The organism is Nitrospirota bacterium (assembly GCA_040757595.1).
GTDB lineage: Bacteria > Nitrospirota > Nitrospiria > Nitrospirales > Nitrospiraceae > JBFLWP01.
The window spans coordinates 1-57671 of the sequence record JBFLWP010000020.1 but is presented as its reverse complement, the minus strand read 5'-3'; the positions used below and the strand labels follow the sequence as shown (position 1 = coordinate 57671).

Below are 57671 nucleotides of genomic sequence, written 5' to 3'. Positions count from 1 at the left end.
ACCTGGTACGGCTTGTCCCGTTCCTCGCTCTCGGCGTGGATCATCCGGGCGATCAGCCCTTTCCCGGTGCCTGTCTCTCCGACGATCAGCACCGGGGCGCGGCCCTGCACGGCCTCCCGCACCCGGCTCAAGATTTGCCGATGGGCCTCGCTCACCCCGACCAATCCATTTTCGGTCAACTCCTGCTGCATCACCCGCTCGTAGAGGGTATTGCGGCGAAGGATTTCCGAGATCCGGATGGCCCGGTGCAGGCGCATACCCAGGTCATCGGGGTTGACCGGCTTCAAGACGTAATCGTACGCCCCGCGTCGGAGCGCATCCACAGCGGCCGGCACTTCGTTGACGCGGGTCACGACCAAGACCGGCAAGTTGCGGTCGATCTCCTGAATCTTGGCGACCAGGTCCAGCCCGTCTATCCCGGGCAGCATCATGTCGGTCAGGACCAGATCGATCGGCCGCTCGGCCAAGGCCTGTAGGGCTCCCTCGGCGCTCGACCGCACCTCGAAGTCAATGTCGCCCTTGATAGCCTTCAGATCGGCCTCCTCGATCGCGTTCAGCAGCAATTCCGTGTCCGAGGCGCTGTCCTCGACGAGCAAGATCGTAAACGTCTTCGCCTTTTGGCGACTGGTGACGGAGTCCAGTGCCTGGTCAGGCATCGCGGTTCTCCCCCATCGTCTCACCGGTCCCGCACGTCCGTTCCTGTGGGGATTTGACGAAGAATTCGCCTAGCATGGGGATCGTAAACGTCACCGTGCAGCCAGACCGCCCGTCCGACTCGATCCAGACCCGTCCTCCATACCATTCGACGATGCGCTTGACAATGGTCAGGCCGATCCCGCTCCCCCTGGTCCTGTCCGGCTGCAGACGGACGAACGGCTGAAACACCTTCTCCTGCTGCGCCGGCGGGATTCCAGGACCGTTGTCGCTGACCGAGATGTGCGCCTTCGCTCCCTTCCGCTCGCAGGCCACCCGGACCACCGGCTGCGGAGCGTCTCCGGCAAACTTGATCGCGTTGCCGATCAGGTTGTCAAACACCTGCCGGAGGTAAGCCGCATGGCAGGCGAGCAGGGGGAATCCCCTCTCGATTTCTACATGAACGCGTTTCTGCTCCAGCTCGCCGGCCCTGGCCTTGAGCACCCCCTCGATCACGATCCCCGGATCCACCGCCTCGACGGGCTCCTTCCGCGCGCCGACGCGAGCCACCGCCAGGAGATTTTCCACACGCGCAATCAGCTCCTTGCCGTCTTCCTCCACGAGCTGCAGCCATCGCTGGGCGCGCGCATCGAGGTGCTCGCTGTATTTCGATCTGATGAGGCCGGCCAGCCGTTCCATCCGTTCGCCCGGCCCTTTGAGGTCGTGCGCCAGCATCTCGGCCATGTGCTCCAACTGTCTGAGGCGTGACTCGAGCCCCTTCCGTTGCTGATGCACCGCCTCGTAGAGGCGGACGTTGACGATGGCGACGGCGGCCTCTTCGGCGAACCCCTCCGCCAGCCGGAGGTTCCAAGCCTCCCGACGCATCGGACGATTTTGGAGCAGCACCAGCACGCCGAACGGCTCGCCCCGCGACAGGAGCGGAACCGACAACATGCTCTGACCGATGAGGTTGCGCCGGACGACCTCCGGCCGTGCGTCGGCCTGCAAATCTTCGCCAAAAGCAGGCTGCCTAGTCTCAAAAGCCTGCACCGAGATCGGGAACTCTTCCCACAACATGACCGACTTGTGCAGCCGATCGTTCCACTCACCCGACGCCGCCTCGACCACCCAGCACCCCATTTCGCTGTCGCGCAACATCACCAGACAGACGTCCGCCTGGAGCAACTCGGACGCACGGTCGGTGATCCGCCCGAGCACTCCAGCCAATCCGTCGGCGCCGATCATGTTGATCTCGTGCCCAATGGCGTTGATGGTTTCCAACTCGCGGAGGTGCGCGCGGACGCGCTGAGCCATCTCTTCGAAGGATCGAGCCAGCTGCCCGATCTCGTCGGTGGAACGGATGGAGATCGGCTCCGGCTCTTGGTCCAATTCGACCCGTTCCCCCAGCGAGACCACCGAGGATTGCAGCAGCGAGATGGGCTTGGTGATCGAGCGGGTCAGCAGCCGCGCTCCGACCAGCCCGAGCGCCGCGCCCCCCAGCACCACCAACAGCAAGCCCCAGAACGTGTCGCGCGCCAGAGTCGCCTGCCGAATTTCCAGGCGTCGGAGCTGGCTCTCCAGCCCGTCCTCGATCGAACGGAACTCGTTCCGAACCGCCTGGGAAAGGGCGAGACCTTTGCCGGAGCGCACGTACGTGATGACTTCGTCGAAATGCCCGGCATGGACGCGTCGGATGAGCTGGTGCTTCGACTCGAGGAGCGAGTCAAGCCCCTCGCTGACGCGTCGGATATCCTCGCGGAGCTCGGGGACGCCTTCCGCCAACGCGTTGATGCTGCCGATGGTGGATTGAAGCTTGGGCTCGGCTTCCTGCATCGGGCCCAGGAACGCTTCCTGCCTGGTGAGCAAATAGCCGCGGAACGCATCTTCGATGTCCACGGCGAGTCGTCGCAGAACCTGCACTTGCTCACGCGCGAGAAGCAGTTGCCGTACTTGCTCGTGCAGGGTCAACGCGCGGCCGGCCGAGACGGTCTGGAGCGCGATCGCGCCCAGCAGGGGGAAGAAAACGGTCAGGAGGATCACCGTCACCTTCTGCTGCACGCGAAGCCGGTGCCAAAATGACCAGACCGAACCGGTCATGAGCGGCGTCCTTTTCGGAGGAGCGACGTGGTCCTAGCTGCCCATTGAGTAGTTCCTGCTGCTCGAGAGACACCTAGAATAGGTTTCTTAGCCGCGAATTGCAACCCCTGCCCTTTTCGATGCGGGCGGCGCTCGCCCCGGATGGCCTCCGCCCATGCGGGACGCTGCCAGACTTTGTCATTGTTCCGCCGCCGTCAGATTCGCTAGGATATTCGTTGTACCGCTCCAGCAAGAGACCTCGCATGGCAAGCTTCCCCAATTCCCCCAGGTCCCCCGGCACCTATCTCGTCGTCGAGGGGGCGAGGCAGAACAATCTCAAGAACATCTCGCTGCGGATCCCGCACAACGCGGTCACCGTCGTCACCGGGGTCTCCGGCTCCGGCAAGTCCTCCCTCGCCTTCGACACCCTCTTCGCGGAGGGCCAGTGGCGCTACGTCGAGTCCCTCTCGACTTACGCCCGGATGTTCCTGGACAGGGTGGACCGGCCCGACGTGGACCGGCTGCTCAACATCCGTCCGGCCATCGCCATCGAGCAGAAGAATCCGGTGCGCACGGCCCGCTCGACCGTGGCCACGGCCACAGAGGTGGCGGATCTCCTGCGTCTGCTCTTCGCCAAGGCGGGCCGCCCGGTCTGCCCCGACTGTCAGCAGGAGGCGCGCGGCTTTCACCCGGGCGCCGTCGCGGACGACCTGCTCGCCCGCTTCTCCGACGCACGGGCCATGGTGCTCTTTCCGATTCAGGACCTGGGGCCAGGCCATGACCGGGCCCTGGTGGAATCTTTGCTCCGGCGCGGGTTCGTCCGGCTGAAGTGCGGGGACGAGATTCTGAACCTGCAGCCGGGGATCTCGATTCCCCGGGCTGGACGGCGGGAGCTGTTGGTGGTGCTGGACCGTCTGGCCCTCCGCCCGGACAACCGGGGCCGATTGACCGAAGCGGTGGAGACGGCCTTTCGCGAGGGCCACGGCCTCTGCGCCGTGGACGTGATCGGACAGGGGACGCAGACCTACAGCGCCGCCTTCCGCTGCCAGCGCTGCGGCCGGACTTTCCCTCCGATCCGGCCGGTCCTCTTCTCGTTCAACCACCCGCTCGGAGCCTGTCCCGAGTGCAAGGGGTTCGGCAACATCCTGCGGTACGACGAGGACCTGGTCGTGCCGGACCGGGGCCGTTCGCTGGCCGACGGAGCCATCGAGCCCTGGAGCAAGCCGGGCACGGACTGGTGGCAGAAGCAGATGTTGCTGGCCATGAAGCGGCGCGGCGTCAGCCTGAGCACCCCTTATAGCCAATTGCCCGAACCGGTGCGGACGCTTCTCTGGAAAGGGGACGGCAAGTTCGAGGGGATCCAACAGTTCTTCGAATATCTGGAACAGAAGCGCTACAAGCTGCACGTGCGGGTCTTCCTCAGCCGGTACCGGACCCCCTTCCCCTGCCCTGCCTGCGGCGGGTCCCGGCTCAAGCCCGAGGCCCTGGCGGTCAAGGTCGCGCAGCGGAACATCCACCAGCTCATGGAATTGACGATCCAGGAGGCGGCCACCTGGGTGGAAACCCTCGAGCTGCCGACGTTCGAGGCATCGGTCGCCAAGGACATTCTGCGGCAGCTTCGGACGAGGCTCAGCTTCCTTCTCCGGGTCGGGCTCGGCTACCCGACCCTCTCTCGACAGACCAGGACCCTCTCGGGCGGGGAGGCCCAGCGGATCGCCCTCGCGAACCAGCTCGGAGCCAGGCTGGTCGGCACCCTGTACGTGCTGGATGAGCCGACCATCGGTCTCCACGCCCGTGACACGGCGACGCTGGCTGGCATCCTCCGGGACCTGGCTGCCTCGGGCAACACGGTCGTCGTCGTGGAGCATGACCGGCAGATGATCCAGGCGGCGGATTACGCGGTGGAGTTGGGCCCCTGGTCCGGCGAAAAGGGCGGCGAGGTCGTCTGTGCGGCACCATCCGCCGAGTTTGCGGCAGACCGCCGCGCCCTGACCGCCCGGTACCTCCGCGGGGAAGAAGCGATTCCCGTGCCCCGGACCAGGCGCAGGGGCAACGGCCGCTCCCTGATCGTCACCGGCGCCAGGGAACACAACCTCAAGAACCTCACGGTCCGCATTCCCCTCCAGATGCTGGTTTGCGTGACCGGCGTGTCCGGCTCCGGGAAGAGCACGTTGGTGGAGGACACGCTCTATCGGGCCGTGGCCCGGGCGTTTCGGGTCCAATCGCTTCCCATGGGCCGGTTCAGCGCGATCAAGGGCCTGGAGCACCTGCGGGGAGCCAGGCTGATCGACCAGGAGCCGATCGGCCGGACGCCGCGCTCCAATCCCATCACCTATCTGAAGGCCTTCGACGAGATCCGGCGGCTCTTCGCCTCGGTCCCGGAAGCCAGGCGCCGGGGGCTCACCGCCGCCCACTTCTCCTTCAACACCCCGGGCGGCCGGTGCGAGCGGTGCCAGGGCAACGGCTACGAGAAGCTCGAGATGTACTTCTTCGAAGACCTGTACGTGACCTGCGAGGAATGTCAGGGGCGGCGGTTCCGGCCGGACGTGCTGGGCGTGAAGTTCCGCGGCCGGACGATCCACGAGGTCCTCGGCATGACGGTCACCGAAGCCCAGGCCCTGTTCTCCGGCGCCACACGGCTGGGCGAGCAGCTCCACCTGCTGGCCTCCATCGGCCTGGGCTACCTGCGGCTGGGCCAGCCGGCCACGACCCTGTCCGGCGGCGAGGCCCAACGTCTCAAGATCGCGGCCGAGCTGGCGAGCCAGCGGGAGGCCCCGCCACGCGGACGGGGTACGGCCGGCGGACTCCTCTACATCATGGACGAGCCGACCACCGGGCTCCACCTGGAGGACGTCAAGAAGCTCCTCGCAGTCATCGGCAAACTCGTAGACGCGGGCCATACGGTCCTGGTGGTCGAGCACAACCTGGACGTGATCAAGGCGGCCGACTGGATCATCGACTTGGGCCCGGAGGGAGGGGAAGCGGGAGGAAGGATCGTCGCCGAAGGCCGTCCGGAGCAGGTGGCGCTTGCGCCGGACTCGCACACGGGACGCTTCTTAAAAGCAGTACTGAATGCTGAACGATGAATGAACCTCGAGGAAACCTCCTCATTCATCGCTCAGCGTTCATCGTTCAGCGTTGTCAGTTCAAATTTGGATCGAAGGGCATCTCGGCGTAGAGGTCGAGGGGCTTGCCCAACGAAAGCAGGATGTCGGGCCAGATCCGTGACGGATCCTTCTCAAAGACCACGGAGGGATCGGCCGGCAGGGTGATCCAGGAGCCGGTCTTCATCTCGTTCTCCAGTTGCCCCGGCCCCCAGCCCGAGTAGCCCATGTAGGCGCGAAACGCGTCCGGTCCGCTCGGGGACGTGAGGACCCGCTCCAGCGCATTCATGTCGCCGCCCAGGTAGACCCCGTCGAACACGTGATGCGTGTTGGCCGGCTCCTGGGCCAGCCGGTAGAGGATCAGCACGTGGTTCGGCTGGACCGGCCCGCCCGAATAGAGCAGGTGGCCCTGCCCTTCCAACACGGGGATCTGGGGCAAAGCCTCGGCCACCAGCATCCCCGTGGGCCGGTTGACCACGACCCCGAGGGCCCCCTCCGGCCCGTGCTCGCACAGCAGGACCACGGTCTGGCGGAAGTTGGGATCCCGCAAGGCCGGGGTTGCGACCAGAAAGATGCCTTTGCCGAGCGACATGGCCATGACGTAATCCTACCGCGGAGGCGAACGGTCCACAAGGTAACATCGGTTTGGGAAAAGGCAAGGTCGGCTACAGCTCGTAGAGGGACCGGCGGCGGTCGCGGAGCAGGTCGTTGTAGGGATTGAGCGATTTGTTGCGGGCCTCGGCCGGATCGATCTCGACGATCGCCAGGTCTTCCCGATCCCGCGGTGCGCGACGGAGCACGGTTCCCTGCGGCGTCACGATCTCGCTGCTGCCGATGTAGGTGAGCTTGGCCTTGCCGCCCCGTTCCTCGGCTCCGATGCGGTTGGCCGTGATGCTGAACACCCGGTTTTCCAGGCACCGGGTCACCATCGCGTCCGGACAGTGCGGGAGCACCAAGTTGGATGGGTGGCAGAGGAGGTCGGCGCCCTTCAGGGCCAGGGTCCTGGCCGCCTCCGGATAAAACCAGTCGAAGCAGACCAGCAGACCGACCTTTGCCGGCCCGATGTCCCAGACCTGGAAGCCCGTGTCCCCCGGGGCGAAGAAGAGCGTTTCTTCATAAAAGAGGTGCGTCTTGCGGTAGAGCCCAAGAAAGCCGGAGGGACCGGTGAGGACCGCCGAGTTGTAGCACCGGTCCCCCTGCCGCTCGGGCAGCCCCGCCACGAGATGGACGTCCAGCTCGCGCGAGAGATCCAGCAGCCGCTGGGTCGTCGGCCCCTGCGGCACCGGCTCGGCGAGCGATTCGACCTCCTCTTTCGAGACGAACTGGTATCCGGAGGCGAACAGCTCCGGCAGCACGAGCAGATCGCACCGGATGTTCCGCAGCCGGTCGGTCACGAGGTCCAAGTTGCGCTTGACCTCGCCGAAGACCGGACCGAACTGAAAGAACCCGACGCGCATGGAAGACCTGGCAAGGGACTAGAGGCGAGAGGCTTGGGGGGGAATCGGCAGAGACGGGAGGCAAGAACCGAGAGAACCTCTCGCCCCCTGCCCCTCGCCTCGTGCCGAAGAGAATTACTTCACTTCCGAGAGGTGCATGACCGCGTTCTCCGCCGCCTTGGTCGCCACGTCCGCATGGCCGGCCTTGCCGTGCTCGATCGCGTCTTTCAACCCCTTGATGCCCTCGGCCAGGTGCGGGTTGGCCTTCTCCTTCTGCGCGGCCTCGGCATGCTTCAGCGCCCCTTCCGCGTGCTTCACCAGCGCGTCGGCATGGCCCTGCTTCCCGTGCGCCACGGCCTCCTTGGCGTGCTCGACCGCCTCGGCAGCATGGCTCTTTGCTGCCAGTGCGACAGAGGAGAGGAACGGAACGCTCACGAGCGCCGCCATCAGAACCAAGACCACGGATCCCAGGACGATTGCTTTAGACATCTTGCACCTCCTCATCCGGATGAGTTCCCTGATGCCCGCCGCGTCCATCCACGGGAGCATTCGGTTGTCTGGCGGACGATAACACGCGATTTTTTGGAGTGTCAAGACGGCTTGGCCTCGTCGTGTCCGACGATCTTGCGCAGCAACTTCACATCCGATTCGACGGGTGCGGCAAAGTCCCGGCTCCATTCCCACCAGGACCCGGGATAATTCCTCACCTTCGGATAGCCCGCCAGCTTGAGGACGAAGTAGAGCCAGGCTGACCGGACGCCGCCCGTGCAGTAGCAGATGACCTCCTTGCCGGGGTCCAGCCCCTTCTCCTCCAGGCCGGCCCGGAGGACGTCCAGGTCCTTGACCGTCGCGTCGGCGTTCAGGAACACGTTCCACGGCACGCTGACGGCCGAAGGAATGTGCCCGGGCCGCGGGATGCCCTGCATCTCCTTGCCCGCATACTCCTCCAGGCTGCGGGCGTCCGCGATGACGGCCTCCGGATGGGGCCGTTTCACCAGCTTCTTCAGCTCGTCCTTCAGCACGATCAGATCCGGATTGGGCGAGGCCTTGAAGGTGCCGGGCTTGGGATTCGCCGGTCCATACTCGTAACGCCGTTTTTCGGCGACCCATTTGACCCAGCCCCCGTCCAGGATCCGGAGCTTGGTCAGGCCCAGGTACTGGAGCATCCAGAACATCCGCCCTTCGTCGCCCCAGTTGTCGAATGGGTTGGAGTAGATGACGATATCGTTGTCGTTGCTGATGCCCAGCGTCTGAATCCTCTTTTCCAGCCGCCCGACGTCCGGATCCAGCAGTCCCTTGGCGGCCGCGTTGGGATCGCTGAACTCGTGCCAGGTCGCGTGCACGGCCCCGGGAATGTGGCCGCTGAAGGCGAAGGCCGCCTTGCCGCGCACGTCGATGACGACCAGATCCGAACGGCCCAGGTTCTGGTCCAGGGTATTGGTGTCGATCAAAAAGGGATGGTTCATGCTCCGCTCCTGTCTGGTTCGTCCCGCTTACCCCGTTTTCTTGCCGCCGGCCGGGCAGCTCAGCCGCGGATCGGACGGCTCCTGCGCCAGCGCCACGGCCAGCTCGTCCGACAGCGGGAGATCCCGTTCGTAAATCGTAAAGGCGTAGGGATCGTGCCCCGTCAGCCCGTACTTCCGCTCCAGCATCTCGTGCTGCTCCTCGGTGAGGATATGGTAGCGCACGAGGGTTTTCAAGGTCAGGCCGGCGGACGTCTCCGGCAGCCGGTAGGAGAACCGGTACTCCCGGCTGGCCAGCGGCAGGAGCCGGTTGTCGTAGACTTCGAGGACGACCGGCTGCCACAGGATCCACCGTCCCATGGTCTGGCTCTGCTGCGTCACCGTCCGTCCCTGACCGTCCCGCACCAGGAAGTCCACCGTGAAGTGCCGGTCCGGATCGCCGGTCGGAATTTTGTGGCCGGCGCCGGCGTTGATCAGCGTCAGGGTCACGTCCACCCGATCACCCGGATTCGGCGAGGCCGGCTCGGCCTGCACCTGGATGGCCACCGCCTGTTTGACCATCTCCTGGTCGTGGCCTCCCCGCCAGAGGTGGCGGCGTCCGAGCCGGATCGGGCCTCCCTCCGCCACCGGCCGCTCCACTTCGGGCATGTGGCAGCTCTGGCAGATGAACCCCTTCTCCTTCATGAAGAACTTGCCTTCGTACTCCGCGTAGGTCCCGCAAGGCCCCACGTTGTAGAACTGGGCCGGACCGGACACGACATTATGGCAGCGGTAGCAGACCTGGGTGGTGCGGAAGGCCGGATCGAACCCGGTCGGATGAGGCGCCGCGGAGTCGTCGAAGGGGCCCAGGACGACCCCGTCCCGGACGTGGCAGGCGGCGCAGGTGACGGCCTCCTTCTGATAGGCCGGATCATAGTGGGGGTTGGGCTCCTGCACCGCCTTCTCGACCCGCCCGCGCGGGATGGATTTGATCACGATGGGCTGCTGGTTCTCGAGCGGGGCATGGCAGTTCAGGCAGACCCAGATGTTCCGGTCCTTCTTCCAATAGGCCTGGAAGAACGGGTCCTCGAAGGCGCGGGCATGGACGCTGGTTTTCCACTCTTCGTAGATCTCCCGGTGGCAGGCTCCGCAAGATTCGGCCCGCAGACTTTCGATTCCCTCCGGCACCTTCTGGTAGGGGATCGCCCTGGCATAGTCAGACCGGAGCCCGAAGATCACGACCGGCTTGACTTCCGTGTAGTAGAGATACACGAGGCCGGACGTCACGGCCAAACCCAGCACGAGCTTCCAGGACCGTCGCATAGCGGTTACGCCGTTCGTGACACGCCAGGGAGCGGGAAGCGATCTGTGGAGCGATGCTTCACGCCTTCGCGCTCCTCATGCGGCCAGCATCGTGAGGAGATGCCGTTCGACCGAGGCGGAGAGGGCCGCCAGGTTGTATCCTCCCTCCAGACAAGAGAGGACGCGCCCCTGACTGTGGCGACGGGCGATGTCGAGCACGATCTTCGTCAACGCCCCATACCCGTCCTCGGTCAGGCCCATGCCCGCCAAGGGGTCTTCCCGATGGGCGTCGAAGCCGGCCGAGACCAACACGAAGTCCGGCTTGAAGGCGTCCGCCGCCGGTACCAGGACCCGCTCGAAGATCTCGCGATAGCCGTCATCCCCCTCCCCGGCCGACATCGGGACGTTGATCGTCGTCCCTTCCCCCTGCCCCTCCCCGCGCTCCGTTGCGCCTCCCGTACCCGGATAGTGGGGATACTGGTGGGTGCTGAAGAACAGAACCGTGGGATCGCGATAGAAGGCCTGCTGGGTTCCGTTCCCGTGATGCACGTCCCAATCCACGATCAGCACACGGTTGACCCCGTGGCGCCGCTGCAGGTATCGGGCGGCAATCGCCACGTTGTTGAACAGGCAGAAGCCCATCGCCCGGTTCCGCTCGGCGTGGTGGCCGGGAGGCCGTACCGCGCAGAAGGCGTTCTGCACCTGCCCGGCCATGATTGCGTCGGCCGCCGCCAGCCCGCCTCCTGCGGCCAGGTAGGCGGCCGGCAACGAACCGGGGCAGATCGGGGTGTCGGGATCGAGTGAGACCCGGCCGCTGGACGGGGCCTTGGCCTTCAACGACGCCAGATAGGCCGGCTCGTGGATGAGCGTGATCCACTCATCGGCCACCGGCGCCGGCTTGATGCGTGTCAGCCGCCCGATCAGCCCGCCAGCCTCCAGCCGGGCCACGATGGCCCGCAGCCGTTCCGGGGACTCGGGATGGCCGGCGCCCATGTCGTGGTTCAGATAGTCCGGATGGTAGACGAAGCCGGTCTTAGCCATACCCGGGAGCCTTCAGCGCTCAGCATTCAGCCATCACACCAACGACAAGCGATCTCAGACCTTGGACTCGGAGAGCTTCGGAAAACCACGGGCTGAGAGCTGATCGTTGACAGCCATTTTTGCGCATCGTAGCACGGCTGAAACTGCGTAGACAACGAGGCGCAGGCCATTGTAGAGTGCACCGACACATGGTCCACGCGCGGAGAGCCAGCCTATGCCCAATCCCCGGATCGAACCGTTGAAGAAGGTGCTTGCGCTGGACCCGAGCGACGAGGTGGCCTGGTTCGGGCTCGGAAAAGCCTATCTGGAGGACGCCAACTTCGAGGAAGCGGCCAAAGCCCTTGAAGAGTGCGTGAAGGTGAAGCCGACCTATTCCGCCGCCTATTACGCCCTGGCGCAAGCCCTTCAAGGGCTCGGTCGCCTGGAGGAGTGCCGGACGGTCTGCGACCAAGGCATCCTCGTGTCCACGAAAAACGGGGACGCGATGGTGACCAAGAACCTCGCGCTGTTGAAGGAACGCTTGGGATAACGGCTAGAGGAGGTTCCTCAACACCGCCACCTGCCGCTCGCTGAGCGGGAAGCCAGCCACCGGGTTGATGATCAGCAAGCGGGCCCGGGGACTGGCCGCCTGCCGTGAAGACCGTTCCACCACATACACGTTGGCCAGCCTCGCGCCGGAACGTGGAGCCGGCTCGATGTCCCACAGGGAGAGGAGCACCGCGCTGATCTGCCGGACCAGGGGGAGCAGCACGGTGATCGAGCCGGCCAGCCTCCTGAGGTCCAGTCCGGCCCTTGCGCGGCGGTCGCCCGGCTGTTCACCGGACGGGAGCGTGACGGCCAGGACGACCGGCGAACAGTAATCGGCAAGTTGCTGCGCCTTTCGGGCGATCCGGCCAAGAACCAGACCAACCAGCCAATGACCGTCCCCGTCGCCCTCAAGCTCAGGAGGAGCAAACCGGCTGGCGAATGAGCCCCGCTTACGGAAGCGGCCCGCTCCCACCAACGCCGTCACCTCCACGAAGAACCGGTCCAACCCCAGGTGACATTCCAGGTCGGCGGTCCTGGCCTGAGATTCAGGCAGGAACCGGACCGAAACGCCCGCACGCACGAACGTTGAAGCAAGCTCCGCCTCTGCCAAGGCGGACTCCCGCGCGCCGCGATCCCGACCGCTCAGCCGCTCAACCAGATGATCGATGCGAAGACGGCTGGCTCGGTCGAACCAGAGATCGTGCAATGGGCCGGACCGGGACTTCATCTCCCGCTGCCACCTGTGGACTTGTTCGGTCGCCACGTGCAGCCGGGCCGCCTTCTCCCGTCCGATGCTACACGGGACCAGCCGGTGCACGGCCCTGGAGCGGGCTCGCCGCATCGTCTCCTCTCATCTTTCCGGAAAAGCGACCTCCGCGACCACCGCACGGCCGTAGGAAGTCCTCACGCTCATGTCTTGCACGACCCGATGAATCTCTTGCTCCGTCATGGAATCGCGACCCAGAGGATTGACCGCCATTGTAGCACCCGCTCGCGACCAGTCCACGAGCGGCTCCCGCCCGCGCCGTCCTTTTTCTCGTTTCTCGCCCGGACAGCGCTCGCAACTTATTGATTTAAAAGATGTAAATTAATTTTTCGCGCCGCTAAGGCCGAATGGTATGATGACGAAGTCCGGTCTGGAACACGTAGCTCCCCAGGGGTCGATCATGAAACGCACCCTTGTGAAATACAGGAATTCGAAACCGTCCGTAGACCGATTGCGAGGCGGAAGTCCGCCCCAGCAGTGGGATCTCTCCCACCTGCTCGCAAACCCGCTTGTGGAGTTTGACGGACTGACCAAGGACCTGGAAAACCAAGTCGGTCAATTCGAGTCCTGGCGGGAGCGGTTGGCGCCGGACATGTCCGGTCAGGCCTTTCTGGACCTCCTGCACCTGGCCGAGGAAATTACCACCGCCTCCACGAAACTCAGCGCCTACGCCTATCTCTGGTTCTCGGAGGACACCTCCAACGCTCAGGCCCGGGCGTTCAAGACCAAGGTGGAGGAACGGCTGACCTCTCTGAACAACCGCATGCTCTTCTTCGACATCTGGTGGCAGGCGGTGGACGACGCGAACGCGACCAGGCTCATGGACGTCTCCGGCGACTACCGTTACCACCTGGAGTCGATCCGCCGTTTCAAGCGCCACACGCTTTCGGAGCCGGAAGAAAAGATCATCAACCTCAAGAACGTCACCGGCCGCAGCGCGGTCAACACCCTGTACGACGTGGTGACAAACGGTTTTACCTTTGCCTTGAAGGTGGGTGGGAAAAGGCGCGTCCTCACGCGGGAACAGATCTCCGCCTATATCAGAAGCTCACGCCCCCGCCTGCGCGAGGCTGCGTACGCGGAGTTGTATCGAGTCTTTGCCGCCAACCAGAGCCTCCTCGGCGAGATCTACATGACGCTCGTCAAGGATTGGAAAGCGGAGAATCTGGATCTGAGGAAGTTTGCCTCGCCGATCATGGCCAGGAACCTGAGCAACGACGTACCCGATCAGGCCGTAGGCGCTCTGCTGTCGGTCTGCGCGAAAAACGGCGAGGCGTTCCAAGAATATTTTCGCCTCAAGGCCCGCATCTGCAAGATTACGCCGATGAACCGCTACCACATCTATGCCCCCCACCCGGCCGAACGGAAACGGTACCGCTATCGCGACGCGGTCAGGATGGTTCTGGAAGCTTACCGGGCCTTTTCGCCGCGCCTCGCCGATCTGGCCGAACGGGTCTTCGCCGAGCGCCACATTGACGCCCGCACCCTGCCCGGCAAACTCAGCGGAGCCTATTGTTACAGCGTGACACCCGGCTTCACGCCCTACGTCCTCCTCAACTACACCGGCGAAGCGCGGGACGTGGCCACGCTGGCCCACGAGCTGGGCCACGCGATCCACGGGATGATGGCAGCCGACCATACGGCCTTCACCTTCCACGCGACGCTCCCGCTGGCCGAAACCGCGTCGGTTTTCGGCGAACGGATCCTGTCCGATGCCCTGATCGCCCAGGAGACGAGGCGGGGCGTGAAGCAAAGCCTGTTGCTGGCCCAGCTCGACGACCTTTACGCCACCGTGATGCGTCAAGCCTATTTCGTGCTGTTTGAAAAGAAGGCCCACGAGATGATCGCCGACAGCGCCACAACAGAGGACCTGGCATCCGCTTACCTGGACACCCTGCGGGCCCAGTTCGGCAAGGCGGTACCCGTTCCGGATGTCTTCAGGTGGGAGTGGCTCACGATTCCACACATCTTCGGGAGCCCCTTCTACTGTTACTCGTACTGCTTCGGGAACCTGCTGGTGCTGGCTCTCTACCACATGTTCAAACAGCAGGGACAGGCCTTCGTGCCCAGGTACCTGGATCTGCTAGCCGCCGGAGGGGCCAAAAGTCCTGAGGCCATCCTGGCTCCTATCGGGGTGGACATTCGCTCAGAGGCCTTCTGGCAGTCTGGCTTCGACACGATCGGGGAGATGGTCCAGGACCTCGAGCGGACCGCCGCGTAATCTCCCTCTCCGCCTTGCCCCATTGCCTCAAGGCTCATCAACCGCGGCCACCTCCTAACTAGCTGTAAACAAAGAGAATAATCTCGACGCAATTCCTCTTGACAGGGCCCACGCAACTGGCTAGAATGTGGCTTATTTATGAGAATGGTTATCATAATCGTTCGCGACGACCGGGAAACCGAGAGCCGCCCATCGTCTGTCCCAGGAAGGAGCTCCCAGCCATGTACGTGTGCCTCTGCAAGGGCCTGACCGAGTCGGATGTCCGGCGTATCATCCAATCGGATTGCAACGGAGAGCCACATCGGCTGCCTCAGGTGCTGGGGCTGGACGACGACGATTGTTGCGGCCGGTGCGCGCGGAACGTTCAGGAACTCGTCGCCATCGCCTCCTCTCATTGCTGGACTTGCAACGCCACAGCTCAGCCCGACTCTCCGTATTGACACGGCAAGAACCGTCCCAGCTATAATGATTCGGGACAGGCTTTACGAAGTCTGTCCGCCTCAGTTCCCCTACCTCCACGAAAGGACGGACCATGAAGGCCAAAGAGGGAGTGATCGACCTCCTGAACAAGATTCTCACCAACGAGCTGACGGCGATCAACCAATACTTCGTCCACGCCGAGATGTGCGACAACTGGGGCTATGACCGCCTTCACCACAAGATCCGCAAGTTCAGCTTCGACGAGATGAAGGATGCGGAGAAGACCATCCGGCACATCCTTTACCTGGAAGGCGTGCCCAATATGCAGCGGCTCGGCACCGTGCACGTAGGCGAGACCGTGCCGGAGCAGCTCAAGGCGGCCCTCAAGCAGGAGCAGGAGGCAATCAAGCTCTTTCGCGAGGCAATCACGCACTGCGCCAAGGTCGAGGACTATACGACCCGGAGCATCCTGGAAGAGATGGTCAGGGACGAGGAAGAGCACGTGGATTGGCTGGAGACGCAGATCGAGACGATCAAACAGACCGGCCTGGAGAACTACCTCAGCCAGCAGATCAAGAAAGAGGAAGACTAAGGACTAGGCTGCCGCCCACGTTTGACGATTGTTGCAACCTCGGCCACACGTTTCCCCAGTTCCCTGGCCCCCTGCAGTTCTTTATCGTCGACTCCTGGGCTGTCGCCCTCCGTGGTTGCGGAGGCTCCGAAGGCTCCGCCTCCGCTCACGACGATCATCTGGTTGCCCATCATCGCCGCCAGAATCGTGAGCATGGCCACTTCCTTGCCGCTGGATACCTGCCCGCCGGTTGCGAACGCAGCCCCCACTTTGTTCTTCATCTTGAACTCGGGGAAGACTCCGAATTTGAGTTGCCAGTCGTCGAAAAACGTTTTGACCGGCCCGGCCATGTTGGACCAATAGACCGGCGACCCGACAACCACCGCATCAGCGTTCAACAGCTCCTCGGCGGTCACTCGCTCCACCCGTCGGACGAGCACGACGGTTCCGGCAACGCTGCCGGCCCCTTCGGCGACAGCCCTCGCCATTTTTTCCGTATTTCCGGTGACGGAATGATACGCGACCAGCACCCTGGCCTCCGGATCGGCTGGCGAGGCCTGCTCGGCCGGCGCCGTGAACCACCCGCAGGCCACTGCGCAAAGCAGGATCACTTTAATTCTCATAGGACTCCTTACCGGTGGAGAGAGACGAGAGGTCAGATCAGAGGGGTTGTTGGAAGAAGGCCTGCCGGGCCCGTATGAAGAAACAAATCGGGTCACGTCAACGTCGGATGGTCTCCTCGTCCATATGCTCCTCGACCGAGATTTCGGTCAACGAACCTCGATAGTCGCACTTGTGGCAGCGGATGCGCCATTCCTCGATCCACTTCTCCTGGACATAGGACTGGTTGCACCTCGGACAGACGAATACCCCCTTCTTGTACAGCACCCGACGCTTTTCCTGCATGGAAGAACCTCCCAGCATTCCGATTGACAAGGACCGTCACAGCATGTCACAGGAAGCGGGATGATTGCAACTAGCCGGCCGCGTCCTCGTCAGGATGGTCCACCGTTCTGCCCCGACGCTTGAGCTCTTCCTCCACCAGAACGCGCCGGAGCACCTTCCCAACCAGCGTCTTCGGCAGTTCCTTCCTGAACTCCACGCGTTTGGGAACCTTGAACTTGGCCAGATCCTTCCGGCAGTGCTCCAGGATTTCTGCGGCGGTCGCCTCCGTGCCATCCTCGAGCACGACAAAGGCCTTGATGAGCTCCCCTCGCAAATCCTGCGGAATCCCGACCACCACGGCGTCCCTGACCTTCGGGTGCTGCAGCAGCACCTCCTCGACCTCGCGCGGGTAGACGTTTTCTCCGCCCGACTTGATCATGTCCTTCTTGCGATCGGCGATATAGAAGAAACCGTCCTCATCCATGCGGGCCAGATCCCCCGTCAAAAGCCAGCCGCCACGCAGGACTTGTCGGGTCTCGTCCTCCCGTTGCCAATAGCCCTTCATCACCTGCGGCCCCCGGACAGCGAGTTCCCCGATCTGCCCGACCGGCAGCTCCAGCTCGCCGGTTTCCATGTCCACGATCTTGGCCTCGGTGTCCGGCAGGGGCAGGCCGATGCTCCTGAGGCGGCGCCGATCACGCTCCAAGCCGATGGGATTGACGTGGGTGACGGGCCCCGCTTCGGTCAATCCGTAGCCTTCCACCAGCTTGGCTCCGGTAATGGCCTCGAAGCGGTCTTGGACGGGAGGAGGGAGCGGGCCGGCCCCGCTGATGCACAGCTTGACCGACCGGAGATCGTACCGCTCCAGGTGCTGGTGGCTGTTGAGAGCCGAATACATCGCGGGAATGCCCGGGAACACCGTCACCCGGTCCCGCGCAATCGTCTCCAGCACCTCGGAGATCTGAAACCGTGGAAGCAACGCCAACGACCCGGCCACGGTGACGGCCAGGTTCTGGCAGGCGCTCATGCCGTATACGTGGAAGAATGGGAGCACCGCGAGGAAGACCTCCTGGCCCTCGCGGAGCGACGGCATCCAGTGCCGGCATTGCCAGACATTGCCGACCAGGTTCCGATGCGTCAGGATGACCCCCTTGGGAACCCCGGTCGTGCCGCCGGTGTATTGCAACAGCGCGACGTCGTCCGGGCTCGTCCGGACGGAAGGAGGCTGGTCGCCCGCCGTCATCAGCCGTTGCAGTCGGTGAACGGAGGCGCTCTTCGAGGTCCGCGGGCGCTGCCCCATCGTCTTGAGCGGGTACAGCCAGCGCTTGAGCGAGGGCAGGTACTCTTCCACCCCGGTCAGGATCAGATGTCTGAGGCAGGTTCGGCCTAGGATCGGCTCGATGCGCGGAGCGAACAGATCCAGCGCCAGGATGGCTCCGCATCCTGAATCGGTGACCTGCCGTTCGATCTCGCTTTCGACGTAGAGAGGATTGATCGGCGTGACCGACACACCGGCCCGCAGGCTGCCAAAATAGCCGATGACGGATTGGGGCAGGTTCGGCAACATGAGACCGACCACGCTGCCGGGTCGGATCCCAAGGCCACGCAGCGCGTGAGCGAATCGGTTGGCAAGACGGTCCAGCTCCCGGTACCGGATGACCCGGCCATAGAATCGGAGCGCTGGACGATCCGGATAACGGGCGGCCGCGTCGCACAGGAGATCAGGCAGGGTGAGGTCTGGATATGAGAGCGAAGGGGGAACGGCAGGATCGTAGCATCTCGTCCAGACCGGCTCCATTGACGGGTCCATCGCAGGAAGGTACCCTATCCAGCTTCTCTTCCGTTGTCAATCGCGCGCCCGGCCGAGCAGGCCTTGACAAGACTCCTTCACCCCTCTATAGGATTCGGCCATGTGCCCTAAGCGTTTCCAGGCTCGGACCGGCCGTCGGTTTGGCCTTCTCGTGTGGATCAGCCTGCTCTGGTTGGGACTCAGCGCGGTCCCTTGGGACGCCTCGTCGACAGAGCCGACGGGCGCAACGGCGGAACCCATCGTGACCGTTATCACCCCGAAAGGCGCCAGGATCTACGCGGAACTGGCCGACACGATTGAAAAGCGGGCGAGAGGCCTGATGTTTCGGGACTCGCTGGCCAAAGACCGGGGGATGCTCTTCTCCTTTCCGGAGCTCAAGCACTGGACCTTCTGGATGAAAAACACCAAAGTTCCCCTGGACATCATCTGGATGGACCGGAACAAGAAGATCGTGCACGTCGAGGCCAACGTGCCGGGCTGCAACCGGACGGACGAGGGGTGTCTCCAGTATCAACCTGCCCAGGAAGCCCTCTATGTGTTAGAAGTCGCAGCGGGCGTGGCGGAAGCCCTCAAGCTCGAGCGAGGAGTGACGCTGCAGTTTCAACTGCCTGCTTCTCCGCCCCCATCCCACTGAGCCCTGCAAAGAACGGGTCCGGTCGGCAATAGAAGGATCAGCGTTCCTGCCAGGTACGGATGCGTCGGGCCGTAATCACCCCTTCCACCCGCTCAATGGCCTTGAGGACCCGGTTCAGGTGCTGGGTATCGGTCACCTCGATCACGAAGTCGAGCAGGGCTTTGCGATCCTCTCTGGTGGAGATCTCCGCTCGGCTGATGTTGGCCTCGCAGCCAGAGATTGCCGTCGAGACGTTGGCCAGCACGCCGGTCTTATCCACCGTCAGGACTGAAACCTTGACCGCGTGGGTGCTCGGGGCCGCCGGATCCCATTCGACCTCGACCAGACGATCCTTGTCATAGTCCAGCGCCTGGAGGTTCGGACATTCTACCGAGTGGATGGTCAACCCTCGCCCGCGGGTGATGTAGCCCATGATCCGATCCCCCGGGACCGGGTTACAACACCGGGAGAGCTGCATGAGGAGATCGCGCCCGCCCTTGACTTTGACCCCCTTCTCCTCCCCTTTGACCGGCGCCGGCCGAGCTGGCTGAAGCTCTTCCACGGCCTGAGGCTGCTCGCCCGATATGGCCGGTTGTCTCAACCGATTGAGCACCTGGGCGGTGGAGAGGCGTCCGTACCCGACCGCCGCAGTCATCTCATCGGACGTGGCGAATCCGAGTTCTCGTGCGACCTCCGCGAGCCTCTCGGACTTGAACACCTGCGCGGGTGGAACCTCATGGCGACGGAACTCGCGCTCCAGCAGACGGCGGCCGATTTCCAGGCTTCGCTTCTGCTCCTCGACCTTCAGCCAGTGCTTGATTTTGGTCTTGGCCCGCGGCGTCCGGACGAACTTCAACCAGTCCTTGTGGGGCACCTGCGTCGTGGAGGTCAGAATCTCGACCGTGTCGCCGCTCGACAGATGGTGTTTCAAGGGAACGATCTTGCCGTTGACTTTGGCGCCCACGCAGTGGTTGCCGATCTCCGTATGGATCGCGTACGCGAAATCGACGGGGGTGGACCCCAGCGGCATTTCCTTGACCATGCCTTTGGGCGTAAACACGTACACCACGTCGTGGAAGAGGTCCAGCTTGACCGAGTCCATGAATTGCCGGTTGTCGGTCAGGTCCTGATGCCACTCCAGTAGCTGCCGGAGCCAACTGAAGACCTTGCCGTCCTTGTCATCGACCGGGCCGCGCTCCTTGTACTTCCAGTGGGCGGCGATGCCGTACTCGGCGAGCCGGTGCATCTCCTCGGTGCGGATCTGAAACTCCACGTGCTCCCCCTTGGGCCCGACCACCGTCGTGTGCAGTGACTGGTAGAGGTTGGACTTGGGAATCGCGATGTAGTCCTTGAACCGACCCGGCACCGGACGCCAGAGTGAATGGATCAGCCCGAGGATGGCGTAACAATTCATTTTCGTGTCGGTGATGACCCGGATGGCGGTCAGGTCGTAGACCTCCTCGAACGAGATCGCTTGCCGCTCCATTTTCTGGTAGATCCCGTACAGGTGCTTGGGCCGTCCCTGGGCCTCCCCTTTCAGCCCCGCCTCGGCCAGAGCCTGCTTGACGAGCCGGATGACTTCCTGGATGTACTGTTGCCGCTCTTCGTCCCGCTTGGCCACCCGCAGCTTCAACATCGCGTACACGTCCGGCTTCAGATACTTGAGGCACAGGTCTTCCAGCTCGTTCTTCACCCAGCCGATGCCCAGCCGGTTCGCCAGCGGGGCGTAGATTTCCAAGGTCTCCTGCGCGATCTGCAGTCGCTTGGCTTCGCGCAGGTGTTCGAGGGTCCTCATGTTATGGAGCCGGTCGGCCAGCTTGATGAGGATGACCCGGATGTCATCCGCCATCGAGAGGATCATCTTGCGGAAGTTCTCGGCCTGCTTCTCCTCGTGGTTGCGGAAGGGAATCTTGCCGATCTTCGTGACGCCGTCCACCAGCCGGGCGACGTCCTTGCCGAACTCCCGTTCCAGCACGTCCGGCGTGGCCAGCGTGTCTTCCAGCGTGTCGTGCAGCAGGCCGGCCACGATGGCGGGGACGTCGGACCGGAGAGAGGTCAGGACTCCGGCGACCGCCAGGGGGTGCTGGAGGTACGGCTCCCCAGACCGCCTGGTCTGACCCTCGTGGGCCTTGGCGGAAAAGGCATAGGCGCGCGAGACCAGATCCACGTCGGCGTCGGGATTGTAGCTCTGGACGCGCCTGATGAGCTGATCCAGGTCTGTGATCGTCTCGTACGGCATTGCATTAAAGGCCTTGGCTCGCCCTCACGTCTCGTATGCGTAGTTGGATCCGGTCCAAGCCGTTCCAATGGTTGATCTCGGGTACGAAGGCCAGATCGATCGCTCGGTCGGGAGAGATCCCGAGGCCGTCCAGGGATCCCATCCGAAAACCGATGCTGTCGAACGGCGGAGAGCCCTCGTGCCGGACCGTCATTTTGAGATGCCGCTCTCCCACGACCCTGGCGGCCAGGACCGCGAGATTCCGCACGGCGAGCGTCGGCTCGGGATTCCCGACCCCGAACGGATGCAACAGGCTCAGCTCCCGGACGAGCTGCGGCTGCAGTTCATGCAGATTCACCTCCGCATCCACATAGAGCAGCGGGAGCGGGAGCTGCCCGCCGCCCCAGTCTGATGCGACCTGTGCGAACCGCTCTCTGAGCCCAGGCAGGCGCGCTTCCTTGACCGTCAACCCCGCGGCGCTCGGATGCCCCCCGAACCCATCCAACAGGTCGCGGCAGGCGGAGAGGCCCCGATAGAGATCGAATCCCGGCACGCTCCGCGCGGACCCCTTGCCGACCCCCTGCTCGTTGATGGCTACGACCACGGCCGGCCTGTGGTATCTCTCGACCAGGCGTGCGGCGACGATTCCCACGACCCCCAGGTGCCAGTGCCGCGCCCAGACGACCAGGGCAGCGGGCGGCTCCTGTCCCGCGACCATCGCTAGCGCCTCCGCCGTTGTCTCTTCTTCGATCTTTTGCCGTTCCCGGTTGAGACGCTCGAGCTCCTGGGCGAGCCCCCTGGCTTCCGACTCCGACTCCGTCGTGAGGAGTTGGACCCCGGCCTCCCCGTGCGCCAGCCGGCCGGCTGCGTTGATGCGGGGCGCCAGCCGAAACGCGACGATGCCGGACGTGCACTCCCGCTCGACCCCGGCTGCGAGTTTGAGCGCCCGGACCCCGCAGCGCGAGCCGCGCGATATCAGCCCCAGCCCCTTCCGGACGAAAAGCCGGTTCTCATCTTGCAGCGGCATCATGTCCGCAATCGTGGCAAGCGCGACCAAATCCAGCAGCGACTCCGGATCCAATCCGTCCTGACCGTATTTCCGCTGGTACGCCAAGATCACCTTGTACGCCAATCCGCACGAACACAGCCCGCGAAAGGGGTACCCGGAATCGGCCCGGTGCGGATTGAGGACCGCCAGGGCCGGCGGCAGGCTTTCGTCTGGCTGGTGATGATCGGTCACGATCAGATCCAGCCCCAACCTGCTGGCCGCCTGGACCTCCCGGTGGGCCGTGGTCCCGCAATCGGAAGTCACGAGCAACGTGGCCCCCTCCGCCCGGATCCGGCGGATGGCCTGCTCGTTGAGTCCGTACCCTTCCTTGATCCGATGGGGAATATACGATCCAACCCGGCAGCCGAGGCTCCTGAAGAAGCACAGGTAGAGGCTCGTGGCGGAGATCCCGTCCACGTCGTAGTCGCCGTAGAAGCAGATCCGTTCCCCTGCCTGAACGGCCCGATGGAGACGATCCACGACCAGTTCCATATCGGGGAGCAGAAACGGGTCACGGGAGGCCGCTTGTTGGGGCATCAACCAATACCGCGCTTCGTCGGCGGTCGCCACCCCACGCGCGAGCAACACCGAGGCGGTGATCGGTGAGATCACCAAGGCCTGGGCCAACTGGACCCGATGCTCCTGATTGACCGCCGTGAAGATCCATTGTTTGCGCACCATCAGGCCCCCTTTACGCCCAGCCCTTGGCAAGCACTCGCAACCGACTGAGAACTAAAAAAAAATCTTAGCCCCTATACGCGCGGTTGTCAAACCTGGCGGGTAAGGACTGAGCAGGACCAGGATACGGACAGGTGTGGGACCCGGGACGGGGCGGGATAAGCAAGGGGCCCGAGCGGGCCCCTTCTCAGCGGTGCGATGACGCCGAATGATGCGATGACAAATGATGACCGACTCTATTCTCCGCCTTTCTGAACGTAGTTCTTGACGAACTCCTCGGCATTCTTTTCCAGGACGTCGTCGATTTCGTCAACGAGCTTGTCGATATCCTCCTTGAGCTTCTTCCCCGCTTCGACGACCTTGGGGTTCGGCTTCGCCTCTTCCCTGGCCTGCGGCTCTTTTCTGGACTCCGGTCTCCGTTCTTGTCGTTCCATCGGAGCACCTCCAAACGCCGGCGGCATGTGTTGAACTGGGCCTATCCCATGTCGTGAGCATACCCCATGCCCTGGACCTCGTCAAGCAGACCCTGGAATCATTCGCGCACTAACGGACGATGAGGGACACGATCAGCAGGGCCACGATGTTGATGACCTTGATCATCGGATTGATCGCCGGTCCCGCCGTGTCCTTGTAGGGATCGCCGACCGTATCGCCGGTCACGGCGGCCTTGTGCGTCTCGCTCCCCTTCTTGCCCTGCTCCTCGATGAATTTTTTGGCATTGTCCCAGGCACCCCCGCCGCTCGTCATCGAGATCGCGACGAACAAGCCGGTGACGATGCTTCCCACGAGCACGCCGCCGAGGGCCTGGGGGCCGAGAATGACGCCGACCAGGATCGGCGAGACGACCGGAATGAGCCCCGGGATCATCATTTTGCGTATCGCCGCCTTGGTCACGATGTCCACGCAGGTTCCATACTCCGGCTTGCCTGTCCCCTCCATAATGCCCTTGATGGTGCGGAACTGCCGGCGCACCTCCTCCACAATCAGGCCGCCGGCCTGGCCGACCGCCTTCATGCACAGGGCTCCGAACAGGAACGGCAGCATGCCTCCCAGGAACAGCCCCACCAGCACGTCCGGGTTGGATAGGTCGAAGCCCATGGCCGTGGCTTTGCCCTGCTCCTCGACTGCTCGCGCATATTCCGCGAACAGGACCACGGCCGCCAGGCCGGCCGAGCCGATCGCATAGCCCTTGGTCACAGCCTTGGTCGTGTTCCCGACCGCATCAAGCGGATCGGTGATGTTGCGCACGTCCTTGCCCAGGTGGGCCATTTCCGCGATGCCGCCGGCATTGTCGGTAATGGGCCCGAAGGCGTCGATCGCCACCACGATCCCGGCCATCGACAGCATGGAGACCGCCGCCACAGCCACGCCGTACAGCCCGCCCTTGTCCCCTCCGCCGCAGACCCAGAAGCTGGCCAGGATCGCGCCAGCGATCACGACCACCGGCCAAGCGGTCGCCTGCATGCCCACGGCCAACCCGGCGATGATGTTCGTCGCGTGGCCGGTCTCGCTGGCCCTGGCGATCTCCCGGACCGGCGAGTAGCTTTTCGAGGTGTAATAATCGGTGATGAAAACCATCGCCAGCGTCACCACGAGCCCGAGCAGCGCCGCGACGTAATAGCTGCTCCCGCTGACGCCGCCGACCCCCTCCATCATCTTGACCGTGATCGGGTAGAAGGCCACGGCCGCGATCCCGCCCGCCACGAACAGCCCCTTGTAGAGCGCCGTCATGATCCCGCCGTCCGAACCGACCCGGACGAAGAAGATCCCGACGATCGTGGCCAGGATCGTCATGGCCCCGAGCGCCAGCGGGTAGAGGATCGGCTCCGCTTGCCCCTTGAACATGGTGAAGGCCAGGACCATGGCCGCCACCGTAGTCACCGCGTAGGTCTCGAACAGGTCAGCGGCCATACCCGCACAGTCGCCCACGTTGTCGCCCACGTTGTCGGCGATCACCGCCGGATTCCGGGGATCGTCTTCGGGGATGCCCGCCTCCACCTTCCCCACCAGATCGGCCCCTACGTCGGCGGCCTTCGTGTAGATACCGCCGCCGACCCGGGCGAAGACCGAGATCAAGCTGCCCCCGAATCCCAGGCTCAGCAGCGCGTGGACCGCTTTTTCCTGCCCGGCCAGGGCGGAGGCGATTGCATAGAAGCCGGTGACCGCCAGCAGCCCGAGCCCGATCAGGAGAAGCCCGGTGACCGCTCCTCCCCGGAACGCCACGGTGAGCGCCGAGTTGAGTCCCCGGTGGGCGGCCTGGGCGGTCCGCACGTTGGCCCGGACCGCGATGTTCATGCCGACATAGCCGGCCGTGGCCGAGGCTGCGGCCCCGACGAGGAACCCGATCGCCGTAACCAGCCCGAACTTTTCAGACCACAGACCGGCGACCCAGAGGAGCACGAACAGCCCGGCCGCCACGGCACCGACCGCGCGGTACTGCCGGTTCAGATACGCCGCGGCCCCCTCCTGGATCGCCTGGGCGATCTGCTGCATGTCCTTGTTGCCCGCATCCAATTTGAACACCCACAGAGCCAGGTACAGCCCATAGCCGATCCCGGCCGCGGCGGCGGCAATCGCAAACACGATGACTGCGTCCACTGACCTCTCCTTCCGTTGCTAGCTTGGTCAAGCGTGCCCTGGCGCCGGGGACGCGCTGCAGAGCCCCAATGTCCCCACCCGGGCAGTACCGTCTCCGGCGCCAGGAGGAGGCAAAAAAACGCGGTCATTGTATCGAGACGACCGGCAGTGAATCAAGATAAAACCCCAGGGCATCGCTTGGGGCTCTTGATCCTCCGAACCGGTCAGCCGGTTTGCCGAGGCCAGAAAGATTTTGCTATAGTGAGCGTCCGGGGAGGAGCGGGATGGGTCTGGGACCGGAATACATTCTGGTCGAAGGGAAGACGCTCAAGGAGGAGGATCTCACCCTGGACAACCACGTCTACAAGAATTGCACGATGGATCGTTGCCGCTTCTACTATAGCGGCGGCCCATTCGAGCTGATTGACACCCACATCACCAACTCCACCCTCGTCTTGAACCAGCCTGCCAAAAACATCTATTCAGCCATCCAAATTTTCAAGATGAAATCCCCCGGCTCCACGATCGTGGCGGAGTAGCGGAGCGAGAGGCGCAGCGCGTCTCTTCTACTTCAACGGGACATTGACCGTCTGCCTGACGATCGGGATGGGCTGAAAGACCGGATCCTGTGCACCCCTCGTCGACTCCGCTTCGATCCTCTGCAAGAAAGGCTGCGGACCCGTCACCGGAGCATAGCTGAGGGACGCGTCGACGTCGAAGGACCGAGTATCCTTGGGGGTGGGAAACGTGAACGTCTCCTCGCGGATTTCCTCCGGCTTCAGGACGGTGTCCTTGACGACCTTTGCCGCCTTGAAATCGAAGACCGTCTCTTGTCCCTTTGCATCGGCATAGACCCGCCCGTAGACACGCTGCTCGGCGAAGACGGTCCTCAGGTTCTTGCCCTTGATGGCGAGATCCAGGACTACCCGAGCCCAGCCGGGATGCGTCGTCGGCAGGTTGTGGGGCACCAAGCTCTGAACCGTCACCGTGACCGTGGTCTGGTCTCCCTTGACCGAAGTCGCCACATTCAGCTTGGCCGCTTCCTGCCGGAGCTTGCCGACCCGTCCCGGGAACGTATGGTTGGCGACCTTGCGCTTGCTCTCTCCGTTTGCGGACTCTCCGACCTGTTCGGGCATGTGGCAAGTCTGACATTCTTTCCCAGCCTTAATCGCCTTGCTAGTCTCCCACCCGCCGAGCAGATCGTTCGCCTTGTTCAGATTCGCCGCAGTCGGCACCGAGAGGTGGCAGTTCAGACAGAGATCAGACTTCCGGAACAGGTCCAGTTCCTGGGACTGGTGCGCGAGGTTTTGGACGAAATCCTTGTACGGCCCGTACAGGGTCTTGCCCGGCTCGTACCTGGGAACCGGCGGGCGGGCGGTTTTGTCGACCTGCTTGATGAGGTGACACTGGGCGCAGCCGACCCCGTCGATTGCCGGATCCCCGGACTGGACTTGGGTGACGAAGGTCTGGACCTGATCCATGAACTCGTTGACGTGCGGGGCATGGCATCGGAAGCAAAGCGCCTTGTCCTTGGATCCGGCAAAGGCAAGATACTCGTCGAGGGAGGCTCGGAACGCCGGCGAATGGATGGATCGGGAGAGCGGCGAGGTTTCCCACTCTTCAAAGACCCGTTCGTGACACCGCTTGCACTTGTTCGAGCTGGGAAAGACTTTTTCCAGCGTCCCTTTCGATTTGGCCGAGTCCTGGGCCCATCCCGACTGGGCGATACCCCAGGCCACCGCGGCCGCGACGGCGGCCGACACGACGATACCCCTCATCAACCTCTGTCTTCCCGTCACGGTTCAGCCGTCCTCTTCGAATCTGCGGCGCGCGGCCGGCCGCCTAGCAAGCGACGCTCTGAGCTAGAGCGACTTGGTGCGGAACGTCAGCACCCTGGGCTGCGCATATTCCTGGATGAGCTTCTCCGCCGCCTCCCGGTCCTTGTCTCCGGGGAGCGAGGCCAGATAGCGTTTCTTCAGCTCCGGGCTTGGCGAGGGGATCAGCGTATAGGTCAGGAGCGCCTCGATGGTCGCCGGCGTCGCCCCTTGCGGCACCGAGAGCGAGAACGGCACCCGTCGGGTGGTCCCCCCCCTCACCAAAGGTTCCGGAATGGGCCCACGGAGAATTTGGTCAAACGGCAGTCCGAACTGCTTGACTTCGCTGCCCAACACCTCCCCGCGCGCATCCTTCGCCGTGACGGTGACGTAAAACTGCTTCAAGACGGGATCGCCGTCCGGGAAGCTGTGCGGCAGACTCCCCGTGCGGATGAAGACGGTGCCCTCCACCGAGCCGGCCGGCTTGCCGGCCTCGATGTCAACCCGCGGCATCCACTCGGCCTGCAGGTTCCGGTTCTTCAGCATGATGCCGGGGATGACCACACCGCGGAACCAGTGGCGCCCGATCGAGCGCGTCATGGCTCCGCGCTTGGAGGTCGAGCTGCCCGTGGACGGCTCCATGTGGCAATCCTGACAGATGGTTCCTTGCAGGATCTCTCCTGGCAGGTCCCGGCGGGTTACGTCCTTCACCTTGTCGAAGTGGCAGGCCGCGCAATAGTTCGCCCCCCGGTAGAGATCGGACTGGCTGGATGGGTGCACCAGGTTCTCTTCCGGCTCGGCGTAAGGACCGTAGATGACCTTGCCGGCCTTGAGCTTGTAGGTTGGCGGGGAGTCCGGCTTGTCGGCGACCCCGTTGATCAGGTGGCAGGAGGCGCAGCCGATGCCCTCCACCTCCACCTTTCCGGACAGGACCTGCCTGGTAATCTTGTCCGTGTGCTGCGGAAAGACGGACACGGCCGGGATGTGGCACGACAGGCACTTCGTCCGCTGCTCCGGGGTCGGGTTGGTCTGAAGCCAGAGTCCGAGGACCGTTTTGAAGACCGGCGACTCCAGCGAGGTGCCGTGCAGCAAGGCGGCATCGACGCGGCCGAACGTCTTGAGATCGGGCGTCTGCTCCCGCATCCCCTTCCACTCTTCATAGTGGCGGTCATGACATTGCTTGCAGTCTTCAGACCGGATGAACACGTTCTCGATTTCCGCGACCCACTCGTTCGAATCCTTCCCATCGGCCTTCTGGGCGGCCGCACGCTCGTAGGAGACCGCAAGCACAGCCACGGCAAGTCCCACCATGATCCAGACAGCGAGTCGCTTCACCCTGCCCATGCCACGTTCTCCGCCACGCGCCCGTCGAACCGTCAGTCCTTCTGGATCGGCACGAAGTGGAAGTTCAAGATGCCCGCAACCCCTTGATTTTCAGGGTCGGCAGGCTCGTAGGTCCCCACCGTGAAATTCCCCGGCAGCGCCCGCTTCAAGGCTCGGCCGAAATCGATCAAGTTCCTGACCTCGACCTTGTCGATCTCCTTAATGACCGCTCTGACCTTGATGCCGGCGTTGTCGGCCGGGGTCCCTCCAATCACCTCGAAGACGACGACGCCCTCCGGCTTCTGCATCTTGAGTTCCTTGCGGATCTCTTCGTCCACAGCGCCGACGACGATGCCGAACTGCTCCCCCAGCCGGATGGCCTCCTCTTCGGTCATGGCCGGTTCAGGCTCGGCAGCCGACAGCCATCCGGGCGAAGCGACGCCCCAGACGCAGACGGCCAGCAGACACACGAAAAAAGCCCTACCAGCCTGGAGGGCTTCTTTCCTTCGCCGCGCCGGCTCAAGCAGATGGTTGCTCATTCCCCCGACAGCAATTGGAGATCGCGTTCCGCCTTCAGATCTTCGCCAGAGGATCGATCAGAAGCTGGAACCATGGCGCCACCGCTTTCTGCCCATTTCGCTCCTTGTTCTCACCGTTCCAGACCGCGAAGGCAATGGCTTGCAAGCGGCCTGGTTCCAGCCTGGCTTCATTCTCGGGATCGGCGCTGCCGAGCGGCCTCCTGATGACCACGTGCCAGACCCCGTCCTTCCACACGGCCTTGCCTTGAACCCGGCCCTGGGATTGCTTGCTCGTGAGCGTGCTGAACCCTCCACCGATCAAGTCTTCGACTGAGGAGGCTCGCCTCGGAATCACTTCGAATCGCCGGACTTCGCCGCCGTTCGGCTTCCGCTCCGCCGCTCGAGCAGCCCGGCGGTCGATGTCGCTCTGCCAGTCAGCCTTCCAGTGCCAGATGTTGATGTAATGGTCGAGCTGCCCCATGCAGAAGAACGCCGGAGCATCGCCCAGGGGCAGTCCAATGGCCACACCGTCGCGGAACGTCCCGGGCGTCAACCGATCGTTCTTGGTGTTGTCCTGCCACTCAAGGAGGAAGGCGATCTCGGTCTCGTTGTGGACGGAGCGGACGGCCAAGGCCCGTGCGCTGGGCTCCGGCCAGACCGGCCGTGTGATGACCTGGCCGCTCAGCGGAAGGGTTAGGGTCGGAACCTTGTCCCAGGCAGGATCCTCCGGTGCCGTCGGAATCTCACCGGAGACGACATGAGACCGGATGACCATTCCCTCGGAACTGACGACGGGAATGCCCAGCCAACCCAGAACCAGCGATCCGACCAGCAGACCCGACAGAGGAAGAAAAACGGATGAGACCCGCACCGATCGCCTGACCGTCACCATACCGACGCCCCATACGCCACATCCCCGACCGCTGGCGCGAAGCTGCCACGTTTTGGTTGCCGGTGAGCCGGCTCGTCCCAGCCCTTCACCGCAGCTTGATCCGTCGAATCTTGTTCTCACCACGCTCGCAGACGTAGAGGAATCCCTGCGAATCAAGGGCCAGTCCGACCGGAGCATTCACGACCGCCTCAACCGCCAGCAAACCGTCTCCGTGCTTCACCATGCTGGCATCTTCCTTCGACACGAAACGGGCCATCCCGCAGCCGCCCATGTTTTTGTCTTCGTACCCGCTGTCGCCGTTCCCTGCCACCGTGGTGATGATGCCGGCCCTGGCGTCAACCATCCGGACCCGATGGTTCATGGAGTCCGACACGTAGAGGTTGTCGGCCGCGTCAAAGGCCACGGCTTCCGGCGCGTTCAACATCGACTTGACCGCCGGCTTGCCATCCCCGTCGAACCCGTATCGGCAGGCGCCGGCCACGGTGGAGATGATTCCGGTGTGCCGGTCGATCTTCCTGACCCGGTTGGTTCCCTTGTCCACCACGTAGACATGGCCGCGGCTGTCCACGGCGATTCCGACCAAATCGTACAGCCGCGCTTCCAGGGCCGGCCGTCCGTCGTCGAGGTACAAGGACAGATCCAGCCCGTCCGAGCACTCCGGGCGCAGCCATCCGTGATCGTCGCTGAAATCGATCCCGATCGCGTCACCGGACAGGACCACCAGATTCTTGGCAACGAGCGGCTGCTCCCGGGCATCGTCCTCGGCAGACCACGTCCCGGCGATCGTGCTGACCAGGCCCGTCTTCGGGTCGAACCGTCGGACCCGATGGGCCTGGGTATCGGCGATGTACATCACGTCGGCGGCGTCGAACGCGATCGCCGCCGGGTAGGTCAGATTGACCTCCAGGGCCGGCCCGTCCCCGTTGAAGCCGAACTGGCCAGTTCCCACCACCGTCTCAATGATACCGGTCTCCCGGTCAACCTTGCGGATTCGATTGCTCCCGGAGTCGCAGATGTACAGGTTGTTCAGGGAATCGAAGGCCACGTCCAGGGGGAGGTACAGGCCGGCTTCCCCGCAGGGCCCCCCATCCCCGCTGTAGCAGGTTTCCCCGATGCCAGCAAAATTGTGAACCGTGCCAGCCTTCAGGTCCACCCTCCGAACGCGGTCAGAACCGGACTCGGCGATGTAGAGGTACCGTTCATCCCTGTCCAGCGCGACATGGTGTGGCAGAGGAATGCCGGCCTTGCCCGCGAGCTTCCCGTCCCCCGTGCTCCTCGCCTTCCCGTTGCCGGCAAACGTTTCGATGTAGCCGACCGCGAGGTCTACCCCTGTACCCATCGTGAAATCACCCTCCCGGATCCGTGACCGATCACCCGTCCATCGGGCGCCCAGCGCCGAACCCCGTTTCTACGCCTTCGGTGGCTGCGCAGCCGGTTGCTCGGCGGTCGCCGGGGCGGCGGTCTCAGCAGGCGGCACAGCGGCCGACTGGCCCCCCTGGGCCGGAATCTGGCCCTGCTGCGTCTGGGCCGCCACCTGCGCCTGCGCGTCCGCTTCGATCTGGTCCGCCTCGTGAACCGATTTCTTGAACCCCTTGATGGCCTTGCCCAGCCCTTCACCGAGCTGAGGGAGCTTGCCGGCGCCGAAGATGATCAGGACAATGACCAAAATCAGAATCAACTCCGTGAATCCGATGCTTCCAAACATGATGTGGTGCGCTCCTTCCTCGTAAACGAACCGCTTACGTCTTTCCGGACTCCTTGGCCCGCTTGGCGAAGCGATCCTTCAATTTCTGCCTCGCTTCCTCTGCCTGCTCGAACATCCGGCTCTTCTCGTAGGCGCTGATCAGATTGTAGTAGACGAGCGGTTCGTCCGGGTTGTGTTCCAGGGCGTCCTCCATGACCTTGATGGCCAGATCGGTCTTGCCGTGGTTGACCGCGATGTCCATGAGCTTGAAGCTGGCCTCCAGGTGCTTGGGGTCCAACTCCAAGGTCCGAAGGTAGCACTGCGTGGCCATGTCGATCGTGTTGTAATCGGACACGGCCGGGTTATCCAGCTCCACGTAAACATTGGCGAGGTTGTACCACGCGATCGGGTCTTCAGGCGTCACTTCTACGAGCCGCTCGAAATGGGTCTTGGCCTCCATGAAGCGCCGCTTGTCGTTGCAGAGACGGCCGAGGTTGAAGAGGGCGAGGACGTCGTCCGCATGGACATCGAGGGCTTTCTTGAACTCGGCTTCGGCCTCGTCGGGCATGTTCTTGGTCGCGTAGATGGTGCCCAAATTCGAATAATACATGGCCAGCGACCGGTTCATCTCGATGCGGAGGGCTTCAGCCATTTCGATGGACTTTTTGACCTCGGTCAGGGCGTCATCCAGTCGCCCCTTGCTGAAATAGAGCTCACCCAGCCTGCAACGGGCCTGGAAATCGTCGGGTTCGCTGGCCAGCAGTTTCTCGAGCTCCGCAATTTCCTCGTCCGGGGTCAGCGGTTGTTCTGGCTGCTCGACCGTGGCTCCGCCGGGCTCCGAGACCTGCGAGGGATCCTGCTCACTCATGATTGATACCTTGCCAATAATTTGTGGTGTGGTGTTATGTCCGGCCGCCGACCAGCGCTCCGGCCTGGCGGGCCTCCAGCAGCGCGTCTTCCGTGCGCGTTCCGGCCGGGATCGCGACCCGCCGCTTGTCGAGATTCAGCAGCATCAAGCCCAGGACGACCATCAGGTTCAGGTGGGAGAGCTGCAACGCATAACCCGCGATAAACATCAAAGCCAAGCCGAATCCAGCCAACCGCCCGATCGTCATCAGCTTGATGACGCTGTAGCTCCAGCATAGCAGCCCGGCCACATAGAACGCGAACGGCAGGTAGAAGGTGTAGCCCATCCCCATCTGGAAGATCCACCCGATGCCCTCGCCGCCTTTCCGGACTGCCTCGGCCACGGCCGGATCATAGAGGCCCAAGACATAATCCAGAAACAGGAGCGTGACGAACGCGACGCCCCCCACCAGCGCGAATATCGCGGCGCGACGCCGCTGCCGCCGGTTACTCGTCCAGAGCGGCGTGCTCCCGTAGCTCAGAAAAACCAGCACGCTTGCCAGAACCAGCAACGCTTCACCGGCCCGATTGACCTCGTGCACGAGCGGGGGCACGCCGGCCAGCTTGAAGAGCCCGTATACGGTCGAGACCGTCTGAAAGTACAGCCAGCCCGTGACGCCAAGCGCGAAGGAGAGCAGCATGCTCCGCTGCGCCCAAGACTGATGTGTGAGCCAATACTCGGCCCCCAGCACGACCAGGACCGTGAAAAACACGAGGTTGTAGACGACGGAGCCCGCCATCGCGGGGGGGAAGATCAGAAGCGCGACCGTCAGCACGGCCAGGAGGGACACGGACGGAATCGCCAGCGCATCATACCGTCCCCCCCCGACCCCACGACTTTTGTTGACCAGCGCCAGGAAGAGAGCCAGGAAGAGCAACAGCGAGACGAAATTGAGAAGGGCGAAGCCGAGAGATGAAAGGGTTCTGAAGGTGATCCGAACGGCCTCGTACTTCTGGGCCACCTTGCTCAGGTGCATGCCCAGACGCGAGACGAGGCGATAGAGAATGAGTTCGAGAAACGCCGCCAAAACTACGAGCTTGACCGTGACCTCGAAGAGCATCCCCTGCTCTTCAACCCGCTCTCCTTTCTCCAACACCGCTCCGTTCCCCATGACCCGGACAACCCCTTCGTCTCATGACCTGCGCACCTGCGCGAATTATAGCGAGAAGCCTCCGACAGCGTCAACTCGTTGCAGGGCCAGATTCTCTACAACTGGATGAATCTACCTACCCTGTCTGTTCGCACGAATCAGGAGGCAGCCGGCTGCGGAATCCGCCGAGCCTGGGACTTCGCACGCGCGATGTAGAGCAAGCCGTCGGCCATCGAATAGTTGAAAGGCAGCTCGCAGACGACTTCGCTGATCTTCCCGTAGATCTGCTGATACACTCGTTCGGCCTGTTCGGGCGTCATGCCTTCCTGAACCTCATAGAAGAAACCCAGACTCAAATCTTCCGAGGCCGGCCTCATGATGCGCCGAATCCCGTAGCCGCCCGGATCGCTCATGATGGGAGCCTCCTTCTCCAAATCAAAGAGGCACGGCTGGCAGGAAAAACCGTAGGAAGAGTGCAGCCGCTCGTTCTGGACGACGAAATTCATCGTCTCGAGAGCTTCTTCTTCCGTCTCGGTCGGGAAACCCGCAATAATGTAACAGTGGATGGCGACTCCAAGATCCAGACAGTCTTCGGTGATCCGTCGGACGCTTGCTTGGGTGATGCCTTTCTTCATGAAATCCATCACCCGCTGGTTGAAGGACTCGAGGCCAAAGACGATCTTGAGGCATCCGGCGTCTCGCATCAGCGCAAGCAGATCGCGCGTCAGATTCTTCTCGAACCGCATCTCCGCGGTCCACTGGAAGTTCAGGTTGCGATCCAGTAACTGCTGACAGAGGCGCTTGGTCGGCGACAGGGCCAGGCATTCGTCCGTGAAGAAAAAATAGGGAGTCTCATACCGTTCCGACAGCCACTGCAGCTCGTCGACGGTCTTGCCTGGGTCCTTCTGCCTGAAGTTCTGGTGGTCCAGAGTCAGCGCGCAGAAGGCGCAATCCTTGTAGTAGCACCCTCTGGAAAACTGAACCGGGAGGACGGTTTCCGGCGCCAGGTACAGATCGAGCGGGAACCCGTCGTAGTTGGGAGCCGGTAGAGCGTTGATGTTCTCGGAGTAGAACGGCTGGTTGACCGTGATCTTCCCGTTCTGCTGGTAGATAAGGTTCGGCACCTTTCCGAATTCCCGCTTGCCTTCCAGTTGGTTGAGCAATTCGAGCAGCGCGGTTTCCCCTTCGAAGACGACGAAGTCGTCGGTCAATTCGAAGAGCGACGGGCAGCGACGGAGGTTGTCGACGAGCCTCGTAAAGATGCTCCCGCCGATCGTCAGATGGAGACCGGGATTCGCTTCCTTGATCAGGCGACAGAGGGTCAGACCGGGGATGATCTGGGAGGTGGCGGTGATCGAGACGCCCACGAAATCCGGCCGATCGGCCAGGATGGACTGGAGGAACCGGTCGCGGATCAGGGACACGTAGGGATTCTGCTCTTCGTCTCGTATCGCTTTCTGCAGGTCCTTGGACGAATAGATCGAGTAGGTGCTGAACTGGTTGTCCACGACGGTCATACGGGTCGGGAAATAGAGCGTTGAGACCAACTCCAACCACTTGTCGATCAGGAACAGACTCTCCCGGTACCGCTCCAGATCATAGAAGGCCTCCCCGCGGAGGGCCTCCTTGGCTGGCTCGATCTCGTCAATGAGGTAGGGGAAGCGCTCGATCGATTCGACGAGCTTGGCATAGTGTTCCGCGCTGGACGGGCCGGTCTCTCCGGTCCGACCCCGCTCGAGCTGCTTGACCTTGTCCACGAGCCGCCCATAGACCTCCCGACCGTACGGCCGCGTCAGGACCGCGTCGAGGATCTCGATGCCCAGGTCCCTCTGTCTCACGTTCCTGACCCCGGCTTGCGCCAAAAACCCGGTCAGGGAGGGCAGGCTCAGATAGGGTTGCGACGGGTGCCAGGTCGGCGGGAACAGCAATAAGACGTTCACAGGAACCCCTGCTCAGGTTACCTTTCTCGTCCCAAACTTGGCTTGGTTATACACCCGCCGATCAGCCAAATGCAACCGCGACCATGTCGATGCTTTGACCAATCAGAACAAGGAGTTATAGATCGAATATGTGTCCGGAACGGCGTTAAGAAAAGCCCTCCAATAAAAGAGCCCCGAACCACCCTGCCGGAGTTTCCGGCCGATGATTCGGGGCTCAAGAATCACCTGACGTTTTGGCTTAGCGCCCCTTCGCGAAGGGCCTCAACCTCACGGCAGCTTCAGCGTATACCAGGTCGAGATCCCCTTCATCCCGTTCCGTTCGACGTTGGAGCCATCCCACACGGCGAAGGCCACGGGAACGGACGCACCGGCCTTGAACTGCACGTCGTTGGAGTCGCCGGTGGTCAGCGTGCGCTTCACAACGATGCGCCAGGTCGGGCCCGTGCAGCAGCCGCCCTTGATCGAACCGGCCGGCTCCCACAGCCCGTTGCCGATGACGTCCTGATGCGCCTGGGTGGTCAACGTGCTGAACCCGTTGGCGTTCAGGTCCTCAACCGAGCTGATCCGCAGCGTCGGGTCGGACATGATGTTCCCCGACCAGATCCCGGGGTTGAAGGGCCCGAGGCTGCGACCGATCCGGTCCGGATAGGTCACGCCGCCGGCTGGCTCTTCAAAATAGTAGTCCCAGAAGATGCCCGGGTACTGATCGTCCACGTCCCAGATCCCCGCGCTGTCCTTGCCGAGATCCTTCTGCCACTCCGCATTCCAGCGCCAGATGTTGACCGTCCCACCGGACTGCCCCATGCACTGGAACGGCGGCGCGCCTTCGGTGTTGACCGGGAACTGGATCGCCGCCTGATCGCGGAAATCCTGCGGACCGATCGTCGTGTTGTTCATGGTCTGGTCCGCCCAGTCCAGCCGGAATCCAACCTCCTTTCCGTTCGTCACCGCCTTGACGAAGACGAACTTGACGGAGATGTTCGGATGCATCGGGGTCGTGATCGTCTGACCGCTGAGGGGAACGACCACGCCTGGCACGCCTTCCCAAACCGGGTTGGCCCCGTCCATCGGGATCGGCCCCTTGATCGCCTTGACCGGGATGGTCACCGGCTGGCTCACGGCGAGCGGCACCTGCCCCAGCGTCAGCATCACACCCACGACGAGCGCCGAGAGAAGAATGCCAAACACCAGCCTCCTGTTGCGTGTCTGCACCACTCTCATATCAATATGCCCTCCTCTGATTAAAATGATTAAAGACTGCTGGACGACACACCGAACAACGACTCCAAGCCTCTCGTCCCTCCCTGAGCATGGTTAATGACGAATGAGATCTCCACCGCTACGCGGTGCCAACCGGCCCTGACTCTTCCTTCTCCTTCTTTTCCTTGTCAAGGAAGGACTGCGCGCCGACCTCGTTCAACAACATGTTCAGCTCGTTTCCCTGATCCTGCGCGCCACATTCGTAGGTTTGTCCCTCCGGCGCGTTGAACGTGGCCGGCCGGTAATCGGCTTCCGAATAGGGCTGCGGGTTCACCCCGAGATACGCCACTTCGAAATCGATCCAGTCGGACGCGAAATCTGCCATATACCGGAAGAAGCCGGAGTCCGCCTTCTTGACCAGCATTCTGGCAAACAGCGGCACCCATCGGCCGATGTGATCCTTCACGAACTTCTTCTGGGCATCCACGACGATCTGAGTCTTCTCGGTCCCGTCGTGACATCGGGCGTAGGATTCCTTGTAGGCCAGGAAGTGCATGAACTCCAGCTCGACGCTCAGGTGGTCCATGCGCTCGTGGATGTCCTTGGATAGCTCGACCCCGAAAGCCCGGTAGAACCCGGCGATGTCGCCCATCGTGTGGGCCTGGCCGAAGACGTGGTCGTTACCGAAGAGGGTTTCGTAGGGGGGGCAGTCGAGGGTGATCACGTTGCTGAACACCCGGCGGTGCTCAGCCTGCAGGTCGCTCAATTGCCAGTTCACGCATTCGGTGGAAACCCAACTCTCGATTTGATCGAACCCCTTCGCCAGGGTCGCCAGCTTGGCCCTGGCACGTTCTCCCCCGGTGGCATCCAGCGCCCGGCCCAGACTCTCGATCGCGGAGCGCCCGTCTTCCACGAACTCTCCGCTCTGCAGATAGTCCAAGAATTCGTCGTCCTCCGGATACAGCATGCTCCAGGAAATCAGCAGATAGATCTTGCTCCGGCCCAGTGCGCGTTCGACGGCCGGTGAATCTTTGAGGGCGGGAGCGCCAGCAGACAACACGGCCGGTTCAGGCACCCTCCGCTGAGTCTCCTTCGTGTTCATCACTCCCCTCCTACGCTCGCAGCCAGGACGCGGGCACGTGCTAAGTCCAGTGATCCGGCGTCCGAAGCCATGAAGCTTTTCGGCGTAAGTTCGCGTATCATAGGCAAAGCGACAGGCGAAGTCAAGCCTGAACTCCACCCCGGAAAAACGCCTGATTCTTCAGTTAATCTAACGACTTGTGGCACTCAGCCTGTTCCCGCCCGCGCTGACTCCCGAGCGCCTCTCTCAGATCCTCAGCAGCCGGGCCGGCGTCACCTTAATGGCGATCTTGTCGTTGACGGTCTTGCAGGTCTGCTCGCAGATCCCGCATCCCACGCACCGCGCCTCCGCGACGAGCAGCCGGAAGGATTGGAAATCCATCGCAAGGGCCCCGGTCGGGCAGCGAGACACGCAGGCGTGGCAGCCCTGTCCCGCCGTGCAATCCCGATGGGACACGACGGCACGTCCCATCGCCACCTCTTCCTTGCCCGCCGCCGGCAGCAGGGCTTCGGTCGCGCAGGCGGCGATGCAGGGAAAGTCCTCGCACAGGTGGCAGGGCATCCGATCCGCAAAGATCACCGGGGAGCCGGCCTGCAGCGTGATGCTGCCGTAAGGGCAGGCGTCAACACAGTCCCCGCACTTCGTGCACCGCTCCAGGAACAGGGCTTCTTCCACCGCCCCCGGCGGCCTGAGCCAGTCGGCCCTGGGAGCCGGAGGCGGCGGCTCCGGCGGCGCATCCCGGTGCTTCACGTACTCGCGAGCGGTTTTTGCGAACGAGAGCGCCGAGTCCTTGAGAAACTGCCGGCGCCCGTATCGAGGATCCGTGCCCATACGTCTCCGCGGCTACATGACTCCGTCCGCCCTGAGCTTGTAGACCTCCACGCAGCGGTCGCAGGCTCCGAACTCCGGCTCCCAGCCCGGGTGGTTTTCGCGGATGAAGTCGAGCACGTGCTTTTCCACCTTATGTTCCATGTCCTCGACCCACGAATACGTGGGGAACCGGCAGAGCGGACAGGGGAATCCCGGCATCAGCATGACCTTGTTCAGAACCTCCGGGACCTCCCCGCCCTCCACGTCCACCGCCCGGTCCATAACGCGCAGGGTGTCCGTCGCCATTTCCACGAGCTCCGAATGCGTCAGCATGTCCGCCTGCCAGAGCCCTTCGAACACCGACTTCAACTGGCCCGGGGGAATCTTTCGATACCAGGAGCGGAACTCCTTGAACCGGTCCTCCCGACCCAGCATGGGTTCCTTGTCGTTCCGGATCAGACGGCTGTCGATGTTGAGGCACCAGAGCACCCGATACCGCTGCAGAATCAACGTCTCCTCGCCGGGATTCTGCCCCACCTTGGTATCGGGATCGTACCCGAAGCTCGGATCCAACATGTCGGCAATGTGGCTGAGCTCGTGACGGCAGTAGCGGGTCAACGCCGGATCGTAAAACCGCCGCGGAATCAGCTTGATCCCGACGCCCTTGAGGCCCTTCTCCTCGAACTGCTTGGCCAGTTCCTGCTCCACCGATCCCCACTTCCGCAGGATATCGACACCCTCTTGATCCTCCTTGAGGACACCCTTGATCAGGACGATGCCGATCTTCTCTTTGAGCAGGGGAAATTCGTCGAACGCATCGCGAATGATGTCGGAGAACCCCCACGAGCCGAACAGGTACTGGTAGAGCTTCTTGAACTCCGGTTCGCGATCGTCCAGCGCAAACCGCTCGTAAATCGGATCGGCGAGCTCGTGGAACTCCTTGTAGTAGGTCGGATCCCCCTCCCGCTCGGTCTTCTCGATGAAGGAGTCGACCACTTCCTGCAGAAGGGCTGGCTGAAACCTGATCTCCATGAACGTGTGTCTCCTTGTGTCCTGCGGGTGCGCCAGGATTGCGACAGGTCCTGGATCAGAAGGGAATCATGGGCATGGGGCCGATCATGGCTTATAAATGGGAAGCTTGACTTGCTTTCGGACCATCTCTTAAGATTCGTCCGGCACGGGCCACGGCTGAAATTATAGTCGGCGGCTCGGTAGTTTGTAAATGCCGCGGCCCGCCCGAAGGGTCCGCGATAGAAGGTCAGGAGGCTTCACCGATCATGGTTGACCCCGTCACTCCCAACGCCCCAACCGCCATCCGCACGGAGTCGGCGGGACGCGAAGACGCCGTTTCACAGCCGGCGGTCGATCTGCTCGAGTACTGGAAGGCCGGCACCAGGGAGACCAAGACCTTCCGGGGCCATTCGCAGGGAGTCTGGACCGTCGCGTATGCGCCGGACAGGCTCACGCTGGCCAGCGGCGGCCAGGATCGGCTGGTGCGGATTTGGGACATCGAGACCGGCCGGCTTCTCCGATCCTTGCGCGGCCACACCCTGGACATCCGCGCGGCCCTGTTCACGCCCGACGGCCAGATCCTGTGTACGGGCAGCGAAGACCGGACGATCCGCCTGTGGAATCCCAAGACCGGCGAGCCGCTCAAGCTGCTCTTCACCCGCTACGACCACAACGTCTGCAGCCTGTCCCTCTCGCCCGACGGGCTCATGCTGGCCCGGGGCAGCCACAACAAAGACATCAAGATTTGGGAGGTCACGACGGGCACCGAGCTGATGACCCTGCTCGGCAAGGACCAGTACGACCATCACTGGTCGCCGGTCGTGGCTTTTTCCCCGGACGGCGTCCACCTTGCCAGCGGATCGGACATCGGGAAGATCCGCGTCTGGGAAGTCCTCCCCAGCGGAGAAGAGAAAGTGGTCCACAACGGGCACTGGCAGGAGGCGGCGGACGAGGACACGACGGAAGCCCGCGGCTACTTCGTCGAGGACGAAGGCGGATTCCAGCGCCCGATGTCCTACTGGATCGGAGCCATGGCGTTCACGCCCGACGGCAAGCTCCTGATCACCGGCAGTCGCGACTGCACGATCAAGTTCTTCGAGATGCCGCAGGTGAACGAGTTGCGCACCCTGAAAGGGCACGCCGGCTGGGTCCGCTCCCTGGCCGTCTCCCCGGACGGCAAGGTGCTCGTCAGCGCGAGCGACGACCAGACGATCAAGCTGTGGGACATCGCGACGGGACGCCACTTCCGGACGTTGCGGGGGCACGCGGGCGCGGTCCGCTGCGTGACGTTCTCGCCGGATGGGCTGCAGTTGGCCAGCGCTTCTTGGGATCGTACCGTCAAGCTGTGGGAGGGCGGGTCCGAACCGACCGCGTGATCCTCACTCCTCCTCTGGCTCGCGGCCCTCGTAGGTGATGTGATAGCGTTTGCACTTCTCCCACAATGCTTTCCGCGAAAGCCCCAGGAGCTTGGCTGCCGCGGTCCGGCTTCCCTGCACCCGTTCGAGCGCCGATAAAATGTAGTCCCGCTCGAACTGTTCCCGCGCCGCCGACAGGGAATCGATCTGGGGTCCCTTGGCGTGCCCGCCCGTAAGCCCCTCCCGGCAGAACCCGCAGCCGTCCTGCGGCGCCCCGCCCAAATAGGGGCAGGTCGAGAACCCGCAGAGGTCCCAGGGCTGGACCTCTTCGTTCTGCCGGCCCAACATGGCGGCCCGGTCCATCAGGGTCTCCAGCTCGCGCACGTTGCCGGGGAACGAATACCGGAGCAGGAGTTCCTGCGAAGCCGGCGAAAAGCCCTTGAAGGCCTTGTTGAGCCGGGAGGCCCGCTGCTGCAGGAGGTGCTCGCCGATGACCAGCGCGTCGTCTTTCCGCTCCCGCAAGGGCGGGAGGGTCACGGAGACGGCGCTCAGGCAGGCGCAGAGGTCCTCGCGAAAACGCCCCTCCTCCACGGCCTTCTTGAGATCGCGGCTCGTCGCGCAGACCAGGCGGACGTCCACCTCCACCTGGTGCGTTCCGCCCATCCGCTCGAACCGCCGCTCCTTCAGGAAGCGCGTGAACTTGTCCTGCGCGATCGGCGGCAGCGCGCCGATCTCGTCCAGGAACAGGGTGCCCCGGTGAGCCAACTCGAAGCGGCCGCGCTTCTGCCGGGTCGCCCCCGTGAAGGCCCCCTTCTCGTGCCCGAACAGCTCTGCCTCCAGCACGGACTCCGGCAGATCGGCGCAGCTCACTTTGATCAGGGCGTGGTCCCGACGCTGGCTGTGGCGATGGACCGCGTTGGCCACCAGCTCCTTGCCGGTCCCGCTCTCCCCGATGATCAGCACCGGCGCGTCCGACGCGGCCACCGTCTTGACCCTCTCCACGATCTGCCGCATGAGGTCGCTCTTGCCCAAGATCCCCTGGAAACTGAACTTTCCCTCGAGCTCCTCCCGGAGCGAGAGGTTCTCCTGCCGGAGCGCGAGCACCTTCGACACCCGATCCACGATCAGCAGCAGTTCATCCATCGAGAAGGGCTTCGTAATGTAGTCGTACGCCCCGAGCTTCATCGCCTCGATGGCGGTCTCCACGGATCCGTGTGCCGTGATCACGATGACTTCCGTGCGCGGCGAGCGTTGTTTGCAGGTCTGCAGCAGGTCGAGCCCGTCCGAGCCGGGCAGGCGCAGATCGGTGATCACGATGTCAAAGGTTTCCTTGCTGAGCAGGTCATGCCCCTCGTGTCCGGTCGCCGCCGCGCGCACCTCGTAGCCGACTTCCCGGAGCGCGTCCAGCATCGAGAGCCTCATCAGCGGCTCGTCGTCAACGATCAGCACGGACGGGGCCTTCATGCCTGCCTCCCCGCAACGGCTCCGACCTGCATGAGGGGGAGAGACACCGTGAAGAGCGTGCCCTTCCCGACTTCGCTCTCCACGAGAATCCGCCCTCCGTGCCGCTCCACGATGCCCAGGCTCACGGACAGCCCCAGCCCCGTCCCTTCCCCGACACCCTTGGTCGTGAAGAAGGGATCGAAGATGCGGGACAAGTACTGGGAAGGAATACCGCAGCCGGTGTCCTGCACCTCGATGAGGCAGGCTTCGTCCGCCAGCTTCGTCCGGATCGTGATCACCCCGCCGGCCCTGATGGATTGGATCGCGTTCAGGAGAAGGTTCATCAGCACCTGTTCCATCATGTGCCGGTCGACCAGGAGGGGCGGCAGGCCCGGCTGCAGGTGCTTCTCCAGGCGGATCTGGCTGGCGACCAGCGCGTGATTCGTCAGCACCAAGACCCGCTCCACCACCGCGTTGATGTCGGTGGCGGAAAGTTCGGGGTCGTGCTGCTGGGAGAAGTCCAGCAATTGCCGCACGATTTTCTGCACGCGCCGGATCCCGTCCTCCATGGAAACCAGGTACTCCTCCTGACGCGCCGGCGACAGGGTGCCCCGGCGCAGGTTGTAGAGGCAGTTCAGGATGCCGCCCAGCGGGTTGTTGATCTCGTGAGCGACGCCGGCGGCCAGTTTGCCGACGGACGCCAGTTTCTCCGTGTTCCGGATCTGCTGCTCCAGTTTTTTCGTCTCCGTGATGTCGCGGGCGATCCCGAGGATGCCCTGAATGTGCCCTTCCGCATCCCGCAACGGGGACACGCTGACCATGACGGCCCGCGGCTCGCCCGTCCGCCTCACGACCTCGACCTCGTAGACCTGCTTGGTCCCGATGTCGAGCGAACTCTTGAGCCGGCGGCCCCGGTGTCGCTTGGACAGGAGCGACAGGTAGGGCCGGCCGATCAGGTCCTCCTTGTGGTAGCCCCAGGCCTCCACCTTGCTGTTGACGTAGGTGAACCGCTGCTCCGTGTCCAGCGTGTAAATGACGTCGTTGGCGTTCTCCAGGAGGTTTTCCAGATAAGTCTTGGTCTCCTCGATCTCCCTGGTCCGCTCCCGCACCTTGACTTCCAGCGCCTCGCTGTATTCCTGCAGTTGCTGCTCCAGACGCTTGCGCTCCGTGATGTCCCTGAGCTGCACCATCACGGACATGGACGCACCCTCTTCGATCCGGATCAGGTCCATCTCGACCGGCAGGGATTTTCCCGAACGGCTGACCACCTCGATCTCCTGGGTGGGGACCTGTTGCGCGCCCTGAACGATCTGCTGCAGCAACCCGGCCGTGGCCGCCTGATGCCAGGACGGCACCAGGTTCAGGAACTTCTGCCCCACGATCTCCGGTTCAGCATAACCGAGGACCCGCTCCTCCCGCTTGTTGACCGCGGTGACGGAGCCGTCCGGCGCAACCATGAGCACCGAGTCCGCCGCCAGGTCGAAGAGGGCCTTGTACCGCCTCTGGGAATGGGACAGCTGCTGGGTCCGATCGGCGACATCCTGCTCGAGCTGGATCGTGTAGCGCTGCAGCTTCTGCTCCAGGACCTTGCGTTGCGTGACGTCGCGCACGAAGGCCCGCGAGTAGACCAGCCCCCCGCTCTCCGTGTCGAACAGCGCGGTCGAGTGGATCTCCACGTCGATCGGCCGGCCGTCCCGAGTCAGGAAGACCGTTTCGATCGTGCTTCGCCCCTCCGACATCAACCGCTCCAGATACGTCAGGATCTCGGGCTCCCTCCCCCTAGGCACGATGTCCCAGAGATGCATCTCCATCATTTCGTCGAGGGTGTAGCCGAGTTTCTCCAACTCGGTCTTGTTGACGTGAACGAACCGGCCCGCCTTGTCGATCTGGTGGATCATCTCCGGCGAGTTCTCGACCAGATCCCGGTATTTCTCCTCCAACCGGCGGATGTCCGACATCCGCTGTTCGAGCTGCCCGAAGGATTGCCTCAGGTTGACCGCCATGCGGTTGAACGCCTCGGCCAACTGTTCGACCTCGTCGCCGGTCCTGAGCGTCAACCGGTGGTCGAGGCTCCCGCTCCCGATCCGCTGCACGCCCTCCTGGAGTGCCAGGACCGGCCTGACGATCCGTCTGGAGACCAGCGCGCCGGTTCCCAGGAGAACGGCGAAGACGACGACCCCGTAAGCGACGACTTTGGCCAGCAACTGTCTCAGCGGGGCGTAGGTCTCCTCCGGGTTCTGCCGGACCAGGGTCAACCACCGCTTCCCGTCCAGGCTGCCCGGAGCCAGGTCGTCGCTGAGGCGGATCGGAGCGAACCCGACGATCGAGTTCCGGCCGCCGTGGGAATCGTCCAAGGCCACGACCCAGCCGGCCTCCTGGCGCACGACCTGGTCCATCAGGGCGGACGTCACGGAATGTTCTTCCGGCGACAGGACCGGGCAGATCAGTGGCGTGCCGTCCGAGCTCATCAACATGGCGTGCCCGGTGGCTCCAACCGCGACCTCCGAGATCGAGCGGAAGAGCGTGTCGCGCCGCAGCAGGATCGTGACGGCCCCAATCGCCGTCCGTTGTTCCTCGTCCAGGATCGGAACCGAGACGTTCAGGACGTGCGTGCCGAAGGAAGGATCGAAATAGATGTCGCCGACGTAGATCTGCCCTTTCCCGCCGTTAAAGACCGCCTGCCACCAGACACTCTTGCCGTAATAATATTCCACCTGGGGAATCGAGCTGACGACCAGGGCTCCCCGGTCGTCGGTCACGAAGATGCCCACGTAGTCGGACCGTCGGATGTCGTGCCACCGGATCAGGTAGTTGGTGACGATCCGGTTGATGAAGAAAGGAAATTCGCTCCGATGCTCCCGTACCCGCCAGCGCTGCTGCCAGTCCTTGATCATGGACTCGATGCTGGCCTCCCCCTTGCCGACGTAGCTCCGGTTCGCTTCCGTGACCGCGGTGCGGAGGAAGGGCGTGGCGGCCAGTTGCTGGGCTTCGTTGAGCCCGCGGGTGAGCTGCATCTCGACCCGACGGGCCGCCTCCACGGCGATCTCGCGGAAGTTGGCGCCGATCGTGTCCTGCAGAGCCCGGCGTTCCTCGATGTAGGTGATGACCAGGGAAAGGGTCAGGGGCAGGAGGCCGACCATCACGATGGCCGTGATGATCTTATGCTGGAGACTGGGGAGCCGACTCCAGAGTTTCATATCGGTAACGTCGCGTTCTCGCCCAACATGTCATTTTCATTCGATTTTCCCGCAATGTCAAGAATCGGTAACACCCTTCCCGTTCAGCTCCGCCCGAGCAGCCGCCCTTGCCCGCCCGGCCAAATGAGGAGGCAGGGGCTGGCCACGAAGACCGATGAGTAGGTCCCGACGATCACGCCCCAGAGCAGGGCCAGCGAGAAATCGTGCAGCACCTCCCCTCCGGCCAGCGTCAAGGGGATCAACACGAGGACGACCGTGAGGCTGGTGACGATCGTCCGGCTCAACACCTGATTGATGCCGTTGTTGATCACGGTCGCGATTTCGTCCCGGCGGCGGACTTTCAGGTTTTCCCTGATCCGGTCGAACACCACCACGGTGTCGGTCAGGGAATAGCCGGCCAGGGTCAACAGGGCCGTGACGACCAGCAACGTGATTTCCTTGTCCAGGACGTAAAAGGCGCCGAGCACGGCCAGCACGTCGTGGAAGGTGGCGATCGCCGCGGCCACCCCGAACCGGAATTCGAAGCGGGCAGCGATATAAAGGATGATCCCGGCGAACGAGATCAGGACCGCGATCATCGCGTCTTCCTGGAGCTTCTTCCCGATCGTCGGCCCGATCTCCGTGGATGCGTCCACCACGAACCGGTTGGTGGGAAACTCCGCGCCGAAGACGGAGACGACCCGGTCGGCGACCTTTTCCTCGATCGTGGTCGCCGCCTTGACCCGGATCAGGAGCTTGTTCTCCTCCACGAACTCCTGCAGCTCCGCGTGGGCCAACCCGTGGCTCTCCAGCGCCTTCCGCGCCGCGTCGATCCGGATCGGCTGGTCAAACTTGAGCTGGACGGCGGTGCCGCCGGCGAAATCGATGCCCAGATTCGCGGCCCCGCGGCCAATCTGCACCACCGCCAGCACGCCCAGCGCCATCAGCACGCCGGAGAAGACAAAGGCAAGGTGTCGCTTTCCCATGAAGTCAATGTTGGTCTTTCCGAGAATCTCCAGCATGGCTGCTCCCATTGAACCGTCGGCTCTCAGCCTTCGACCAGGGCTCGAAGCCGACCGCCGACGGCTTCCCCTCAGATGCTCAGCCGCTCCACTTTCCTGCGTTGGTTGATCGTATCGAACACCACCTTGGTGCCGACCAGCGCGGTGAAGAGGTTGATCGCGATGCCGAGGCACAGGGTCACCGCAAACCCCTTGATCGGCCCGGTCCCGAAGAGAAACAGGGCCAGGCCGGTGATCAGCGTCGTCACGTGCGAGTCGATGATCGTCAGCAGCGCCTTGTCGTATCCTCCGTCAATGGCCAGACGGACCGGCTTCCCCTGTCGGAGCTCTTCGCGGATCCGCTCGAAGATCAGCACGTTCGAGTCCACCCCCATCCCGATCGTGAGGATGATCCCCGCAATACCCGGCAGCGTCAGGGTTGCATTCAAGGCCGCCAGCGAGCCGATCAGGCAGATGAGGTTCAAGGCCAGGGCGCCGTCGGCGATCACGCCGGAGAGCCGGTAATAGACCATCATGAACAGCACCACCAGCGCCCCGGCGAAGATGGTGGATCGGACCCCCTTCTCGATCGAGTCCCGCCCGAGCGAGGGGCCGACCGTCAGGTCCTGGATGATCTTGAGCGGGGCCGGCAGCGCCCCGGCCCGCAGGACGATCGCCAGGTCGTTGGCCTCCTGGGTGGTAAAGGTGCCGGAGATCTGCGCCCGTCCGCCGCTGATCCGCTCCTGGATGACCGGGGCGGAGTAGATCGTGTTGTCGAGCACGATGGCCATGCGCTTCTTCACGTTCTCCGCCGTGATCCGCTCGAACTCCCGGGCGCCCTTGCCGTCGAAGGTCACGGAGACGTAGGGCTCGTTGAACTGGCCGATCGCGACCCGGGCGTCGCTCAACACGTCTCCGGCCAGCATCACCCGCCTCTTGACCAGGTAGGGCATCCGCCACTCACGGCCGGTGTCCTTCTCGACCACCTTCTCGAAGAGGATCTCGTCCCCCTCCGGCACCTGCCCGGCGAACTGCTTGAGGACCTCCTCTTCCTTGCCCTTCGGAATCCGCTGGGGCAGCTCCATCGCCAGCTTGCTGGACTCGTCCAGCATCTTGAACTCCAGCAGCGCCGTCTCCTTGATCAGGCTCTTGGCCCGTTTGGGCTCCGTGATGCCGGGCAGCTGCACGACGATCTGCTTGAGCCCCTGCCGCTGGATCAACGGCTCGGCAACGCCGAACTGGTCGATCCGGTTCCGGATCGTCTCCAGCGCCTGGTTGATGGCCGAGTCCTTGATGCGCTTGATCTCGCCCTCCCGCAGCTCGTAACGCAGGCTGTTGGCGGTCCCGGCCTTTTCCTCCTCGAAAAAGGTCGGGAAGTCCTCCAGGACCTTCTGGATGTCCGGCTTGAGCTCGGTCTTCTGAAAGGTCAGCGTGACCTGGGCTGGGCCAGTCCGCTTCACCGACTCGACCGGGATCTTCTTCTCGACCAGTTGATCCTGGATCGCGTTCACGGAACGATCAACTGCGATCTCGACCGCCCGCTCCTCCTCCACTTCCAGGACGAGGTGAATGCCGCCCTGCAGGTCCAGTCCGAGCGTGATCCCCTTGTGAGGCAGCACGTTCTTCAGCCAGCCCGGCAGGGACTGGTACAGACCCGGGTAGGAAGGAAGGAAAAAAGCGACCGACAGAACCACGACCAGACCCAGCAGGGCAAACCGTCCACCGACTTTCTTCATCAGCACCTCAACCGTTCAACGAGCGAATCTTGTCCTACTCTTCGCCTTCGGCCCTGAGCCGGGCGATGGCCTCTCGCTGCACCTTGATCTTGGTATTGTCGGCGATCTGGAGCGTCACCGTCTCCTTGCCGAGGTTCGCGACGGTCCCCCAGATTCCCCCCGTCGTCACGACTTTGTCGCCCTTCTTCAGCGCCTCCAGCATCGCCTTGAGCTTCTTTTGCCGCTTCTGCTGCGGCAGGATCAGCAAGAAGTAGAAGATGACGAAGATCAACGCGAACGGCACGAGCGACAGGAGCGCTCCGCCCGTCCCGCCGTTCCCTTGAGCTCCCTGCGCCCACGCCACAGCCGCCAGTCCCCTCATGCCCGTCCCTCCACCTGTGCCTCCGGCGCGGCAGTCCCGGCGACCACCTCCTCGGGAAAGTCCCCGGCCTGCGCGCCGGCCCCTTCACGCTGCGCGTAAAACTCGCGCCTGAACGTCGAGAACGCCCCGGTCGCGATAGCCGATCGGATCGCACGCATCAACCCGGCAAAATAGGAGAGGTTGTGGACCGTGTTGAGCCTGGCCCCCAGCATCTCCTTGACTGCGAACAGGTGGTGCAGATAGGCCCGCGAGTACTTCGCGCAGACCGGGCACCGGCACCGGGGATCGATCGGTTGCTCGTCCCGCGCATACTTCGCGTTCTTGATGAGCACGCGCCCAAAGGAGGTGAACAGCCAGCCGGTCCGCCCGTGCCTGGTCGGCACCACACAGTCGAAGAGGTCGATGCCCCGCGCCACCCCCTCCACGAGGTCCTCCGGCATGCCGACCCCCATCAGGTAGCGTGGCCGCGCAGACGGCAGCTCCGGCACGGTCGCCTCCAGCACCCGGTGCATGACCGGCTTCTCCTCTCCGACCGACAAGCCGCCTACCGCATATCCGTCGAAGCCGAGCGACACGATGTCGCGCGCCGCCCTGACCCTCAGCTCCGGATCGTGGCCGCCCTGCACGATGCCGAACAGCGCCTGGTCCGTCCGGCGCCGGACGTCCTGGCACCGGCGGGCCCATTGGCTCGTCCGGCGCGCCGCCTCCTCGATCCGTCCGGGCGCAGCGGGCAGCGCGACGCACTCGTCGAAGGCCATGACGATGTCGGCGCCCAGAGCCTCCTGAACTTCGATGGCTTTCTCCGGAGTGATGTGGTGCAGGGATCCGTCGAGGTGCGACTGGAACGTGACTCCCTCGTCGGTCACCCGGCACAGCCTGGCCAGGCTGAAGACCTGAAACCCCCCGCTGTCGGTCAGGATGGCCCCGGGCCAGGAGGTGAAGGCGTGCAATCCGCCGAGCCCGGCAATCACCTCGTGCCCTGGACGGAGGTACAGATGATAGGCGTTGTTCAGGATCAGCCGGAAGCCCAACGCCAGAAGATCGCTGGGATCGATCCCTTTGACGGCTCCCAGGGACCCCACCGGCATGAAGGCCGGGGTCTCGATTTCCCCGTGCACGGTCCGCAGGAGCCCCAGACGAGCCGCCCCGTTGAAATCGGTCTTGTGTACGACGAATTCCACTCTCCCCCTCGCGAGGGTCCGTTGAGCGACGGACCGTTACATACGCTCCGGCGCGGTGATTCCCAGGAGGCCCAACCCGTTCCGGAACACCTGCTGGGCTTCGCGCATCAACGCCAGCCGCGCGGCGGTCAGGCTTGGCGTGACCTGCTCGCCAGACCGTTTCGAGACGGTCCCGGCCTTGACGAACCGTTCGGCGCTCGCCGCATCCACGTCCGCCGCCGGCGGCAGGATCCGGTGCTTGTAGTAGAACGTGTGGAGCAGCGCGGCCAGCTCCTGCAGGTAAAAGGTCACCCGGTGGGGCTCCAGGGCCAGGGCGCTCGCACGGACCACGGAAGGATAGGCGGCCAGCTTCCGGATGACCGCCAGCTCGTCGGGGTCGGCCAGCAATTCCAGCTTGGCCTCGGCCGGTCTGGGCACGCGGATGCCCCGCTCTTGGGCGACTCGGAAGAGGCTCGCGATGCGCGCGTGGGCGTACTGGACGTAGTAGACCGGGTTCTCGGCGGACTGCTGCTTGGCCAGCTCCAAATCGAAATCCAGGTGCGTGTCCGACCGCCGCATCAGGAAAAAGAACTTCGCGGCGTCGGCCCCGACTTCCTCGACGACCTCGCGCAGGGTGACGAACTCCCCAGCCCGCTTGGACATCTCGACCTTGCGCCCGCCCCTCAGGAGGTTCACCATCTGGACGAGGACGACCCGGAGGCGCTCCTTGGGATGCCCGTAAGCCTGTACCACCGCTTGCATTCTCGGGATGTAGCCGTGGTGGTCCGCACCCCAGATGTCGATGAGCAGGTCGTACCCCCGCAACAGCTTGTCCCGGTGATAGGCCACGTCCGAAGCCAGGTAGGTGTACTCCCCTTCTTTCTTCCGGACCACCCGATCCTTTTCATCCCCGTAGGCCGATGAGCGGAACCAGAGGGCCCCGTCCTGCTCGAACAGGAGCCCCTTCTTGCCGAGATCGTCGAGCACCTGCTCCACGGCCCCGGACGCCAGCAGGGCCGCTTCGCTCTGCCAGGAGTCGAACTCGATGCCGAACGACCGGAGGTCCTGTTGAATCGCTTCCAGCAGCTCGCGATACGCCAGGTCCCGGCATCGCTCCTCCGCCTGTTCAGCGGGCATCTCCAACAGGCTCGAGCCGAGCTGCTCCTGAACCTTCGCCGCCACCGTTTCTATGTAGGCGCCCTGATACCCGTCTTCGGGAAAAGGAACAGACCTGCCGTGCAACTCCCGGTAGCGGGTGTAGACGGAGGCGCCCAAGAGCTTCATCTGTCGCCCCGCATCGTTGATGTAATACTCCTGGACGACGTCATAGCCTGCGGCGGCGAGGAGATGCGCGATCGCCTGACCCACTGCCGCCCCGCGCCCATGGCCGACATGCAACGGGCCGGTGGGGTTGGCGCTGACATATTCCACCAAGATCCGCCTCCCTTGGCCGAAATCGTTCCGCCCATAGGCCAGTCCCTGCTCCTCGATCTCGTTCAGAACCTCCAGCCAGAGGTCCCGCTTGACGGTCATGTTGAGGAAACCCGGGTAGGCGATCTCGACCCGCTCGAAGATCGCCTCGCGCCGGGGGATGTTCTCCAGGATGATTTGCGCGATGTCCTGGGGCGAACGCTGCTCGGAAGAGGCCAGGGTCATGGCCAGTGTGGAAGCCAGGTCTCCCCACTCTGGTCGCTTGGGAAGGTCCAGGGTCACAGCCGGAAACGGCTCGATCCGCAACTGCCCCTTCTTCTTGGCCCGCTGCAACGCATCCTGCAAGGCCTCAATGACCGTATCCTGAACGGGGTCACGGGACACAGGGCGCTCCGAAGTCCTCATTTTTCCAATGAAAGAGCAAGGGCGCACTCTATCACACCCCACCGGGTCTGACAAGGGAAGGAATCGCGCGGTCTGGCCCCTCAGATCGGGTCTCCTGCGTAGCCAGGACGTTCTGACAAGCCTGGATCAACGATCCGACAGCGACCTGCAGGCAGGGTTTTCCTCCACAGCGCCGGACTGCCTCCCAACCCCGGCAGGAGCAGGGGCCCCCGGTAAGCACTTGCGTCAGGGGACCGCGGGGAGCCCACCGTCCCGCGTCGGTGGGACCGAACAGGGCGATCGTCGGGAGGCCGAGCAAGGCGGCCAAGTGGGTCAGCCCCGAGTCATGGCCGATATAGAGGCGCGCATGGGCGAGGAACCCGGCAACCTCCAGGAGCCCCAGCCCCCGCACGGTCGCCGGGGACCTCACGCAGAAGCGGACGACCTCCGCTACCCGTTGCTCATCGGCCGGGCCTTGGACCAGGATCGGCGCCAGGCCGATCTCTTCCAGCCAGTCCACCGCGCGGGCCAGCAGCGCCGGGGCCGTGCACTTGTGGGGGCTGCCGCTTCCCGGGTGGACGACCACGCAGACGCGATCCCCTCGCCCGCTCACGGCCGACAACTGTTCCCTCCCGTTCTCAAGCACGTGCCGCGGCGGACGTAAGGGCTTCTCGGCTGCAGCGGAGGGCACGAGCCTCTGGACCGTTTCCAGAAACCGGTCCGACTGGCGGACAGCCACAAGCCCAGGCGAACTGGGTGAACGGACGACCATGGATCGCACTCGTATATCCAGAAGGGTCTGGGCCAGCCGGCTTTCGGGATCGGCCATCCAACAGACAGCCAGGTGGCACTGGGTGAGCCAGGTCCGAAGGGCCTCACTTACGGCCTCCGCCCCGGCCAAGAGACCGGCCAACGCTCCGCTTTCGATGGGGAAGAGCCGTTCGATCTCGGAGCACTCCAGGAGAAGCCGCCCGACCTCCGATCCGGCCAAGAGCCCAAACTCGCAATCGGGGAATGAAGCCCGCAGGCTCCTGATGGCCGGCAGCGACAAGAGCACGTCGCCGGTCGCGCCTGGATGGATGATCAAGCCCCTTGGCCGCATGGCTCACCCCTCGCGAGCCGGGCCCAGTTGCCGCCCGGCGAGCAGCTTCCGTGCAAACTCCAGGTCGGCGGGGGCGTTGACATTCATGAAGGATAAGAGCTGGGGATCGGCCTGTCGGAGTTCCTCTTCGGACAGGAGCCGGACCGAAAGTGCCGGCTGCCGGCAGAGATCCTGGACCGTCAGGTTGCCAACGTTGAGCATCTCACGGAGATACGGCAGACAGGCCTTGGAATAGAAGGCGTGCATCGGCTGCAATCCGTTCGCCAGCCGTGCCATGACCACGTCGGAAGTCCGGTCGAGCTGGGCCATCAGCCGGATCACGGCCGGGTTCAGAAACGGCATGTCGCAGGCCGCCGCAAAGATCCTCTGGTGGCTCGCCTCCGACAGGCCGGTGTAGAGCCCCCCAAGGGTCGCGCAACCGGGGATCAGATCGGCCACCACAGGGTGGCGGAGCCCAGCCAGTCTAGGTTCGGGCTGGCCCACGACCACGAGCACTTCCGTGAAGAGCCCCTCCAGCACCGACAGGGCTCGTTCCAGGAGAGTCTGCCCCGCCAACGTCAGAAAGCGCTTGTCTTCCCCCATACGGCGGCTCTTGCCCCCGGCCAGCAGGACTCCAGTGACATCGGCGATGGGCTGGTCCACGGTTCTCCGGTCTCCCCCTGTACGAACCGGGGGATAAAAAAAGGGGGTGGGCTGCCCCACCCCCTCTCCCTGTCGCTCCTAAAGCAAAAGGATTAAATCTTGCCCAACTTCTTGTTCTTCCGCCGAGTCAGCACCCACCCCTCCAGGATCACCACACCGACGGCAATCAGGGTCGGGTAGATGTAGGTTTCCTTGGGAATCGGTGGCTCCAGGATCGTATAGTAGAACGCCGAGACCGCCATCTTCCGGCCCACGTCGCCGTTGTGGCCGTCCCACACGAAGAACACCGTCGGGATGTACTTGCCCATCTCGAACTGGGTGTCCTCGTCGTAGTCCGCCTTGATCGGGCGCTTGATCATGACCGACCACCGCCCGTCCTTCCACTCGGCCTTCATGACTTTGATCTTCTCGTTGTAGTCGTCGCGATCCTCGAAGTCCTGGTCCCAGCCGGTGCCCTTGAAGGCCCGGAGCGACCCGTCCGCCTCCCACTTGACGATGTCCACGTTGTACTTCTCGTCGCCCCAGAGGTAGCGCGGCTTCTCGGGCGGCGGCAACTCCTGCCACTTGATCGGGAACTGGATCGCCAGAGCGTCGTTGTACACCGTGAACTTGTTCTGCTTGGCCGCGATGGAATCAGGCTCGCCGGTCTTCGGCGCCTGCTCCTGGACCCCGTAGGCGTCCAGGTTGACCTCGGTCGGCTGCCAGGCCGGCGGCGCCTGGGCTACGCTCTTGCTCCGATCGTCCCACTGGAAGAGGAAGACGATCTCCTTGTCGTTGTACAGGGACCGGACCCACAGGTCGTCGATTCGGTTGACGAAGTTCCTCGGCTTGTGGGTGATCTGGCCGCCCAGCGCCACGTACCGGCGCTCCCGCTTCGTCCACATCTCGTTCTCCGGATCGTCGGAAATGTCGCCCTCAACAGGGCCGGACCGGACGACGAAGTTGATCTTCGGCTTGTCCGTGAGGGGGTCGATCTCCAGCGGCTCGCCGTCCATCTTCCGCTCGCAGAGCGAGTTGACGAAGTTGGCGATGTGCCACCGCTCCTCGACCGTCGTGTTGTCCGCGAACGACGGCATCGGCGTCCCGTTGATCCCCGTCGAGAACGTCCGGAAGATGTTCTTGACGTTGTAGGGATCGCGCCGGCTGCCGCGGAAGTTCCAGCACTTGTGCCAGTCGGCCGGCTGGATCGGGAAGCCCCAGTCGTCCTTCAGGTTGAAGGCGTTCCCATCGCCCCGCCCCTCGACGCCGTGGCACTCGATGCACTTCTTGTCCACGACGAGCTGGGCACCCTTCTCGATGCTCTCCTTGCTCGTCGGGATCGGCTTGATGCTCTCGAGCTGGAGCACGGTCTGGGTTTCAGTCTCCTTGTCGTCAAACTTCCGGTCCTTGACCAACTGGGTCGTCACGAAGGAGAGCACCTGCAGACGCTGCTCCTCGGTCAGGATGCCGTCCCACGGCGGCATGGCCGATCCCGGCAACCCGTGCGTCACGGTCTCGAACAGGTCGTTCTGGCCGGGGACCGGCTTCTTGGCGTCGAACAGCGGCAGCTCGCCGCTGGCCGTGTGCCGGATCTTGAACGTGCCCTGGTTGAAGTTCCTCGGGCGCGGCCACAGACGGTCGGCAGCCGGGCCGTCGCCCGCTCCGTCGACCCCGTGGCACCACACGCACTTCGTGAAATAGACCCGCTTCCCCGCCTCGATCAACTCGGCCGAGGGGAGCGGCGCCAAATCCCCCTTCTTAAAGCCTTCCGGCAACCCGCTCCCGCCCTCCTGGGCGAAGATGGAGACCCCGGCGCTGCCGGCGACCATCGTGATCCCGAGGGCGGCGACCAGGATCAGGATCGGCTTGCTCTTAACCAAAAGATGCCTCATTGGAGTACCCCTTCACCAGATGATGGGATTAATCCCACGTCCTCGGATAATAACCGGTGTGCCAGTATTCAAACAGGATGACCTTCCAGATCTCGTCGGTCGTCAGGTGCTGCTCCCACGGGGGCATCACCGACGCCCAGGGGAATCCCTCGCGCGGGAGGCCGATGCCGCCCTTGGCCACGCGCCAGAAGACGAACGTCTCCTGCAACTGGGCCAGCGTTCCCGGGTCCGTGAAGTTGGCCGGAATCGGGTTGAAGGCGAAGGCATGGAGCCCGCGTCCGTTCAGGTTGTCCCCGTGGCAGAAGTGGCAGTTCTGGAAGAAGATCTCCCCGCCCTCGCGAACGTACTTGATGTAGCCCTGGGCGTCGGGATTCCAGGGGTTCGCCTCCGGCTTGGCCTGCATGACCCGGCTGACGTCCTGCTCGGTAATGAGCTTGCGGGCGAACTCCTCGTCAAACTTCCCCTCCAGATTCGCCCGGTACGGGTTGTAGGAGGTCTGGAGCACGTAGGTCTTCCCGTGCACCTTCGTGCTGGCCGGTGGCGCCGGGTGGACGGTCCGCAGTTCGATGGGCTCGTCCAGGTTGGGGAGGAACGAGTTGTAAGAGAAGCCCCAGAGGATGATCGGAAGCGCGATCAGATAGGCCGTCCGGAGTGCCTTGTGGAGGGGCGTGACCCCGTCCATCACGTTCAGGATCGGCTGCTTGAACTTCTTCCAGTCCTCCTCGTTGCTGGACATCCACATGAAGATGGCGATCAGCGATACGGTGCCGTACATGGCGCGCACGCTGAAGGGGATCGGCGGATAGATCCTGTACTTGAGGTACAGGATGATGAAGAGCCAGAAGCATATCCCCTGCCAAAACCGCGGAATGCCCATCCCCGACCGGTTGAGCATGTAGCTCATGAGCGTGAACACACCGACGCAGAAAGCCAGCTCGAACAGCATCTGCATCGGCATGAAACCTTCGACTAACTTCAGGGATGTCATCGTTCGACTCTCCTTGTTACGCGGCCAGCTCCTGTGAACCCTTATGAAATCTTCGGCGGCTCCTTGCCCTCCTGCAACTGGGACAAGTAGTCCACGATCTTGTTCAGAGCTCCGGCGCTCAACTTCTTCCCGAACTCCTTGGGCATCGTGTTGTCCGGAAAGCCCTTGACGACGTAGGCGCTGGGGTTGATCACGGACTCGGTGATGTACTCCCTGGTGCTCTTCGCTGCGCCCTTGTAGGCAGGGTCCTTGATCCTGGTGGGGGCGTTGGTCCCCTCGACCAGCTTCGGCCCGATCGTGCCCACCGCACCGGCGATCCCGGGGATCGTGTGGCAGGCCACGCAGGTCGCCTTCTGGAAGATCTGGTCCACCGGCTCCTCGCCCGTCGCGAGCAGCCCGCCGCCCGCAGCCGCAGGCTTGTCCTCCTGCAGCTTGGGACGCTGATCCTCGGGGATGAACTTCTCGTAGGATTTGACGATTTCCTCGTACGACGGCGCTTCCTTACCCTCACGGACATAGAGCCACGTATCGACCGCCGCCAACTCGGGCAAGCTCAACGAGATCGGCGGCTTGTGGATCGGGGGCATCGGGCTCTCCTTGTCGTTCGTCCCCTTCACCCCGAATCCAGCCACGACGTAGCAGCTCGGACAGGCATGCGATTCGGCGATGTATTCCTGCCCGGCCTCAGCCGTTCCCGACCCAGGAAACGCCTCCTTTTGGGCCGTATCGCGATCACCCGGCTTTCCCTTGTGGTACCGCGGATCGTCCAGCCGCTCCTTGAGCCGATCCGGCAACCCGAAGAGGTTCGGGGCCCGCTCGCTCAGGAAACCCTTCTGAAAGCCGTGGCAGAGGGGGCACTGCCCCTTGCCGATCGCGCCCTGGACGGTGCTCTGGCCGATACCGCCGAAGATGATCTTCTCCCCTTCGTCGGCCAACTGCTGGGGCGTCATGGAGGCGAAATCCAGCTTCACCTCCGGGGGAGGGAACCCGCCCTCCACCTGCGGCAGCCAGTTGCCGTAGCCGGACAGGGCCGCGGCGACCAGAAACATGAACCCGCCGATCTTGAAGAGGGCGCTGATCTTGGAGAAGTACAGCGCCATCATGAACGCGAGCGCCGTGATCATCGCCAAGGAGACCGGCAAAAGCCTCGATTCGCCAAAGAAGTTGATCTTGTAGTTGGCAATCGCGATGAACAGCATGATGGTGGCGAGGATACCGATGAAGGTCTTAAAAGCCGCCGACTGATCCTTCTTGACCGCGATGAAATACACGAGAAAGCCGGCAAGAATGGCCAGCGGCCACATTCCCAGATCAAGCGCTGTCGTCAACAACTCTGCCACGTGAGACCCTCCTGGGGAGCGCCGCAGCCTCTCGCTGCGGCG

48 protein-coding genes (1 of these 48 running past the window's edge) are annotated in these 57671 nt (G+C 63.5%); 7 read left to right on the top strand and 41 right to left on the bottom strand.

Features of this window, described 5'->3' with window-relative positions:
* Both AB1411_15275 and AB1411_15270 read right to left on the bottom strand, forming a co-directional pair.
* Window positions 1–656, bottom strand: the beginning of a protein-coding gene (locus AB1411_15275) for a sigma-54 dependent transcriptional regulator (GenBank protein ID MEW6544957.1). 787 nt of this gene lie to the left of the window's left edge; the window shows 656 of its 1443 coding nt (coding positions 1–656); the start codon lies at window positions 654–656; the stop codon falls past the left edge of the window.
* A complete protein-coding gene (locus AB1411_15270) occupies window positions 649–2730 on the bottom strand; it encodes an ATP-binding protein (protein MEW6544956.1) in 2082 nt (693 codons plus the stop codon). The genes AB1411_15275 and AB1411_15270 overlap by 8 nt, the downstream gene beginning before the upstream one ends.
* A gap of 242 nt (window positions 2731–2972) precedes the next feature.
* Here AB1411_15270 and uvrA point away from each other — a divergent pair, with 242 nt between their 5' ends.
* Window positions 2973–5795: an excinuclease ABC subunit UvrA gene (uvrA, locus tag AB1411_15265; protein MEW6544955.1), complete on the top strand. Its 2823-nt coding sequence runs from the start codon at window positions 2973–2975 to the stop codon at window positions 5793–5795.
* Between the two features lie 55 nt (window positions 5796–5850).
* Here the strand turns inward: uvrA and AB1411_15260 are convergent, their stop codons facing one another.
* From AB1411_15260 to AB1411_15235, 6 genes are all read right to left on the bottom strand, one after another.
* Entirely contained in the window at window positions 5851–6411 is a 561-nt protein-coding gene (locus AB1411_15260; protein ID MEW6544954.1) for a YqgE/AlgH family protein, read from the bottom strand.
* A 67-nt stretch (window positions 6412–6478) separates the two neighbouring features.
* Window positions 6479–7270, bottom strand: a complete 792-nt coding sequence (locus tag AB1411_15255) for a nitrilase-related carbon-nitrogen hydrolase (protein ID MEW6544953.1) — start codon at window positions 7268–7270, stop codon at window positions 6479–6481.
* Between the two features lie 114 nt (window positions 7271–7384).
* A complete protein-coding gene (smbP, locus tag AB1411_15250) occupies window positions 7385–7738 on the bottom strand; it encodes a small metal-binding protein SmbP (GenBank protein MEW6544952.1) in 354 nt (117 codons plus the stop codon).
* A gap of 101 nt (window positions 7739–7839) precedes the next feature.
* Window positions 7840–8715: a sulfurtransferase gene (locus AB1411_15245; GenBank protein MEW6544951.1), complete on the bottom strand. Its 876-nt coding sequence runs from the start codon at window positions 8713–8715 to the stop codon at window positions 7840–7842.
* Window positions 8716–8742: 27 nt separating this feature from the next.
* Entirely contained in the window at window positions 8743–10014 is a 1272-nt protein-coding gene (locus AB1411_15240; protein ID MEW6544950.1) for a multiheme c-type cytochrome, read from the bottom strand.
* A 75-nt stretch (window positions 10015–10089) separates the two neighbouring features.
* Window positions 10090–11034, bottom strand: a complete 945-nt coding sequence (locus tag AB1411_15235; GenBank protein MEW6544949.1) for a histone deacetylase — start codon at window positions 11032–11034, stop codon at window positions 10090–10092.
* Window positions 11035–11248: 214 nt separating this feature from the next.
* On the opposite strand from AB1411_15235, the gene AB1411_15230 reads away from it, so the two are divergent.
* Window positions 11249–11563 (top strand): tetratricopeptide repeat protein, encoded by a 315-nt coding sequence (locus AB1411_15230; GenBank protein MEW6544948.1) that lies wholly within the window; start codon window positions 11249–11251, stop codon window positions 11561–11563.
* Between the two features lie 3 nt (window positions 11564–11566).
* Here the strand turns inward: AB1411_15230 and AB1411_15225 are convergent, their stop codons facing one another.
* Window positions 11567–12403: a hypothetical protein gene (locus AB1411_15225; protein MEW6544947.1), complete on the bottom strand. Its 837-nt coding sequence runs from the start codon at window positions 12401–12403 to the stop codon at window positions 11567–11569.
* Window positions 12404–12728: 325 nt separating this feature from the next.
* Between AB1411_15225 and AB1411_15220 the strand changes: the two genes are divergently transcribed.
* Both AB1411_15220 and bfr read left to right on the top strand, forming a co-directional pair.
* Window positions 12729–14549, top strand: a complete 1821-nt coding sequence (locus AB1411_15220) for a M3 family oligoendopeptidase (GenBank protein MEW6544946.1) — start codon at window positions 12729–12731, stop codon at window positions 14547–14549.
* 532 nt (window positions 14550–15081) lie between these two features.
* Entirely contained in the window at window positions 15082–15561 is a 480-nt protein-coding gene (bfr, locus tag AB1411_15215) for a bacterioferritin (GenBank protein MEW6544945.1), read from the top strand.
* Here the strand turns inward: bfr and AB1411_15210 are convergent.
* The 3 genes from AB1411_15210 to AB1411_15200 form a co-directional block, all read right to left on the bottom strand.
* Entirely contained in the window at window positions 15558–16163 is a 606-nt protein-coding gene (locus AB1411_15210; protein ID MEW6544944.1) for a flavodoxin family protein, read from the bottom strand. The genes bfr and AB1411_15210 overlap by 4 nt on opposite strands.
* A 97-nt stretch (window positions 16164–16260) precedes the next feature.
* Window positions 16261–16446 (bottom strand): hypothetical protein, encoded by a 186-nt coding sequence (locus AB1411_15205; protein MEW6544943.1) that lies wholly within the window; start codon window positions 16444–16446, stop codon window positions 16261–16263.
* Between the two features lie 70 nt (window positions 16447–16516).
* The gene (locus AB1411_15200; protein ID MEW6544942.1) at window positions 16517–18223 is read right to left on the bottom strand and encodes a long-chain fatty acid--CoA ligase; all 1707 of its coding nucleotides are present in this window, start codon (window positions 18221–18223) and stop codon (window positions 16517–16519) included.
* A 253-nt stretch (window positions 18224–18476) separates the two neighbouring features.
* On the opposite strand from AB1411_15200, the gene AB1411_15195 reads away from it, so the two are divergent.
* Window positions 18477–18869, top strand: coding sequence for a DUF192 domain-containing protein (locus AB1411_15195; protein ID MEW6544941.1), 393 nt, complete (start codon window positions 18477–18479; stop codon window positions 18867–18869).
* A 37-nt stretch (window positions 18870–18906) separates the two neighbouring features.
* Here AB1411_15195 and AB1411_15190 read toward each other — a convergent pair whose 3' ends face one another.
* The 4 genes from AB1411_15190 to AB1411_15175 all read right to left on the bottom strand — a co-directional run bounded on the left by AB1411_15190 (window position 18907) and on the right by AB1411_15175 (window position 25390).
* Window positions 18907–21087: a bifunctional (p)ppGpp synthetase/guanosine-3',5'-bis(diphosphate) 3'-pyrophosphohydrolase gene (locus AB1411_15190; GenBank protein ID MEW6544940.1), complete on the bottom strand. Its 2181-nt coding sequence runs from the start codon at window positions 21085–21087 to the stop codon at window positions 18907–18909.
* A 4-nt stretch (window positions 21088–21091) separates the two neighbouring features.
* Window positions 21092–22795 (bottom strand): single-stranded-DNA-specific exonuclease RecJ, encoded by a 1704-nt coding sequence (gene recJ / locus AB1411_15185; protein ID MEW6544939.1) that lies wholly within the window; start codon window positions 22793–22795, stop codon window positions 21092–21094.
* 233 nt (window positions 22796–23028) lie between these two features.
* Complete coding sequence (locus AB1411_15180) at window positions 23029–23226, bottom strand: ubiquitin-like protein Pup (protein ID MEW6544938.1); 198 nt, start codon at window positions 23224–23226, stop codon at window positions 23029–23031.
* A gap of 109 nt (window positions 23227–23335) precedes the next feature.
* The gene (locus tag AB1411_15175; protein ID MEW6544937.1) at window positions 23336–25390 is read right to left on the bottom strand and encodes a sodium-translocating pyrophosphatase; all 2055 of its coding nucleotides are present in this window, start codon (window positions 25388–25390) and stop codon (window positions 23336–23338) included.
* A gap of 263 nt (window positions 25391–25653) precedes the next feature.
* Between AB1411_15175 and AB1411_15170 the strand changes: the two genes are divergently transcribed.
* Window positions 25654–25908 carry a hypothetical protein gene (locus tag AB1411_15170; GenBank protein MEW6544936.1) on the top strand — a complete coding sequence of 85 codons (255 nt, stop codon included), beginning with the start codon at window positions 25654–25656 and terminating at the stop codon, window positions 25906–25908.
* A gap of 27 nt (window positions 25909–25935) precedes the next feature.
* Here AB1411_15170 and AB1411_15165 read toward each other — a convergent pair whose 3' ends face one another.
* The 13 genes from AB1411_15165 to AB1411_15105 all read right to left on the bottom strand — a co-directional run bounded on the left by AB1411_15165 (window position 25936) and on the right by AB1411_15105 (window position 39660).
* Complete coding sequence (locus AB1411_15165; protein MEW6544935.1) at window positions 25936–27147, bottom strand: multiheme c-type cytochrome; 1212 nt, start codon at window positions 27145–27147, stop codon at window positions 25936–25938.
* Between the two features lie 84 nt (window positions 27148–27231).
* Entirely contained in the window at window positions 27232–28527 is a 1296-nt protein-coding gene (locus AB1411_15160; GenBank protein ID MEW6544934.1) for a multiheme c-type cytochrome, read from the bottom strand.
* Between the two features lie 32 nt (window positions 28528–28559).
* Window positions 28560–29045, bottom strand: a complete 486-nt coding sequence (locus AB1411_15155; GenBank protein ID MEW6544933.1) for a PDZ domain-containing protein — start codon at window positions 29043–29045, stop codon at window positions 28560–28562.
* 34 nt (window positions 29046–29079) lie between these two features.
* A complete protein-coding gene (locus AB1411_15150) occupies window positions 29080–29916 on the bottom strand; it encodes an ethylbenzene dehydrogenase-related protein (GenBank protein ID MEW6544932.1) in 837 nt (278 codons plus the stop codon).
* An 85-nt stretch (window positions 29917–30001) separates the two neighbouring features.
* On the bottom strand, window positions 30002–31255 hold the full coding sequence (locus tag AB1411_15145; protein MEW6544931.1) for a hypothetical protein: 1254 nt from the start codon (window positions 31253–31255) through the stop codon (window positions 30002–30004).
* Between the two features lie 69 nt (window positions 31256–31324).
* On the bottom strand, window positions 31325–31621 hold the full coding sequence (tatA, locus tag AB1411_15140) for a twin-arginine translocase TatA/TatE family subunit (GenBank protein MEW6544930.1): 297 nt from the start codon (window positions 31619–31621) through the stop codon (window positions 31325–31327).
* 34 nt (window positions 31622–31655) lie between these two features.
* Complete coding sequence (locus tag AB1411_15135) at window positions 31656–32468, bottom strand: tetratricopeptide repeat protein (GenBank protein ID MEW6544929.1); 813 nt, start codon at window positions 32466–32468, stop codon at window positions 31656–31658.
* A gap of 34 nt (window positions 32469–32502) precedes the next feature.
* A complete protein-coding gene (locus AB1411_15130; protein MEW6544928.1) occupies window positions 32503–33618 on the bottom strand; it encodes a hypothetical protein in 1116 nt (371 codons plus the stop codon).
* A gap of 137 nt (window positions 33619–33755) precedes the next feature.
* Window positions 33756–35537, bottom strand: coding sequence for a radical SAM protein (locus AB1411_15125; protein MEW6544927.1), 1782 nt, complete (start codon window positions 35535–35537; stop codon window positions 33756–33758).
* A gap of 267 nt (window positions 35538–35804) precedes the next feature.
* Window positions 35805–36725 (bottom strand): ethylbenzene dehydrogenase-related protein, encoded by a 921-nt coding sequence (locus AB1411_15120; protein ID MEW6544926.1) that lies wholly within the window; start codon window positions 36723–36725, stop codon window positions 35805–35807.
* A 151-nt stretch (window positions 36726–36876) separates the two neighbouring features.
* Window positions 36877–37839, bottom strand: coding sequence for a molecular chaperone TorD family protein (locus AB1411_15115; GenBank protein MEW6544925.1), 963 nt, complete (start codon window positions 37837–37839; stop codon window positions 36877–36879).
* A gap of 225 nt (window positions 37840–38064) precedes the next feature.
* Window positions 38065–38649: a 4Fe-4S dicluster domain-containing protein gene (locus tag AB1411_15110; protein MEW6544924.1), complete on the bottom strand. Its 585-nt coding sequence runs from the start codon at window positions 38647–38649 to the stop codon at window positions 38065–38067.
* 12 nt (window positions 38650–38661) lie between these two features.
* Complete coding sequence (locus tag AB1411_15105; protein MEW6544923.1) at window positions 38662–39660, bottom strand: hypothetical protein; 999 nt, start codon at window positions 39658–39660, stop codon at window positions 38662–38664.
* A gap of 245 nt (window positions 39661–39905) precedes the next feature.
* Here AB1411_15105 and AB1411_15100 point away from each other — a divergent pair, with 245 nt between their 5' ends.
* Window positions 39906–41015, top strand: a complete 1110-nt coding sequence (locus AB1411_15100) for a WD40 repeat domain-containing protein (GenBank protein MEW6544922.1) — start codon at window positions 39906–39908, stop codon at window positions 41013–41015.
* Between the two features lie 3 nt (window positions 41016–41018).
* On the opposite strand, the gene AB1411_15095 is transcribed toward AB1411_15100, so the two are convergent.
* The 12 genes from AB1411_15095 to AB1411_15040 all read right to left on the bottom strand — a co-directional run bounded on the left by AB1411_15095 (window position 41019) and on the right by AB1411_15040 (window position 57629).
* Window positions 41019–42458: a sigma-54 dependent transcriptional regulator gene (locus tag AB1411_15095; GenBank protein MEW6544921.1), complete on the bottom strand. Its 1440-nt coding sequence runs from the start codon at window positions 42456–42458 to the stop codon at window positions 41019–41021.
* Window positions 42455–45634, bottom strand: coding sequence for a PAS domain S-box protein (locus AB1411_15090; protein ID MEW6544920.1), 3180 nt, complete (start codon window positions 45632–45634; stop codon window positions 42455–42457). The genes AB1411_15095 and AB1411_15090 overlap by 4 nt, the downstream gene beginning before the upstream one ends.
* 83 nt (window positions 45635–45717) lie before the next feature.
* On the bottom strand, window positions 45718–46635 hold the full coding sequence (gene secF / locus AB1411_15085) for a protein translocase subunit SecF (protein MEW6544919.1): 918 nt from the start codon (window positions 46633–46635) through the stop codon (window positions 45718–45720).
* A gap of 71 nt (window positions 46636–46706) precedes the next feature.
* Window positions 46707–48350: a protein translocase subunit SecD gene (secD, locus tag AB1411_15080; protein MEW6544918.1), complete on the bottom strand. Its 1644-nt coding sequence runs from the start codon at window positions 48348–48350 to the stop codon at window positions 46707–46709.
* A 34-nt stretch (window positions 48351–48384) separates the two neighbouring features.
* Window positions 48385–48711, bottom strand: coding sequence for a preprotein translocase subunit YajC (gene yajC / locus AB1411_15075; GenBank protein MEW6544917.1), 327 nt, complete (start codon window positions 48709–48711; stop codon window positions 48385–48387).
* A complete protein-coding gene (tgt, locus tag AB1411_15070; GenBank protein MEW6544916.1) occupies window positions 48708–49892 on the bottom strand; it encodes a tRNA guanosine(34) transglycosylase Tgt in 1185 nt (394 codons plus the stop codon). The genes yajC and tgt overlap by 4 nt, the downstream gene beginning before the upstream one ends.
* A 36-nt stretch (window positions 49893–49928) precedes the next feature.
* Window positions 49929–51686: an arginine--tRNA ligase gene (argS, locus tag AB1411_15065; GenBank protein MEW6544915.1), complete on the bottom strand. Its 1758-nt coding sequence runs from the start codon at window positions 51684–51686 to the stop codon at window positions 49929–49931.
* Window positions 51687–51738: 52 nt separating this feature from the next.
* A complete protein-coding gene (locus AB1411_15060) occupies window positions 51739–52788 on the bottom strand; it encodes a glycosyltransferase family 9 protein (GenBank protein MEW6544914.1) in 1050 nt (349 codons plus the stop codon).
* A 3-nt stretch (window positions 52789–52791) separates the two neighbouring features.
* Window positions 52792–53430: a molybdenum cofactor guanylyltransferase gene (locus AB1411_15055; GenBank protein MEW6544913.1), complete on the bottom strand. Its 639-nt coding sequence runs from the start codon at window positions 53428–53430 to the stop codon at window positions 52792–52794.
* A gap of 92 nt (window positions 53431–53522) precedes the next feature.
* Window positions 53523–55301, bottom strand: a complete 1779-nt coding sequence (locus tag AB1411_15050) for a c-type cytochrome (GenBank protein ID MEW6544912.1) — start codon at window positions 55299–55301, stop codon at window positions 53523–53525.
* Window positions 55302–55329: 28 nt separating this feature from the next.
* The gene (locus AB1411_15045) at window positions 55330–56289 is read right to left on the bottom strand and encodes a cytochrome c (protein MEW6544911.1); all 960 of its coding nucleotides are present in this window, start codon (window positions 56287–56289) and stop codon (window positions 55330–55332) included.
* A gap of 41 nt (window positions 56290–56330) precedes the next feature.
* Window positions 56331–57629 (bottom strand): c-type cytochrome, encoded by a 1299-nt coding sequence (locus AB1411_15040; protein MEW6544910.1) that lies wholly within the window; start codon window positions 57627–57629, stop codon window positions 56331–56333.
* Window positions 57630–57671: the final 42 nt, after the last annotated feature.

Bases quoted from the DNA above. Each gene is read 5' to 3' on its own strand.
- AB1411_15090 (MEW6544920.1), bottom strand. From the start codon at position 45,634: ATGAAACTCTGGAGTCGGCTCCCCAGTCTCCAGCATAAGATCATCACG.
- smbP (MEW6544952.1), bottom strand. From the start codon at position 7,738: ATGTCTAAAGCAATCGTCCTGGGATCCGTGGTCTTGGTTCTGATGGCG.
- AB1411_15230 (MEW6544948.1), top strand. From the start codon at position 11,249: ATGCCCAATCCCCGGATCGAACCGTTGAAGAAGGTGCTTGCGCTGGAC.
- AB1411_15210 (MEW6544944.1), bottom strand. From the start codon at position 16,163: ATGAGAATTAAAGTGATCCTGCTTTGCGCAGTGGCCTGCGGGTGGTTC.
- AB1411_15165 (MEW6544935.1), bottom strand. From the start codon at position 27,147: ATGAGGGGTATCGTCGTGTCGGCCGCCGTCGCGGCCGCGGTGGCCTGG.
- recJ (MEW6544939.1), bottom strand. From the start codon at position 22,795: ATGGTGCGCAAACAATGGATCTTCACGGCGGTCAATCAGGAGCATCGG.
- AB1411_15240 (MEW6544950.1), bottom strand. From the start codon at position 10,014: ATGCGACGGTCCTGGAAGCTCGTGCTGGGTTTGGCCGTGACGTCCGGC.
- AB1411_15220 (MEW6544946.1), top strand. From the start codon at position 12,729: ATGAAACGCACCCTTGTGAAATACAGGAATTCGAAACCGTCCGTAGAC.
- secD (MEW6544918.1), bottom strand. From the start codon at position 48,350: ATGAAGAAAGTCGGTGGACGGTTTGCCCTGCTGGGTCTGGTCGTGGTT.
- AB1411_15260 (MEW6544954.1), bottom strand. From the start codon at position 6,411: ATGGCCATGTCGCTCGGCAAAGGCATCTTTCTGGTCGCAACCCCGGCC.
- bfr (MEW6544945.1), top strand. From the start codon at position 15,082: ATGAAGGCCAAAGAGGGAGTGATCGACCTCCTGAACAAGATTCTCACC.
- AB1411_15200 (MEW6544942.1), bottom strand. From the start codon at position 18,223: ATGGAGCCGGTCTGGACGAGATGCTACGATCCTGCCGTTCCCCCTTCG.
- AB1411_15255 (MEW6544953.1), bottom strand. From the start codon at position 7,270: ATGCGCGTCGGGTTCTTTCAGTTCGGTCCGGTCTTCGGCGAGGTCAAG.
- AB1411_15205 (MEW6544943.1), bottom strand. From the start codon at position 16,446: ATGCAGGAAAAGCGTCGGGTGCTGTACAAGAAGGGGGTATTCGTCTGT.
- AB1411_15110 (MEW6544924.1), bottom strand. From the start codon at position 38,649: ATGGGCACGGATCCTCGATACGGGCGCCGGCAGTTTCTCAAGGACTCG.
- AB1411_15135 (MEW6544929.1), bottom strand. From the start codon at position 32,468: ATGAGTGAGCAGGATCCCTCGCAGGTCTCGGAGCCCGGCGGAGCCACG.
- AB1411_15180 (MEW6544938.1), bottom strand. From the start codon at position 23,226: ATGGAACGACAAGAACGGAGACCGGAGTCCAGAAAAGAGCCGCAGGCC.
- uvrA (MEW6544955.1), top strand. From the start codon at position 2,973: ATGGCAAGCTTCCCCAATTCCCCCAGGTCCCCCGGCACCTATCTCGTC.
- AB1411_15225 (MEW6544947.1), bottom strand. From the start codon at position 12,403: ATGCGGCGAGCCCGCTCCAGGGCCGTGCACCGGCTGGTCCCGTGTAGC.
- yajC (MEW6544917.1), bottom strand. From the start codon at position 48,711: ATGAGGGGACTGGCGGCTGTGGCGTGGGCGCAGGGAGCTCAAGGGAAC.
- AB1411_15160 (MEW6544934.1), bottom strand. From the start codon at position 28,527: ATGGGCAGGGTGAAGCGACTCGCTGTCTGGATCATGGTGGGACTTGCC.
- secF (MEW6544919.1), bottom strand. From the start codon at position 46,635: ATGCTGGAGATTCTCGGAAAGACCAACATTGACTTCATGGGAAAGCGA.
- AB1411_15130 (MEW6544928.1), bottom strand. From the start codon at position 33,618: ATGGGGAACGGAGCGGTGTTGGAGAAAGGAGAGCGGGTTGAAGAGCAG.
- AB1411_15170 (MEW6544936.1), top strand. From the start codon at position 25,654: ATGGGTCTGGGACCGGAATACATTCTGGTCGAAGGGAAGACGCTCAAG.
- AB1411_15245 (MEW6544951.1), bottom strand. From the start codon at position 8,715: ATGAACCATCCCTTTTTGATCGACACCAATACCCTGGACCAGAACCTG.
- AB1411_15060 (MEW6544914.1), bottom strand. From the start codon at position 52,788: ATGCGGCCAAGGGGCTTGATCATCCATCCAGGCGCGACCGGCGACGTG.
- AB1411_15235 (MEW6544949.1), bottom strand. From the start codon at position 11,034: ATGGCTAAGACCGGCTTCGTCTACCATCCGGACTATCTGAACCACGAC.
- AB1411_15145 (MEW6544931.1), bottom strand. From the start codon at position 31,255: ATGGGTACAGGGGTAGACCTCGCGGTCGGCTACATCGAAACGTTTGCC.
- AB1411_15190 (MEW6544940.1), bottom strand. From the start codon at position 21,087: ATGCCGTACGAGACGATCACAGACCTGGATCAGCTCATCAGGCGCGTC.
- AB1411_15050 (MEW6544912.1), bottom strand. From the start codon at position 55,301: ATGAGGCATCTTTTGGTTAAGAGCAAGCCGATCCTGATCCTGGTCGCC.
- AB1411_15045 (MEW6544911.1), bottom strand. From the start codon at position 56,289: ATGACATCCCTGAAGTTAGTCGAAGGTTTCATGCCGATGCAGATGCTG.
- AB1411_15155 (MEW6544933.1), bottom strand. From the start codon at position 29,045: ATGAGCAACCATCTGCTTGAGCCGGCGCGGCGAAGGAAAGAAGCCCTC.
- AB1411_15270 (MEW6544956.1), bottom strand. From the start codon at position 2,730: ATGACCGGTTCGGTCTGGTCATTTTGGCACCGGCTTCGCGTGCAGCAG.
- AB1411_15115 (MEW6544925.1), bottom strand. From the start codon at position 37,839: ATGAACACGAAGGAGACTCAGCGGAGGGTGCCTGAACCGGCCGTGTTG.
- AB1411_15095 (MEW6544921.1), bottom strand. From the start codon at position 42,458: ATGAAGGCCCCGTCCGTGCTGATCGTTGACGACGAGCCGCTGATGAGG.
- tatA (MEW6544930.1), bottom strand. From the start codon at position 31,621: ATGTTTGGAAGCATCGGATTCACGGAGTTGATTCTGATTTTGGTCATT.
- AB1411_15100 (MEW6544922.1), top strand. From the start codon at position 39,906: ATGGTTGACCCCGTCACTCCCAACGCCCCAACCGCCATCCGCACGGAG.
- AB1411_15105 (MEW6544923.1), bottom strand. From the start codon at position 39,660: ATGGAGATCAGGTTTCAGCCAGCCCTTCTGCAGGAAGTGGTCGACTCC.
- AB1411_15150 (MEW6544932.1), bottom strand. From the start codon at position 29,916: ATGGTGACGGTCAGGCGATCGGTGCGGGTCTCATCCGTTTTTCTTCCT.